At 64.7% G+C, this 57,671-nt stretch carries 45 protein-coding genes (2 of these 45 running past the window's edge); 12 read left to right on the plus strand and 33 right to left on the minus strand.

Features of this window, described 5'->3' with window-relative positions; all coding sequences use genetic code 11:
• From fabD to GHK24_RS03745, 5 genes are all read right to left on the minus strand, one after another.
• Nucleotides 1-655 carry the 5' portion of an ACP S-malonyltransferase gene (gene fabD / locus GHK24_RS03725; protein WP_340666089.1) on the minus strand. The gene continues 299 nt to the left of window position 1, outside the view, so only the first 655 of its 954 coding nucleotides appear in the window; the start codon lies at nt 653-655; its stop codon lies off the left edge, out of view.
• Between the two features lie 89 nt (nt 656-744).
• Entirely contained in the window at nt 745-1,707 is a 963-nt protein-coding gene (locus GHK24_RS03730) for a beta-ketoacyl-ACP synthase III (protein ID WP_153469248.1), read from the minus strand.
• Nucleotides 1,704-2,717 (minus strand): phosphate acyltransferase PlsX, encoded by a 1,014-nt coding sequence (gene plsX / locus GHK24_RS03735; protein ID WP_153469251.1) that lies wholly within the window; start codon nt 2,715-2,717, stop codon nt 1,704-1,706. The genes GHK24_RS03730 and plsX overlap by 4 nt, the downstream gene beginning before the upstream one ends.
• 78 nt (nt 2,718-2,795) lie before the next feature.
• Entirely contained in the window at nt 2,796-2,975 is a 180-nt protein-coding gene (gene rpmF / locus GHK24_RS03740) for a 50S ribosomal protein L32 (RefSeq protein WP_153469254.1), read from the minus strand.
• A gap of 21 nt (nt 2,976-2,996) precedes the next feature.
• Nucleotides 2,997-3,491 (minus strand): YceD family protein, encoded by a 495-nt coding sequence (locus GHK24_RS03745; protein WP_153469257.1) that lies wholly within the window; start codon nt 3,489-3,491, stop codon nt 2,997-2,999.
• Between the two features lie 195 nt (nt 3,492-3,686).
• Here GHK24_RS03745 and GHK24_RS03750 point away from each other — a divergent pair, with 195 nt between their 5' ends.
• Nucleotides 3,687-4,280: a Maf family protein gene (locus tag GHK24_RS03750; protein WP_153469260.1), complete on the plus strand. Its 594-nt coding sequence runs from the start codon at nt 3,687-3,689 to the stop codon at nt 4,278-4,280.
• Nucleotides 4,281-4,364: 84 nt separating this feature from the next.
• Here GHK24_RS03750 and GHK24_RS03755 read toward each other — a convergent pair whose 3' ends face one another.
• The 3 genes from GHK24_RS03755 to GHK24_RS03765 form a co-directional block, all read right to left on the minus strand.
• Nucleotides 4,365-5,342, minus strand: coding sequence for a S49 family peptidase (locus tag GHK24_RS03755; RefSeq protein ID WP_228384529.1), 978 nt, complete (start codon nt 5,340-5,342; stop codon nt 4,365-4,367).
• A 268-nt stretch (nt 5,343-5,610) separates the two neighbouring features.
• A complete protein-coding gene (locus GHK24_RS03760; protein ID WP_153469263.1) occupies nt 5,611-6,267 on the minus strand; it encodes an HAD-IA family hydrolase in 657 nt (218 codons plus the stop codon).
• The gene (locus GHK24_RS03765; protein WP_153469266.1) at nt 6,251-7,225 is read right to left on the minus strand and encodes an RluA family pseudouridine synthase; all 975 of its coding nucleotides are present in this window, start codon (nt 7,223-7,225) and stop codon (nt 6,251-6,253) included. The genes GHK24_RS03760 and GHK24_RS03765 overlap by 17 nt, the downstream gene beginning before the upstream one ends.
• A gap of 406 nt (nt 7,226-7,631) precedes the next feature.
• On the opposite strand from GHK24_RS03765, the gene GHK24_RS03770 reads away from it, so the two are divergent.
• On the plus strand, nt 7,632-10,490 hold the full coding sequence (locus tag GHK24_RS03770; protein WP_153469269.1) for an Rne/Rng family ribonuclease: 2,859 nt from the start codon (nt 7,632-7,634) through the stop codon (nt 10,488-10,490).
• A gap of 68 nt (nt 10,491-10,558) precedes the next feature.
• Here the strand turns inward: GHK24_RS03770 and GHK24_RS03775 are convergent, their stop codons facing one another.
• The 5 genes from GHK24_RS03775 to GHK24_RS03795 form a co-directional block, all read right to left on the minus strand.
• Nucleotides 10,559-11,146 (minus strand): arsenate reductase/protein-tyrosine-phosphatase family protein, encoded by a 588-nt coding sequence (locus GHK24_RS03775; protein WP_153469272.1) that lies wholly within the window; start codon nt 11,144-11,146, stop codon nt 10,559-10,561.
• Between the two features lie 252 nt (nt 11,147-11,398).
• Nucleotides 11,399-13,327 (minus strand): molecular chaperone HtpG, encoded by a 1,929-nt coding sequence (gene htpG, locus GHK24_RS03780; RefSeq protein WP_153469275.1) that lies wholly within the window; start codon nt 13,325-13,327, stop codon nt 11,399-11,401.
• 197 nt (nt 13,328-13,524) lie between these two features.
• Nucleotides 13,525-15,723: a diguanylate cyclase gene (locus GHK24_RS03785; protein WP_153469278.1), complete on the minus strand. Its 2,199-nt coding sequence runs from the start codon at nt 15,721-15,723 to the stop codon at nt 13,525-13,527.
• On the minus strand, nt 15,720-16,286 hold the full coding sequence (gene greB, locus GHK24_RS03790; protein ID WP_153469281.1) for a transcription elongation factor GreB: 567 nt from the start codon (nt 16,284-16,286) through the stop codon (nt 15,720-15,722). The genes GHK24_RS03785 and greB overlap by 4 nt, the downstream gene beginning before the upstream one ends.
• 60 nt (nt 16,287-16,346) lie before the next feature.
• Complete coding sequence (locus tag GHK24_RS03795) at nt 16,347-16,667, minus strand: hypothetical protein (protein ID WP_153469284.1); 321 nt, start codon at nt 16,665-16,667, stop codon at nt 16,347-16,349.
• A 364-nt stretch (nt 16,668-17,031) separates the two neighbouring features.
• On the opposite strand from GHK24_RS03795, the gene mfd reads away from it, so the two are divergent.
• On the plus strand, nt 17,032-20,478 hold the full coding sequence (gene mfd / locus GHK24_RS03800) for a transcription-repair coupling factor (protein ID WP_422917818.1): 3,447 nt from the start codon (nt 17,032-17,034) through the stop codon (nt 20,476-20,478).
• A 35-nt stretch (nt 20,479-20,513) separates the two neighbouring features.
• Here mfd and GHK24_RS03805 read toward each other — a convergent pair whose 3' ends face one another.
• Nucleotides 20,514-21,743 (minus strand): ABC transporter substrate-binding protein, encoded by a 1,230-nt coding sequence (locus GHK24_RS03805; RefSeq protein ID WP_153469290.1) that lies wholly within the window; start codon nt 21,741-21,743, stop codon nt 20,514-20,516.
• Between the two features lie 141 nt (nt 21,744-21,884).
• Here GHK24_RS03805 and GHK24_RS03810 point away from each other — a divergent pair, with 141 nt between their 5' ends.
• The 4 genes from GHK24_RS03810 (at nt 21,885) to GHK24_RS03825 (ending at nt 28,325) form a co-directional block, all read left to right on the plus strand.
• Entirely contained in the window at nt 21,885-24,692 is a 2,808-nt protein-coding gene (locus GHK24_RS03810) for a hybrid sensor histidine kinase/response regulator (RefSeq protein WP_153469293.1), read from the plus strand.
• 167 nt (nt 24,693-24,859) lie between these two features.
• A complete protein-coding gene (locus GHK24_RS03815) occupies nt 24,860-25,939 on the plus strand; it encodes a 3-deoxy-7-phosphoheptulonate synthase (protein ID WP_153469296.1) in 1,080 nt (359 codons plus the stop codon).
• Between the two features lie 9 nt (nt 25,940-25,948).
• Complete coding sequence (serB, locus tag GHK24_RS03820; RefSeq protein WP_153469299.1) at nt 25,949-26,839, plus strand: phosphoserine phosphatase SerB; 891 nt, start codon at nt 25,949-25,951, stop codon at nt 26,837-26,839.
• Between the two features lie 271 nt (nt 26,840-27,110).
• Nucleotides 27,111-28,325, plus strand: coding sequence for an aminotransferase class I/II-fold pyridoxal phosphate-dependent enzyme (locus GHK24_RS03825; protein ID WP_153469302.1), 1,215 nt, complete (start codon nt 27,111-27,113; stop codon nt 28,323-28,325).
• Between the two features lie 35 nt (nt 28,326-28,360).
• On the opposite strand, the gene GHK24_RS03830 is transcribed toward GHK24_RS03825, so the two are convergent.
• The 4 genes from GHK24_RS03830 to GHK24_RS03845 all read right to left on the minus strand — a co-directional run bounded on the left by GHK24_RS03830 (nt 28,361) and on the right by GHK24_RS03845 (nt 34,021).
• Complete coding sequence (locus tag GHK24_RS03830) at nt 28,361-29,260, minus strand: alpha/beta fold hydrolase (protein ID WP_194286368.1); 900 nt, start codon at nt 29,258-29,260, stop codon at nt 28,361-28,363.
• 120 nt (nt 29,261-29,380) lie between these two features.
• Entirely contained in the window at nt 29,381-31,927 is a 2,547-nt protein-coding gene (locus GHK24_RS03835) for a DNA internalization-related competence protein ComEC/Rec2 (RefSeq protein ID WP_153469308.1), read from the minus strand.
• Nucleotides 31,928-32,061: 134 nt separating this feature from the next.
• Complete coding sequence (lolD, locus tag GHK24_RS03840; RefSeq protein ID WP_153469311.1) at nt 32,062-32,781, minus strand: lipoprotein-releasing ABC transporter ATP-binding protein LolD; 720 nt, start codon at nt 32,779-32,781, stop codon at nt 32,062-32,064.
• Entirely contained in the window at nt 32,774-34,021 is a 1,248-nt protein-coding gene (locus tag GHK24_RS03845; RefSeq protein ID WP_153469314.1) for a lipoprotein-releasing ABC transporter permease subunit, read from the minus strand. Before GHK24_RS03845 ends, lolD begins: the two co-directional genes overlap by 8 nt.
• A 286-nt stretch (nt 34,022-34,307) precedes the next feature.
• On the opposite strand from GHK24_RS03845, the gene GHK24_RS03850 reads away from it, so the two are divergent.
• Both GHK24_RS03850 and recJ read left to right on the plus strand, forming a co-directional pair.
• Nucleotides 34,308-35,486, plus strand: coding sequence for a hypothetical protein (locus GHK24_RS03850; RefSeq protein ID WP_153469317.1), 1,179 nt, complete (start codon nt 34,308-34,310; stop codon nt 35,484-35,486).
• Complete coding sequence (gene recJ, locus GHK24_RS03855; RefSeq protein WP_153469320.1) at nt 35,483-37,195, plus strand: single-stranded-DNA-specific exonuclease RecJ; 1,713 nt, start codon at nt 35,483-35,485, stop codon at nt 37,193-37,195. The genes GHK24_RS03850 and recJ overlap by 4 nt, the downstream gene beginning before the upstream one ends.
• 12 nt (nt 37,196-37,207) lie before the next feature.
• Here the strand turns inward: recJ and GHK24_RS03860 are convergent, their stop codons facing one another.
• From GHK24_RS03860 to GHK24_RS03930, 15 genes are all read right to left on the minus strand, one after another.
• Nucleotides 37,208-40,615 (minus strand): error-prone DNA polymerase, encoded by a 3,408-nt coding sequence (locus tag GHK24_RS03860; protein ID WP_340666090.1) that lies wholly within the window; start codon nt 40,613-40,615, stop codon nt 37,208-37,210.
• An 8-nt stretch (nt 40,616-40,623) separates the two neighbouring features.
• Nucleotides 40,624-42,141: a Y-family DNA polymerase gene (locus GHK24_RS03865; RefSeq protein WP_153469323.1), complete on the minus strand. Its 1,518-nt coding sequence runs from the start codon at nt 42,139-42,141 to the stop codon at nt 40,624-40,626.
• A complete protein-coding gene (gene imuA, locus GHK24_RS03870) occupies nt 42,074-42,823 on the minus strand; it encodes a translesion DNA synthesis-associated protein ImuA (RefSeq protein WP_153469326.1) in 750 nt (249 codons plus the stop codon). Before imuA ends, GHK24_RS03865 begins: the two co-directional genes overlap by 68 nt.
• Before the next feature lie 24 nt (nt 42,824-42,847).
• Complete coding sequence (gene lexA, locus GHK24_RS03875; RefSeq protein ID WP_153469329.1) at nt 42,848-43,450, minus strand: transcriptional repressor LexA; 603 nt, start codon at nt 43,448-43,450, stop codon at nt 42,848-42,850.
• A gap of 96 nt (nt 43,451-43,546) precedes the next feature.
• The gene (gene iscX / locus GHK24_RS03880; protein ID WP_153469332.1) at nt 43,547-43,741 is read right to left on the minus strand and encodes a Fe-S cluster assembly protein IscX; all 195 of its coding nucleotides are present in this window, start codon (nt 43,739-43,741) and stop codon (nt 43,547-43,549) included.
• Nucleotides 43,738-44,079 (minus strand): ISC system 2Fe-2S type ferredoxin, encoded by a 342-nt coding sequence (gene fdx / locus GHK24_RS03885; protein ID WP_153469335.1) that lies wholly within the window; start codon nt 44,077-44,079, stop codon nt 43,738-43,740. Before fdx ends, iscX begins: the two co-directional genes overlap by 4 nt.
• On the minus strand, nt 44,076-46,007 hold the full coding sequence (hscA, locus tag GHK24_RS03890; protein WP_153469338.1) for a Fe-S protein assembly chaperone HscA: 1,932 nt from the start codon (nt 46,005-46,007) through the stop codon (nt 44,076-44,078). Before hscA ends, fdx begins: the two co-directional genes overlap by 4 nt.
• Nucleotides 46,008-46,155: 148 nt before the next feature.
• Nucleotides 46,156-46,788: a Fe-S protein assembly co-chaperone HscB gene (hscB, locus tag GHK24_RS03895; RefSeq protein ID WP_153469341.1), complete on the minus strand. Its 633-nt coding sequence runs from the start codon at nt 46,786-46,788 to the stop codon at nt 46,156-46,158.
• A complete protein-coding gene (iscA, locus tag GHK24_RS03900; RefSeq protein WP_153469344.1) occupies nt 46,788-47,111 on the minus strand; it encodes an iron-sulfur cluster assembly protein IscA in 324 nt (107 codons plus the stop codon). The genes hscB and iscA overlap by 1 nt, the downstream gene beginning before the upstream one ends.
• A 49-nt stretch (nt 47,112-47,160) precedes the next feature.
• Entirely contained in the window at nt 47,161-47,544 is a 384-nt protein-coding gene (gene iscU, locus GHK24_RS03905; RefSeq protein ID WP_153469347.1) for a Fe-S cluster assembly scaffold IscU, read from the minus strand.
• Between the two features lie 72 nt (nt 47,545-47,616).
• Nucleotides 47,617-48,828, minus strand: coding sequence for an IscS subfamily cysteine desulfurase (locus tag GHK24_RS03910; protein WP_153470307.1), 1,212 nt, complete (start codon nt 48,826-48,828; stop codon nt 47,617-47,619).
• A 72-nt stretch (nt 48,829-48,900) separates the two neighbouring features.
• Nucleotides 48,901-50,064 (minus strand): cysteine desulfurase family protein, encoded by a 1,164-nt coding sequence (locus GHK24_RS03915; protein WP_153469350.1) that lies wholly within the window; start codon nt 50,062-50,064, stop codon nt 48,901-48,903.
• 5 nt (nt 50,065-50,069) lie between these two features.
• A complete protein-coding gene (gene iscR / locus GHK24_RS03920) occupies nt 50,070-50,579 on the minus strand; it encodes a Fe-S cluster assembly transcriptional regulator IscR (protein WP_153469352.1) in 510 nt (169 codons plus the stop codon).
• 68 nt (nt 50,580-50,647) lie between these two features.
• A complete protein-coding gene (gene cysE, locus GHK24_RS03925) occupies nt 50,648-51,400 on the minus strand; it encodes a serine O-acetyltransferase (protein WP_153469355.1) in 753 nt (250 codons plus the stop codon).
• Nucleotides 51,401-51,628: 228 nt separating this feature from the next.
• A complete protein-coding gene (locus tag GHK24_RS03930) occupies nt 51,629-52,384 on the minus strand; it encodes an RNA methyltransferase (RefSeq protein WP_422917786.1) in 756 nt (251 codons plus the stop codon).
• A 117-nt stretch (nt 52,385-52,501) separates the two neighbouring features.
• Between GHK24_RS03930 and GHK24_RS03935 the strand changes: the two genes are divergently transcribed.
• The 3 genes in view from GHK24_RS03935 to mutS are tightly spaced (at most 52 nt apart) and all read left to right on the plus strand, a layout consistent with a single transcriptional unit that may run on beyond the window.
• Entirely contained in the window at nt 52,502-53,311 is an 810-nt protein-coding gene (locus tag GHK24_RS03935; RefSeq protein WP_153469361.1) for an inositol monophosphatase family protein, read from the plus strand.
• A gap of 52 nt (nt 53,312-53,363) precedes the next feature.
• On the plus strand, nt 53,364-55,958 hold the full coding sequence (locus GHK24_RS03940; protein ID WP_153469363.1) for a chemotaxis protein CheB: 2,595 nt from the start codon (nt 53,364-53,366) through the stop codon (nt 55,956-55,958).
• A 32-nt stretch (nt 55,959-55,990) separates the two neighbouring features.
• On the plus strand, nt 55,991-57,671 hold the 5' portion of the coding sequence (gene mutS / locus GHK24_RS03945) for a DNA mismatch repair protein MutS (protein ID WP_228384530.1). The gene runs 962 nt beyond the window's last position; only the first 1,681 of its 2,643 coding nucleotides appear in the window; its start codon is at nt 55,991-55,993; its stop codon lies beyond the right edge, outside the window.

Below are 57,671 nucleotides of genomic sequence, written 5' to 3' on the forward strand. Positions count from 1 at the left end.
CCAAGCCTTGCGCCAGACGTTCTGCCGCCGGCCGCATGAGCGAGGAGTGGAATGGCGCGGAGACCGGCAACAGCACGGCACGCTTGGCGCCGGCCGCCTTGCACAGCTCGCAGGCGCGCTCGACGGCGCGCTTGCTGCCGGCAATCACGGTTTGTCCGGGCGCGTTGAAATTGACCGCCTCGACGACTTCGCCCTCGCCGGAATCGGCAGACGCCTGCACGCACGCCGCACGAATCCCTGCGTCGTCCAACCCCAGAATGGCGGCCATCGCGCCCGTTCCTGCCGGCACCGCCTCCTGCATCGCGGCTGCGCGCAGACGAACCAGCGGCACCGCGTCGGCAAAGGAGATCACGCCCGCCGCGACCAGCGCCGCGTACTCGCCCAGACTATGTCCGGCGACGACCGCCGGCAACGCACCACCTTTTTCGCGCCACAAGCGATAGACGGCGATACCTGCCGCCAGCATGACCGGCTGCGTATTCACCGTCAGGGCCAGCGCCTCGGCGGGGCCATCCGCCACCAACTGCCAGAGATCTTCGCCCAGAGCCGCCGATGCTTCGTCAAAGGTCGAGCGCACGATCGCGGCATCGCCATAGGCGGCCATCATGCCGACCGACTGCGAACCTTGCCCGGGAAATACGAACGCAAATGCCACTGCGAATCCTCCGTTGAACGTTAAACCAAAGCTGAGTCGCACACTGGCCAGCCGTCAGCCGAACCAGCGCCGCTGCGGTCGATGACTGCCTAGAACTCGAAGAGTACCGCGCCCCAGGTAAAGCCTCCGCCCACACCTTCGAGCAGGACTTTCTGACCGCGCTGCACGCGACCGTCGCGAACCGCGGCATCCAGCGCCAAGGGCACAGAGGCGGCCGAGGTATTGCCGTGGCTGTCGACCGTGACGATGACCTTGCTCATGTCGAGCCCCAGTTTGCGGGCGGTCGCCTCGATGATGCGGATGTTGGCCTGATGCGGAATCAGCCAATCCACCTGCGTCGGCGTAACGCCAGCGCTCTCACAGCACTCCTGCGCAGCTTCGGACAAGGCCTTGACGGCAAAGCGGAAAACCGCCTGCCCATCCATGCGCAAGAACGGGTCACCCGTCACCTGTCCATCCCGCACGTTGCCGGGAACACACAGGATGTCGCGGTACGCGCCATCGGCATGCAAGGAAGAAGCGAGAATGCCTGGCGCATCGGCAGCTTCCAGCACGACCGCGCCGGCGCCGTCGCCGAACAGCACACAGGTGGAACGGTCCTGCCAGTCGAGAATGCGCGAAAACACCTCGGCGCCGACGACCAGCGCGCGACGATGCCCACCGGCACGAATAAATTTCTCGGCAATCGTCAGCGCATAAACAAAGCCACTGCACACTGCTTGTACATCGAAGGCCGTCGCGCCGCTGTTCCCCAGACGCCCCTGCAACATGCAGGCAACGCTCGGAAAGACATAGTCAGGGGTCGACGTCGCCACGATGATGAGATCGATATCGGCGGCACTGACACCAGCCGACTGCAAGGCGCGCTGGCTGGCCTCGACGGCGAGATCGCTGGTCGTAGTGGCAGCATCGGCAAGATGACGGAAGCGGATGCCTGTGCGTGTGCTAATCCACTCGTCGCTGGTATCAATCCCGCGCGCCACCAGATCGTCATTGCTGACCGGCGCGCCGGGCAAATAGCTGCCAACTCCGGCAATTCTCGCGAACATCAAGCAGGCTCCGGTTGAGTCTGGCCTTGCGCCACGCGCTCGGCGATACGCGCCAAAACGCCGGTGCGCACGGCGTCCGCTGCCCGCGCGATGGCGAAGCCGTAGGAAAACGCGTCCGCCGAACCATGGCTCTTGACGACGATACCCTTGAGTCCGAGCAGACAGGCGCCGTTGTAACGGCGATGGTCGAGGCGATTCTTGAAGCGCTTGAGGACCGGCAAAGCCAGCACGGCGATCAACCGCGTCAGCATGTTGCGCCCGAACTCCTGCCGCAGGAAGAACGCGAGCATCTGCGCCAAGCCCTCGGAGGTCTTCAGCGCCACATTGCCGACGAAGCCATCACAGACGACGACCTCGGCTTCGCCTTTATACAAGCCATCGCCTTCGACGTTGCCGATGAAGTTGAGCCCGGAATCCCGCAGCAGATCGGCCGCGCGTTTGACAACATCGTTACCCTTGATCTCTTCCTCGCCGATATTGAGGATGCCGACCGTGGGACGATCATTGTGCTCGATCGCGCCGACCAGCGAAGCGCCCATGATGCCGAACTGCAGCAGATGCTCGGGCGAGCAATCGACGTTCGCCCCAAGATCGAGGACGTGCGTATGACCGCTTTGCGTCGGCAAGGAAGCACAAATCGCGGGACGATCGATCCCTGGCAACATTTTCAGCACGAAGCGTGAAATAGCCATGAGCGCGCCGGTATTACCGGCCGACACACAGGCGTCCGCCTCGCCGTGGCGCACCAGATCAATGGCCACGCGCATGGAGGAATCCTTCTTGTTGCGCAAAGCAAGCGAAGGCGACTCATCCATGCCGATAATCTGGCTGGCGTGGCGCAAGGTGACACGCGGAAGATCGGCGGCGCCCACATACTTGCGCAACACATCTTCCTGTCCCACGAGAACGACGGAGGCATCGGGCGTGTCGCGGACAAACGCCAACGCGGCCGGCACCGTGACTGCCGGACCGTGATCCCCGCCCATGCAGTCGATGGCGACGGTAATAGTCATCAAATCATCAAATTCGGCGCAAAACAAAGGGCAGAGAAGCCACCCTGCGGATGGCTCGTCTGCCCTCGTCTGGGCGAATTACTCGCCCTTGGCCTTGGCGACCTTCTGGCCGCGATAGAAACCGGACGGGCTGACGTGGTGGCGCAGGTGCGCCTCGCCCGTCGTCGGCTCAACCGCCAGCGGCGGGTTGGTCAGAAAATCGTGGGCGCGGTGCATACCACGCTTGGAAGGGGACTTCTTGTTTTGCTGAACAGCCATGAATCGCTCCTGTCTTCAAAATCAGCTTGACCGGCCCTTGAGGGCGGTCAGCGCGGCAAAGGGTGAAACACTATTTGCACCCTGCCCAAGAGCGGGCGGAGTACAGCTTTCATGCCGCGGCGCCAACGGCAGAGCAAGAATGATCTCGTCCTCAATCAGCGCCACGACGTCAAGTTCTCTTTGTGCGGGAAGCAAATCCTTCGAGTCGTCTTCGACTTCTTCCTGCGATAAATCCACTTCGCGGCTCACCAACTCGAGCAGATTGCGCAACTCCAACGGATAGCGCATCGACTCAAGACAGCGTTGGCAACGCACTTGCAGCAGCGCATCAATCTCAATGCGCAACTGCGGCTCGCCTTGCGGGCCTCTTGCCGCATCAACCCGATAGCGCACTGCGCCGTCGGTTGCCGACAACCAGTCATGCAGACGAGCCAGCCCAGAGACAGGCAACTCGCCTTGCAGCGAACCCTCATCCCGGACAAACGACAGGCTGTCAATCACGATCCGTTGCGGCATAGGGGGCGCATGATATTATTTTCGCCCCCCGAAGTCCAGTCGAATACGACACTGGCCCACACATTCTTCGGCAGGGCCGGCCTCTCGCCATTTCGCACGCATTCCTGCCCTTTTTCCTAGCCTTGGCGCCTGGCACAAACCGCATTGAGCGCCCTACTCTTTCTTCCGACCAGCGCAACACTCCAGTCATCGACCATGAGCAATTCAACACCAGCGCAACTCGTCCTCGCCTCAACCTCCCCGTTCCGCCGCGAACTCCTGGAACGTCTCGGACTACCCTTCACCACCGCAAACCCGGCGACCGACGAAAGCGCACGCGCGAATGAAACCCCGCAAGCTCTCGCCCTGCGCCTTGCCGAAGCAAAGGCACGCGCCGTCTCCGCACAATTCCCCAACGCACTGATTATCGGCAGCGACCAGGTCGCCTATCTGGGAGACGAGCTATTCGGCAAACCCGGCACGCACGAAAACGCCGTCCGGCAACTCAAAAAAATGAGCGGGAAAACCGTCGATTTTTATACCGCGCTTTGTCTTGTCAACAGCGCCACGGGGCACGCGCAAACCGTCGGCGTCCCAACCGCCGTCACATTTCGGCAACTCAGCGACGACGTAATCGAGAACTACCTCCGCCGCGAGCGCCCCTATAACTGCGCCGGAAGCGCGAAGTCCGAAGGGCAGGGCATCGCCCTGATTGAGCGCATCGATGGCAGCGACCCCAACGCGCTCATTGGCCTGCCACTGATCGCGCTGTGCACTCTACTCTCCAACGAAGGCGTCGCAGTCGTCTAAGGGAGTGTTCCGAAAAGAGCAAAACACCCCCCGCAACAAAAACGGGAGGACGCATCCTCCCGTTTCGCGAACGCCGCACACGCTCTAACGCAAGCGCGTCACATCGCCCTCGCCCAACAGACCGAAGCTCAGATTGCGCGCCATGTCGGCCCCCAAACGCTTGGCAAAGCGCTCGGCGATGTTGTCCTTGACGGTGTAATCGAGCAGCTTTTCCGCTTTGAAAATGTCGCGCGCCACGGAATCCACCGTGCCGTAGTCGTCGGCCAAGCCCAGCTGAATACTCTGGCTGCCCGTCCACATCAAGCCTGAGAACATATCCGGAGTTTCTTTTAGGCGCTTGCCGCGGCCTTGGCGAACCACCTCGATGAACTGCTTGTGGATTTCAGCGAGCAGCAGTTTGGCGTGCGTCTTCTGCTTCTCGTCCTGCGGCGAAAACGGATCAAGAAAACCCTTGTTTTCGCCCGCCGTGAGCAGGCGGCGCTCAACACCGAGCTTCTCCATCGTGCCAGTAAAGCCAAAGCCGTCCATCAAAACGCCAATCGAACCAACGATGCTCGCACGATTGACGTAGATGCGATCCGCCGCCACTGCCACATAGTAGCCACCGGAAGCACACATATCCTCGACCACCGCATAGAGCGGAACTTCCGGATGGAGGGCGCGCAGACGGCGGATTTCGTCATTGATGATGCCGGACTGAACAGGGCTGCCGCCAGGGCTGTTGATGCGCAGAACGACACCTGCCGTACCCTTGTCCTCGAAGGCCGCCTGCAAGGCGCCGGTAATCTTCTCGGCGCTCGCCTCACCTCCCGGTTCAATGACGCCGTGCAGATAGATCACCGCCGTGTGCCGCCCCTCCGCGAGCTTATCGGAGTCCCCCCAGTCAACGACCAAGGCCAATACGGCGATCAAATACACCAAGACAGCGGATTTAAAGAAAATCCCCCAGCGGCGCTTCACCCTTTGCTCTTGCAGCGTGGAAAAAGCGATTTTTTCCAGCAACTGGCGTTCCCACTGCGGCTCGTTTTGCGGGGTTTCCAAAATAGACTCGTTCTCGATCAAATAAGGAAGGCCGTCATGCACCGGGACGGCAACCGGAATACAGCACTCTCAGCGTCGACCACAAACCGACAAAGCGAGTGCCTTCAAACAAAAAATTCAGGCGTCGAGTATAGCGTGGAATGAAGGTCTCTTTGGCCGCCGGCGCTTCGTGAGCCGCCCCATCGCACAATCAGACGAGAACACGCATCGACTTCACGAATCACTCAAACGCCCCGAACTGCGACAAAAGCGCTCGCGACCGAACAAAAGCACCGCGCAAGCCCCCCCGTCAGGCGTTCGCTCGCAGCCAAGTCGTCAACTCAGCAACCGAATCGACGCGCGCAAGCGGCGCCAGCGCGTCGAGAGTCTCGGCCGGATGTGCGCCGTAGGCGACGGCAAGACCCGCAACACCGGCATTCTTCGCCATCTGCATGTCGTGCGTCGTGTCGCCGACCATCAAGGTCCTTTCGGGCGAAACAGCCAGTTCGTCCATCAACTCTTCGAGCATCTGCGGGTGCGGCTTTGAATGGCACTCGTCCGCACAGCGCGTCGCCACGAAGCGATGGGCAAGCGCGCTAGCACGCAAGGCTCGGTCGAGGCCTTGCCGACTTTTGCCCGTCGCCACAGCGAGCAGAAAATCCTGTTGCGCCAACTCATTCACCAACTCGGCCGCCCCTGCAAAGAGTTTCAGCGCGTGGTCTCCGGCGAGGTAGTGGTGGCGATAACGCTCCACCATCTGCGGGTAACGCCCTTCCGGCAGATCAGGAGCGGCGTAGCGCAGCGCGTCATGCAGTCCCAGGCCGATGACGTGTCGTGCCCGCGCCTCCGGCGGTTCCGACACATCGAGATCGCGACACGCCGCCTGAATGGCTTCGACAATGGCCCCCGCAGAATCGAGCAAGGTGCCGTCCCAATCAAACACGATCAGATCAAAACGCTTGGCCATAATCCTGCGCGTCATGTTGCGAAAGGTAGTGCAAGAAAGCCACTAGCGCCGCCGGCAGCGAGGACTCCAGAAAAACCGGTTCGCCAGTCAGGGGGTGAGGCAAGCGGATCTGCTTGGCGTGCAGGAACATGCGCTTGAGCCCCTCCCGCTGCAACTCACGGTTGAGCGTGAAATCACCGTACTTTTCGTCGCCAACGATAGGAAAGCCCAGGTGCGAGAGATGCACGCGAATCTGATGGGTGCGCCCGGTCTTCAACTCCGCCTCAAGGAGGCTGAAACGCCGCCACCGGCCGAGCAGACGGAAGACGGTGTGCGAGGCTTTCCCGTCGTCAGCGACACGCACCCGCCGCTCACCTGACGGCAACTCGTACTTCAGCAGCGGCAAACGCACATTGCGCAAGGGATCCATCCAGCGCCCGCTGACCAGGACCCAATAGCGCTTATCGACTCCGCCGCCACCCCGGAATTGATCATGCAGAGCATTCAACGCCGAACGCTTCTTGCCAACCAGCAAAATCCCGGAAGTTTCGCGGTCGAGGCGATGCGCGAGCTCGAGAAAGCGTGCCTCCGGACGCTGCTTGCGCAGCGCCTCGATGACACCAAAGCTGACGCCACTCCCGCCGTGCACGGCAATGCCGGCCGGCTTATCGACTGCCAGGAACGCGTCGTCCTCGAAGAGGATCGGCAAATCGGCCTTGATGGCAGCGCCATCGACGATCTCGGCATCGCGCTGCGCCACACGCAGCGGCGGAATGCGCAGCAGATCACCAGTCTTGAGACGATAAGACGCCTCGACGCGGCCGCTATTGACGCGCACCTCGCCGCTGCGTACACAGTGATAGATTCGGCTGCGCGGAACCCCTTTGCATACCCGCAACAGATAGTTGTCGAGGCGCTGCCCGTGGTCTTCTTCGCTGACGATTGTCTTTGTTACGGAAATTTTGCCAACTTCGGCCATATTTTTATATACTGGCGTGGATTTGCGTCTCGGATGGAAAGGGGCGCTGACCCGTGAGACCGTCGAACGGCTGCAGTCATGAAGATTGACTGCGACGCCTATTTTCCGGCAGGCCTCAGTCGTCCCGCTTGCGCCAATCTGCGCAAGATCATGTTCCGCGCAAATCACCTGGTTAAGTACGCTCACCAAAAGTAGCGATACTACTTCATTTGCGCGCGCCCAGCACGTGCGGACCGCCCCAAGCAGATTTCCCGGCCTTGAAATTCAAGGCGCGAAAACAGACCGGACCAGCGAGACATTTCTTTAGTTGCCAAACCGGAAAGCCCATGAAGCGTCCTGACTACAACTAATCCGTCGCTGCCTGCACAAGGCGCTCCCCCCGTTTTAGCGCGCGGGAGCCAAGCTGATGAAACGCATGCTTTTCAATGCAACACAGGCCGAAGAACTCCGTGTTGCCATTGTCGATGGTCAGAAAATTATTGATCTCGATATTGAATCGGCCGCAAAAGAACAACGAAAAAGCAATATTTATAAAGGCGTCATCACCCGCATCGAGCCCAGCCTCGAAGCAGCGTTCGTAGACTATGGCGCCGAGCGCCATGGCTTCCTGCCCTTCAAGGAAGTCTCCCGTGCTTTTTTCCAGCCGGGCGTTGAGGGCAGCAAGGCCACCATCCGCGAAGCTCTGCGCGAAGGCCAGGAACTCATCGTTCAGGTCGACAAGGATGAGCGTGGCAACAAGGGCGCTGCGCTGACCACCTTCGTCAGCCTTGCCGGCCGCTACCTCGTGCTGATGCCGAACAATCCGCGTGGCGGTGGTGTTTCGCGTCGCGTCGAAGGCGACGAGCGCGCCGAATTGCGCGACATCCTCGACCAACTGCAAACGCAACAAGGCATGAGCCTGATTGCGCGCACGGCCGCCATCGGCCGCAGCGCCGAAGAATTGCAGTGGGACCTCAACTACCTGTCGCAACTGTGGAAAGCCATCGAAGGCGCCGCCAATCAACAGCAGGGCGCCTTCCTGATCTATCAGGAAGGCAGCCTCGTGATCCGGGCGATCCGCGACTACTTCCAGCCTGACATCGGCGAAATCCTGATCGACACCGACGAGGTATTCGAGCAGGCGCAGCAGTTCATGTCGCATGTCATGCCCGGCAACGTCAATCGGGTCAAGCGCTACCGCGACGACGTGCCGCTCTTTTCGCGTTTCCAGATCGAACACCAGATCGAATCGGCGTACTCGCGTCAGGTCAACCTGCCCTCTGGCGGCGCCATCGTCATCGACCACACCGAAGCGCTCGTCGCCATTGACGTGAACTCCGGCCGCGCCACGCGCGGTGCCGATATCGAAGAAACGGCGTTCAAGACCAACCTCGAAGCTGCCGAAGAACTCGCCCGCCAGCTCCGCCTGCGCGACCTCGGCGGGCTGATCGTCATCGATTTCATCGACATGGAAAACCAGCGCAACCAGCGCGAGGTGGAAAACCGCCTGCGTGATGCTCTGCGTTGCGACCGTGCCCGCGTGCAAACCGGCAAGATCAGCCGCTTCGGCTTGATGGAACTGTCGCGTCAGCGGCTGCGTCCGGCCCTCGCCGAAACGAGCTACATCCCCTGCCCGCGCTGCTCCGGCACCGGCCACATCCGCAGCGCCGAATCGGCCGCCCTGCACATCCTGCGCATCCTCGAAGAAGAGGCGATGAAGGACAACACCGCCGCCGTGCATACACAAGTGCCGGTCGACGTCGCCACCTTCCTGCTCAACGAGAAGCGCGCCGACATTCAGGCCATCGAGTTGCGCCAGAAGGTCAATGTCCTGCTGATCCCCAATATCAACCTCGAAACGCCGCAGCACAGCATCGTCCGTCTGCGTCATGACGAGTTGAATCAGGAAGACCTGCAACTGCCGTCCTACAAGCTGGTGGATGCGCCACCGGAGGAAACGCGTCGCCCCGGCTCCCTCGGCGGTGAGCCGCGTCCGCCCCGCCAGGAAGCCGCGATCAAGAACATCCGCCCGGCCCAACCCGCACCGCTCGCCGTCGAAAAAACGCGCGAAGGCGCTGCGGTGCGTGAAGCGGCACCGGTTGCCCCGCGTGACGGTGGCGTCTTCAGCCGCCTCTTCTCCTGGCTGATCCCGGCTGCACCCAAGCCCGCCGAAACGCCGTCCGCGCCAGCAGCCACCCCGGCGCCGGCTGCGACGTCGGCAACGCCTGCACAACGCGAAGGACGTAATGATGGTCGTCGCGGACGCGGTCACGGTCGCGACGAAGAGCGCGAACGTCCTGCCCGCGAAGGACGCGACGGTCGTGGCGAAAATTCACGTGACAAGCGCGAAGAGCGCCCGGCGCATGCCCGCGACGAAAACCGCAAGCCGCGCGAAGCCAGCAAGGACGGACGCGACAACAAGGAAGGCCGTGACAACCGCCGTCCGCAACGCGGCGAGACTCGTCCGGAGCAGCCGCGCAAGGAAGCGGTTGCCGTGGAAGAAGCGGTCACGCCGGCCACTATGGTCGCCGCCACCGAAGTTCCGAGCGAAGAGACATCCACGGGACGTCGCCGTGGCCGTCGCGGCGGTCGTCGTGACCGTGGCGAGCGGCTCGAGCAAACCGCCGACCGTGCAGAAGCCGTTGATCAGGGCCGCACGTCGCCGCAGATCAGTGAGGCCGCTCAGCCGGTAGCGCCGGCGCTTGCCAGCGAAACGTCCGCCAGTGCCGCACCGACTGAAGCTCCGCGTGCTGCTGCTCCCGTGGCGCACGTCGAGCCGACGAGCGCTCCACAGGAAGCCCCAGCCGTCGTCAGCAATGCTCAGGTACCGACGGCTATCGCTCCGGCAGCTGCCAAGCCGATCGTAGCCCCCGAGCACGTCGCGCTTGAGCTCGCCCCGGCACCGGTTGAAACCGTCGTCGTCGCCACGCCGCCCGTCGAAGCCGCCCCGGCGCAGCAGGAGGCTCCGCGTGAGGCCGCAGCGACTGAGACTGTTCAAGCAGCCACCGAGCAGCCGGTCGCCGCCGTGCCGGTCGCGGCTCCTGTCGCAGAGGCGGCGCCGCAAGCCACCTCCGTCGCCGTCGCGCCGGTTGTCGCAACGCCTGCGCCGGTCGATCTCGACGAGGTTCTCGCCAGCAGCGGACTGGTGCTGGTGGAAACCAGCAAGGCAATCGCTGCGCCGCAGGAGCCTGCGGCACCGGTAGAAGCGCCGCGGCCGCGTCGCCGCCGTCCGAGCGCACCGCCGCCGGTCGATGAGCCGCTGCAAATGGTTGAAACGCGCAAGTAAGCCGCGCGAGGCACCAACGACAACGGGGCGCTATCAAGCGCCCCGTTGTCGTTGACCTGTCGAAACGGCTAATCGGCGGATCGGTCCGCGGGGTCCCCTTCGCCCGACACCTGCGCCGAACCGACAGAACGAACCGGATTGACCGGATTTTCTGCCGACTCGCCAGCAGCGACGTGCTGCACGGCTGCGAGGCGTTCTTGCAGAACCGCCAGCAAGCCGGCGGACGCGTCCTCGACCATGTCGATCACCAGATCGAAGCCGTAGCCGAGGCCGTAAAAAGGATCGGGCACCTCGTCGTCCTCAAAACCTTTGGCGTAGTCCATCAACAAGCCAAGACGCTCGTGCTGCGCAGGCGCACAGAGACGGCGCAAGCACTCCAGATTGCTGCGATCCATGGCCAGAATGAGGTCGAAGTACTCCATGTCCTGCGGCGCCACCTTGCGCGCGCGCATGTCCGTCAGGTCGTAGCCGCGACTGGCGGCGGCGCGCTGCGTACGCAAATCCGGCGCTTCACCGACGTGATAACCGTGGGTGCCCGCCGAGTCGACTTCGACCTCGGCATCGAGGCCGTGACGGCGCAATACTTCGCGAAAGACGCCCTCCGCCGTCGGCGAGCGGCAGATGTTGCCCATGCAAACGAAGAGGACTTTGATCATCGAAGCGATTCAGTGATGGGCCGGAGAAAATCCCCGCCGCAGGTTGTCCGAACGCGTGCGGGAGGGCGTTGCCACGCGCAAAGAGGATGCAAATTGTGAACAGCCGAGCCTGACTATAACCGACAACTCGGAAGACGCTCAACGCGCAATGCTCCGCGCATGAAAAAGGCCGCATCGCTGATGCGGCCTTTTTGCCGGGCGAATCGATCTCCGCGCGCGCCATGGCGCACGCGCGCGGTGCCAAGCGCCGCCTTAACGTGCCCCGGCCGAGAGAGCCAGCATCAGATCGTTGATACGACGGACAAAACCCGCCGGATCGTCAAGCGTGCCGCCTTCGGCGAGCGTCGCTTGTTCGAAGAGGAGGTTGGCCCAATCGCCAAAGCGACCGCCTTCGTCACCGCCTTCGTACTTCAGACGCTGCACCGCCGGGTGATGCGGATTGATTTCGAGGATCGGCTTGAAATCCGGCGCCTTCTGGCCGGCCGCCTTGAGGATGCGCGACAGGTTGCCGCCGACATCGTGTTCGTCGGAGACCAGGCACGACGGCGAATCGGTCAGGCGCAGGGTGACGCGCACGTCCTTGACCTTGTCACCGAGCGCGGTCTTAATCTTGTCGACCAGTTCCTTGTACTCGTCGGCGGCCTTGGCGACTTCTTCCTTCTCGGCTTCGTCTTCCAGCGCGCCCAGATCGACGCCGCCCTTGGCGACCGATTGCAGCGGCTTGCCGTCGAACTCGGTCAGGCTGCCAGTGACCCACTCGTCGACGCGGTCGGAGAGCAGCAACACTTCGATGCCCTTCTTGCGGAAGATCTCGAGGTGCGGACTGTTCTTGGCGGCAGTAAAGGTTTCGGCGGTGACGTAGTAGATCTTCTCCTGGCCTTCCTTCATGCGCGACACGTAGTCGGCGAGCGAAACCGTCTCGTCAGCGGTATCGGCATTGGTCGAGGCAAAGCGCAGCAGCTTGGCGATGCGCTCCTTGTTGGCAAAGTCTTCGCCGACGCCTTCCTTGAGCACGCGGCCGAATTCCTTCCAGAAGGTGGCGTACTTTTCCTTTTCGGCGACGTCATCGCTGTCGGCCAGACCTTCGAGCAGGCCCAGCACCTTCTTCACGCAACCGCCGCGAATCGCCTCGATATCCTTGCTTTCCTGCAGGATTTCGCGCGAGACGTTGAGCGGCAGATTGGCCGAGTCGACAATGCCGCGCACGAAGCGCAGGTAGAGCGGCATCAGCTGCTCGGCGTCGTCCATGATAAAGACGCGCTTCACATAGAGTTTGACGCCGTGACGCGCATTGCGATCCCAGAGATCAAAGGGCGCGTGCGCCGGAACGTACAGAAGCTGGGTGTATTCCTGCTTGCCCTCGACGCGCGCATGCACGTAGGCCAACGGCTCCTGGAAGTCGTGCGAGACGTGCTTGTAGAACTCCTTGTACTGCTCGTCGGTAATCTCCGATTTCGGACGAGCCCAGAGCGCCGACGCCTGATTGACGGTCTCTTCTTCGTCGCGAACGACTTGCTCGCCCTTCTCCTGATCCCATTCTTCCTTATTCATCAGGATCGGCAGCGTGATGTGATCAGAGTACTTGCGGATCACCTGACGCAGTTTCCAGCCAGAAAGGAACTCGTCGTCGCCTTCGCGCAGATGCAGGATCACGTCCGTGCCGCGCGTCGCCTTCTCCGTCGCCTCGACGCTGAAATCGCCCTCGCCGGCCGACTCCCACTTCACCGCCTCATTGGAGGCCAGACCGGCGCGACGCGAGACGACCGTCACGCGGTCGGCAACGATGAAGGACGAGTAGAAACCGACACCAAACTGGCCAATCAGGTGCGCATCCTTGGCCTGATCGCCGGTCAGTGCCGAGAAGAACTCACGCGTGCCCGACTTGGCGATGGTACCGAGGTGCTCAATCGCGTCTTCGCGCGACAGGCCGATACCGTTGTCGGAGATAGTCAGCGTGCGTGCTTCCTTGTCGGCACGAATGCGGATTTTCAGCTCGCCGTCGTCGCCGTAAAGATCGGCGTTGTTAAGCGCCTCGAAACGCAGCTTGTCGCAGGCATCGGAAGCGTTGGAAACGAGTTCGCGCAGGAAGATTTCCTTGTTGCTGTAAAGCGAATGGATCATCAGCTGCAGCAGCTGCTTGACCTCGGTCTGGAAACCCAGCGTTTCCTTAGTAGCACTCATGCAAATAGCTCCCTTGTGCAGATGTTCGATGGAATGAGATGTCGGCGCGAAAGGCGGCGGTCAGGCCGACGGTGTGCGTAGCGCACCGTCGGCCTGACCAACGAGACACAGCTTTCGCGAACGAGCGGCAGATGGGGATACTGCAGCCGATTTCAAGATGGCCTCGTCGACGCGCATCGCGTCAGGCAGACGCGCGGCTAATCGTCGACCGATGCCAACGCGCAACGATTGCGGCCGGCGTCCTTGGCCCGATACAGCGCCCGGTCGGCGCGCGCGAGGAGCGTATCGATGCTGTCACCGGCGTGATGAATGGCGATTCCGATGCTGACAGTAAACGCGATGGGCGCATGCCCGGCGCCGACGCAACGGACCGCCTCGACGGCGCGCCGGATGCGCTCAGCCGCCTCCTGGGCGCCCTCCTCACCGGTTTCCGGCAGCACGGCGGCAAACTCCTCGCCACCGATTCGCCCCAGAAGATCGACGGAACGCGTCTCATCGGCGAAGACACGGGCAAAGAGCCGCAGGGCCTCATCACCCACCGCATGCCCGTTGCTGTCGTTGACGCGCTTGAAATGGTCGAGATCGATCATCAGCACCGCCAGCGCCCGCTCGAAGCGCACGGTTCGCGCCAACTCGGCTTCGGCCTGCGCCAGAAAATGCGCGCGGGTGTTGAGATTGGTCAGCGGATCGGTGGTCGCCAGACGGCGCAGTTCCGATAGATGACGGTAATGCTCGATCGCCACCGTCGCCAACCGTGCCGCATGCGTCACCACGGTCTGCTCATGGGGCAACTCCGGACGTGGCGCGTGAAAATAGAGCGAGAACGCTCCCAAGGCGCGCCTTCCGGCAGAAAACAGGGGCGTCGACCAGCAAGCCTGCATCCCGTTCTGCGCCGCGCAGGCGTGCCGACCAGCCCAGAGCGGACTGCTGGCAATGTCGTCGACACGAACCGGGTGGCCGAGATAAACGGCGGCACCAGCCGCTTCGGCCGTCGGCCCGACGGCCAGACCAATGCGCTGACTGCGGAATTCGTCGGAGAGGCTCGGCGCGACCGCGTCGCGAAACGTCACGCCGTCACCGTCGAGCAACTCGATCGCGCACGAAGCGCCCGGCATGTGCCGCTCGGTTTGCTGGCAAATCTCGGAGAGGATCACGGACAGCGGCTCCCCGACGGCGATCAGCTCGAGAATGCGGTGCTCGCTGACCATCAAGGCATCCGCGCGCTTCCAGTCGGTGACGTCCATCGCCGCGTCGATCAGCAGAGCGGCGCCGTCCACCTCGACCTGATGCTGATGCGCCAGCAGAATGCGTCCGTCGGGCAACACCTGCTCGCGCACGAAGGGGTGGTGCTCGGACGCCAGACGGGCTGCGTCGTCCGGCCATTCGCCTCCATCAGTGGCAGGCGCAGACGCCTCATCGCGCTGCCCCAATAGATCAGCGGCCGGGCGACCGAGAAATTCGGCGGCCTGCTCATTGACGATCAGATACTCGCCGATGGCGTTACGCACCTGCACGCCGATTGGCAAAGCGTTGAGGATCGCTTCCGTCAGGCCGGTCTGATGGACGAGCTGGCGCTGCCCTTCCTTGACCTGCTGCGCCTGCCATTCGATCTCGGCGAGCAAATCGCGAACGTAGTCGCTCTCGATCACGTCGAGAATGTCGGAAAACGCGAGCAGGGAAACCAGACTGCCATGCGCGTCCGTGACGCCCAGATGGCGGATACCCTGCCGCGCAAAAATACGCCGTGCCGCGAACAAGGGCTCGTCCTGCCGGATCGTCAGCAAGGGAAAATGCGCAATCGCGCCTGCCGCGATATCAAGCTGCGCGTCGGCCAAGGCGCCGACGATGTCGCTACCGGTGATGATGCCCATTCGCTCGTCGTCACAGACCACCAGTGCGTCGATCCCCTGCTGACGCAGTTCGGCGCGCACCTCGGCCAGCGGCCGGTCGGCCGTCACGATCACCGGTCGCCGCCGCGCTACCGAAGCGACATCGCGCGCGGTCAGACACGATGCCGCCGCCTGATGGCGGACGACATCGGTCTGCGTGACCATGCCGCAGCGCTGACCGTTCTCATCGACCACCAGAAGATGACGGATACCCTCGCGCTGAAAGCGTTGCGCCGCCTCGCCGAGCGTTGCTTCCGGCGAAATCTGCCGGACCGGCGCGCTCATCAGCGCACGCACCGGTTGTTGCAGGTCGGCGACCGAATTGAACGTGCCGCTCAAGGCGTCGCTGGCCGTCCAGATACCGCAGGGAAGGTCGTTCTCGACGATCAGAATCGAGCCACACCCCGCCGCGCGCATGCGCGCGGCCGCCGTCGCCACCGGCGTGTGCGGCGCGCACTCGAGAAGCTCGCGCTGCATCACCTCGGCTACCAAATAATCCCCTTTCATGCCGGGTTGTCCTCATAGCAAAGTGCTGAGACCTCAACCTCCCGCCAGCCCGCCGGACTCTGAAAGCGGACCAGGTCGCCCACCCGCGCGCGCAAAAGAGCGCGCGCCAGTGGCGATACCCAACTGATCCAGCCTCGCGCCAGATCCGTCTCGTCGACGCCAACGATGCGAAAGGTCTGATCCTCCCCTTCCTCATCGGTCAGTGTCACCGTCGCGCCAAAAAACACTTGATCGCAGCCCTGACGCAGCGCCGGATCGACCACCTCGGCCAGATCGAGACGCTTGGTCAGAAAACGGATGCGGCGATCAATCTCGCGCAAGCGTTTTTTGCCGTAGAGGTAATCGCCGTTTTCGGAGCGGTCGCCATTGGATGCCGCCCAAGCGACCACTTCGACCATCTGCGGCCGTTCCCGACGCAGCAGGTGCTCAACCTCCGCCTTCAGCCGGGCATGCCCCTGCGGCGTAATGTAATTACGGGTGCCCGCAGGCAGGGGCGGCGCAGCGGCCGGGGCGCCGTCCTCATCCTCGTCTTCGTCGCTCTCGCGGGTGAATGCCTTGCTCATTGCTTTACCACGTAGATAACGCTCACGAGGACAATGCCCTCGCGGCAGAAGTTGCGGAGATCAGTAACCGATATTGAACGCCGCGACATCGACGCGCACATGCTCGCGCGCCAGAACCAGCGCCGCGCTGCGTGCAAAGCGCAGCGCCCACGCGTCGGCCTCGATGAAATGCTGTTCGCCGCCGTAACGGGCAACATTGAGAATCTTGTCGATGATCAGCACCTTACCCACCGGATTGCTGGGCTCGCATTCCAGGTCGGCGAATTCGCGGTCGAACCAGCGCCGCGCCTCCTCCGGCGACCCGTCGTTCAATTCGCTCTCGGCAAACCTGAAGACATAGTCACGGTTCTCGCCAAAGGCCACGGTTACTTGATAGTGCATTGTCTCCTCCTGGGTGGTCACTGCTTTGTTGGTATGACAGCTATTCTATGCGGAATTGCCCGTCGCCGAGCCAGTGCCAGCGCAGGCAAAACGCGGCGTTGGCATCCATCGCGGCAGCGCGCACATCCGCCGTGGGTGACAGACCCAGCACGCAGCGCCTCGCTCACCACGCTGGCTCGCGGCACGGCGAAGGGGCTGCCAGCGATCAGCTATAATCGGCGCCCGACAACGTCTGCCGCAACTCTTCGGGCTGCGGCCTGCAACCGTGGCCACATCGAATTCTTCTGCCTCACCCGTCTCTGGCGCCCCAGCCAACGTATCGGCCAACGCCCCCGCCGCTGCCGGCGCATCGCACCTTGCGCCCATCCTCGCTGCCGTCGCGCTTGATCTGCCAGCGCTGCCCAAGGCCGGCGAACGCTACGTCTTGCCGCCGCTGGCGGGCTCTGCCGACGCGCTGGCGATTGCCCGTCTGGCCGCGCAATCGCCCGGACAACTGCTCGCCGTCATCAGCGCCAGCGCTGCCGACGCACAGCGGCTGCAAGAGGAAATTCCCTGGTTCGCGCCGGGGCTACGGGTTCGTCTGCTGCCGGACTGGGAAACCCTGCCCTACGACCGTCTGTCACCGCACCACGACCTGATTTCGGAACGCCTGGCAACGCTCTACGCCGTCATGCGCGGCGACTGCGACGTGCTGCTGGCGCCCGTAGCCACGGCGGCCTGCCGTCTGGCGCCGCCGCAGCATCTGGCGGCACACACCTTCTTTCTGACGAAGGGCGAACAACTCGATGCCGAAGCGCTGCGCGCGCAGCTGACGCTCGCCGGCTACGCCCACGTCACGCAGGTGGTCTCGCCCGGCGAATACTCGATCCGCGGCGGGCTCATCGACCTCTTTCCCATGGGCTCGCCACTACCGTACCGCATCGACCTGTTCGACGACGAAATCGAGAGCATCAAGACCTTCGACGTCGACACGCAGCGTACGGTCTATCCAGCACCGGAGATCCGTCTGCTGCCGGCGCGCGAATTCCCGCTCGACGAGCGCGGTCGTGCCGGTTTTCGCCAGCGCTTCCGCGAGCGTTTCGAAGGCGATCCAGCGCGCGCCTCGCTCTATCGCGATGTGTCCAATGGCGTTGCACCGGCCGGCATCGAATACTGGTTGCCGCTGTTCTTTGAAGAGACGGCGACGCTGTTCGACTATCTGCCGGAAAACGCCACGCTGATCGCGCACGGCGACGTACCACAGGCGCTGCGCTCGTTCTGGCAGGACGCCGAAGCGCGTTACGCATTGCTGGCCGGCGACCGGACGCGGCCCCTGCTGCCACCGGGCGAAGTCTTTCTCGCCGAAGAAGCGTTCTTCGTCGCCGCCCGTCGTCATGGCCGCCTGTCGATGGTTCGCGGCAATACCGGCAGCACCACCGTACCGCCATCTGTCGCCGTCGACCGTCGGGCCGACGATCCCCTGAGCCAGCTGCGCGCCTTCCTGACGAGCTTCAAGGGCCGCGTCCTGCTGCTGGGCGAATCCGCCGGCCGCCGCGAAACGCTGGCCGAACTGCTCGCCGAGCACGGCCTCAAGCCAGCCGCCAGCGCTGATCTGGCGGGATTTTTCGCCAGCGACGCGCGTCTCGCGCTGACCGCTGCGCCGCTCCAGGAAGGCTTCATCCTGCACGCTGGCGAGGCGGCTGACCCACGCGAAGCCATCGCTTTCCTGACGGAAAGCGAACTCTTCGCCGGCAGCCCGGCGCGCCGTACGCATCGTCAAACGCAACGCCGCGCCTCCGTCGAAAACTGGCTGCGCGACCTGACCGAGCTGAAGGTCGGCGACCCCGTGGTGCACGAGCAGCACGGCATCGGCCGCTATCAGGGGCTCATTTACCTCGACCTTGGCGACGGCGATACCGAATTCCTCGAACTGCACTACGCCGACGGCAGCAAACTCTACGTACCGGTCGCGCAGCTGCACCTGATTTCGCGCTATTCCGGCAACGACCCGGAAAACGCACCACTGCACTCGCTCGGCTCGCCGCAGTGGGAAAAAGCCAAACGCCGCGCCGCGCTGCAAGCACGCGACACCGCTGCCGAACTGCTGACGCTCTACGCCGCGCGTGCAGCCCGCCAGGGGCACGCTTTTGCCTTCAAGGCCAGCGATTACGACGCCTTCGCCGACGGCTTCGGCTTCGACGAAACGCCCGATCAGGCCGCCGCCATCGCCGCCGTGATCGAGGACATGAAATCGGGCAAGCCGATGGATCGCCTCGTCTGCGGCGACGTCGGTTTCGGCAAGACCGAGGTCGCCCTGCGTGCCGCCTTCTGCGCCGTCGCCGGCAACAAGCAGGTCGCCGTCCTCTGCCCGACGACGCTGCTCTGCGAGCAACACTACCGCACCTTCTGCGACCGTTTTGCCGACTGGCCGGTGCGGATCGCCGAACTGTCGCGCTTCCGCTCGGCAAAAGAATCGACGCAAGCCATCGCCGAACTGGCCGACGGGCGGCTCGACATCGTCATCGGCACGCACAAGCTGCTGCAAAAAGACGTGCAGTTTGAGCGACTCGGGCTCGTCATCATCGACGAGGAGCACCGCTTCGGCGTGCGCCAGAAAGAAGCGCTGAAGGCGCTGCGTGCCGAGGTCGACGTGCTGACGCTGACAGCGACACCGATCCCGCGCACGCTCGGCATGTCGCTCGAAGGTCTGCGCGACTTCTCGGTGATCGCCACCGCACCGGAAAAACGCCTGGCGATCAAGACCTTCGTCTACCCCTTCTCCGACGGCATCCTACGCGAGGCGCTACTGCGCGAATTCAAGCGTGGCGGCCAGGTGTACTTCCTGCACAACGAAGTCGACACCATCGAGAACATGCGCGAGCGCATCGCCAGCCTGGTGCCGGAAGCGCGCATCGTCGTCGGTCACGGCCAGATGGGCGAGCGCGATCTGGAGCGCGTCATGCGCGATTTCACGCAACAGCGCGCCAACCTGCTGCTGTGCACGACGATCATCGAAACCGGTATCGACAATCCGCACGCCAACACGATCATCATCAACCGCGCCGAAAAATTCGGTCTGGCGCAGCTGCACCAGTTGCGAGGCCGCGTCGGTCGCTCGCACCACCAGGCCTACGCCTACCTGCTGACGCAAGACGAAGGCGCCCTCTCCAAGCAGGCCAAGCAACGCCTCGAAGCCATTCAGGCAATGGAAGAACTCGGCTCCGGCTTCTTCCTCGCCATGCACGATCTGGAGATCCGTGGTGCGGGCGAAGTCCTCGGCGAAAACCAGTCGGGGGAAATGCAGGAGGTCGGCTTCAACCTTTACACCGAGATGCTCAACCGGGCCGTCGCCGCGCTCAAGCAGGGCAACGAACCCGACCTGACGCAACCGCTCGGGCTGGCGACCGAAATCAACCTGCACATCCCGGCGCTGCTTCCCGACGCGTACACCCCGGACGTGCACGAGCGGCTGACGCTCTACAAACGCCTCGCCAACTGCAACAGCAGCGACGACATCGATGCCATGCAGGAAGAACTGATCGACCGCTTCGGCGAACTGCCGCCGCAAGCGCAGTGCCTGCTGGCGACGCACCGCATCCGCCTGCGCGCAAAACCGCTGGGAGTGGCAAAGCTCGACGCCACACCAACGCAAATCGTCGTTCAGTTCGTCGCCAACCCGCCGATCGATCCGATGCGCATCATCAATCTGATCCAGAAACAACGCAGCTATCGGCTGGCCGGGCAGGACAGGCTGATCCTGACACGCGCCAGTGCCAACCTGAGTGACAAGATCGGCGCCATTCGCGAGATGTTCCGCCAGCTGGGCGGATAGTCGCCCGCATCGCGCGGGCGTAGCGCCAAGGGCGCCTACGGACGTAGCAACGGACAGCGGCCGTCGGCGACGGGGCGGAACACCTCGTCGCCGGGAACGACCCGGTCGATCACCAGGATGTCCAACGGATCCTTGATTTCCTCGGGCGTCCGGACGTGGGTCAGGTAAAGGTCGTGCACCATGCGGCCATCTTCGCGCAGACGCGCGTTGCGCATGATCGGATCGCTGATCGGCAGTTCGCGCATCATCTTGACAACCTTGATCCCCTCGTCCGAATTGCCGGCGGCGACGGCCTTGAAGTAGTGCGTGAGCGACGAATAGACGCCGGCCTGGGCATCGCTCGGCATGACGCCGGCGCGCTCGAAGAAACGCTGCGACCAGCGCCGCGCCGCGACGTCCTGATTCCAGTAAAACGACTGCGCCAGCCGCATTCCCTGGGCGAGTTGCGGCGTAATCAGCTGCACGTCGCCCAGCGTACCGATAATGACCGCCAGCGTCGTCTTGCCGCGGCTGACCGCCAGTAAATCGAAGCTCTCGCGCACCGCCCGCACCATGTCCTGACCGGCATTGAGCAGCGCAATCACCTCGGCGCCTGAGGCCACCGCCTGCCGCAGTTGCGGAAACAGGCTCGCCGCCCCGCGCGGGTGGCGCACGCTGCCGAGCACCTTGCCGCCGCGCGCCCGAATGACGCTCGCCAGCACGGCTTCGACGTTGCGCCCGAATTCGTTGTCGACGGTAATGAAGAACCAGCGGCGCTGCCCTTCGTTCGTCAGCGCCTTCGCCATCAGCGTGGCGTAAGCCTGCCCGTTGAACAGCCAGTGAACGCCGGTCGCCGCGCACGCTTCGCGCGTCAGGGCATCGCTGGCGACCGCGTTGTAGAACACCACGGCGCCGCGCTTGCGGTTGATCTCCTGCACCGCCGCCGCCTGCGGCGAACCGACCACATCGCCGATGACATCGACGCCTTCGTCGTAGAGCCATTGTCGGGCGATCTGCGAGGCGCGCGTCACGTCATTGCCATGATCGGCAAAGACCAGGCGAATCGGACGCCCGGCGACCTTGCCGCCGACATCATCGATCGCCATCTGCGCGGCGATGACGGAGCCCTGCCCGGTGAAATGCGCGTAGCTCGAATGCATATCGAGGAGCAGCCCGACACGGATCTCGCCATCAGAAATCTCTGCCTGCGCCAACCCCGCCTGAAACAGCGAAAAAAACAGCAAGGCCCAGTGCCGTAAGAGCCGGATGGCTGACGTGGCCGGCATTTCCCGCCGTTGCCAGAAGGTGGTCAAACGCCTCGGAACGCAAGCCAGCGGAGCGCATTCGATCAAGCTCGACTCCTTGGAGAAAGGCGGGCTGGCGATGATAATGGCGTCGCCGACTTCCGGCAAGCCAAGTCAAAACGCATGTCGATCGTCAAAACCGTGGCTCCTGACGTGTCCATCAACACGAAAAAATCGAGCGCTACCGCCCTGCGGCAGCTGCGGCGCGCGCGCGTACTGAACATCGTTTTCGCACTGGCGAGCATTGCCGGCGTCGCGCTGGTCGTTGCCTTCGAACGCTTCAGCGTCCTGCAGGAAGAATACCTCGCCGCCAACTTCGACAGCGTACATAGCGCCCGGACACTTCTCAAAACGCGCAGTTTCCTCGATATGGCCGCGCAAGAGCTAGACGATGCGCGCGGCGACCCGACGCACCGAGTCGAAAACATCAATCGTGCCATCGGCCACCTGATGCTGGCAGAGAACTACGCGGACGAAGGCGGCAACGACGGCAAGGAACGCCGGCGCGCGCTGTTCGCCCGCATCCAGAGCACGCGCCTTGCCATCGAAAACGAACAGCGCAGCCATGCCGGACAGCCCGCGACGGCGCCCCACCAGCTCGACCACGTGCGCGAACTCGCCGCCGAAGCCGGGATAAACGAGCTGGAGAGCTGGGGCAACCTGTCAGCGCTGAACAACGCGCTCGCCAACCGGATGCAGCAGATCCGCATCTTCATCATTTTCTTCGTCGCCCTCTTGCTACTGATCCTCGGCGGGCTGGCGCACATGCTGATGTGGACGCGGCGTGCCGAAATCGATCTGCGGCGCGCCAAGCTGGCGACCGAAGTCATCCAGCAGACGACGCTCGACACCTCGCCGATGGGCATCGTCTATATCGACACGTCGAACATGGACGACCGCCGCGTCAGCGTCGTCAATCAGCCGATGGCGAAGATGTTCGGCTACCCCATCGAGAGCATGATCGGCCTGAAGGTCGGCCTGCTCTACGCCGAGCCGGGCACCTACGAACGCTTCTCGCGGGAGAAGCCTCCTCTGCTGGCAGCCGGCAGCGTTGTCCGCGAAGAAGTGCTGATGCGCCGACGCGACGGCAACCATTTCTGGTGCTCGCTATCGATCAAATCGATTGACCCCGGCGACATCACGCGGGGGGTGGTGTGGACCTGCGAAGACATCAGCGAACGCAAGGAAGTCGAGCGCCAGCTGATGCAGGCGCGCGAACACGCCGAAGCCGCCAGCCGCGCCAAAAACGAGTTTCTCGCCAACATCAGCCACGAACTGCGCAGCCCCTTCGCCGGCATTCTCGGCATGCTCGAGCTTCTCCAGCGCACCCCGCTCGACGACAGCCAGCGCCGCTACACGCGTCTCGCCGAGGACGCCGCGCTGCACATGCAGGTGTTGGTCAACGACCTCCTCGATCTGTCGCGCATCGAAAGCGGGCGCATCTTCCTCGACGCCGCCCCCTTCGACCTGCCCCGTCTGCTCGCCAACATCGCCGAGCAATACCGCGAACGCACCGAGTCGCGCGGCCTCGCCTTCGTGCTCGACTCACACGATGTGCAGGTCGAACGACTGCTCGGCGATCCGGTACGTCTGCGCCAGATCATCGAAAACCTGCTCGGCAACGCGATCAAGTTCACCCGCACCGGCGAGATTCGCCTCGAAGCAACCTGCGTCGTCAGCGGCAAGGAGACGGCGCGCCTGCAACTGCGGGTCATCGACACAGGCATTGGCGTCAGCCCTGCCCTGCACGAGCAAATCTTTGACAAATTCGTGCAGGTCGATCCGTCCACCACACGCACGCAGGGCGGCGTCGGGCTCGGGTTGGCGATCTGCCGGCAACTGCTCAATCAGATGGGCGGCCAGATCCGTGTCGACAGTCGCCCCGGCGAAGGCTCGTGTTTCTCGGTCGACGTCGAACTACCGATCGCCAGCGGCCCGCTTGGCGAATTGCTCACCACCGGCGGCAACGCAGACGGTGATCTGCGCCAGAATCTTCTCTTGCCAAGCCCTACCAACCTCACGCCGAGCGTACTGCGCGGCGTTCGCGTACTGCTCGTCGACGATCAGGAAACAACGCGCGTCGCCTGCGCAGAACTCTTGCGCGATGCCGGTTGCGAAGTCTGCGAAGCCGCCGATGGCGACGCCGCGGTCGAGCAAGCCCTGCGTCAGAAACCGGCCCTGATCCTGATGGACTGCCAGATGCCCGGCACCGACGGCTATCAGGCGACACGCCGCATTCGCGCTGCCGAAGCGGCCGATGCGCGCGGCGAACACACGCCGATCATCGCCCTGACCGCACATGCCACCGCTGCCGACCGCGCCAAATGTCTGGCGTCAGGCATGGACGACTACCTCACCAAACCCGTCGCGAGTGCGCTGCTGCTCGGACGCATGGCCGCCTTCCTCGCCAGCAAGCGCATGGCGGCATCAGATCCTGCCGAAAGCGCAACCGCCCTCCCGCGCCAGCGGCCGATGGCGACGGACGGCGCCGCGTTTTGCGGCACCCTGCTCCTCGTCGAGGACAACCCGGCGATTCAGGAAGCGACCCGCCATCTCCTGGAGCAGGCGGGCTGCACGGTCGTCGCCGCCGACGACGGCGAAGCGGCGCTATCTGCGCTCGCCGCGCAGGAATTCGACCTCGTCCTGATGGACTGCAAGCTGCCGACGCTCGACGGCTGGGAAGCCACCCGCCGCTGGCGCTCGCACGAACGCCAGCAACGCCTCGCCCCTACCGCCATCATTGCACTGACCGCCGCCAACGACGAAGAAACGCGCGAACGCTGTGCCGCCGCCGGCATGAACGGCGTCCTCGTCAAGCCCTTTGCGGGCAGCCAGTTGATCTCGCTGCTGACCTGCTGGCTCGGCGAAAGCAGCGCGCCGCCATCGTCGGCGGACGAATCAGCCCCGCCGCCGGCGCTTCCATCGGCGTGAGCGGGAACGCTGAGACAGCAAAGCGCCGGGTCCGGCGGCGATTGCCGCAGCGCAGCGTTGGCGAAGCGGGTAAACTCGCGGGTCTACCGCGTTGCCCGCCGACGCTCCTGCTGCGCCTTGCCGCTGCCGCTCTGGCTACTTTTTGACCGACGCCTCTGACTACGCTTATGACGACTCCCGATATCGACAACATCAACGTTGCCGCCTTCGACCCGATGCCGACGCCGGACGAAATCCACGCCCGTTTGCCGCTGACGGCAGTGGCGGCCCGCACTGTCCGAGACGGACGCGCCGCCCTGCGCGGCATCCTCGACCGCACTGACCACCGCCTGTTCGTGGTCGTCGGCCCGTGCTCGATCCACGACCCGGTCGCCGGCCTCGATTACGCGCGTCGGCTCAAGGCGCTGGCGGACGAAGTCAGCGATACCCTTTTCATCGTCATGCGCGTGTACTTTGAAAAGCCGCGCACGACCACGGGCTGGAAAGGTTTCATCAACGATCCGCACATGGACGACTCATTCCGCATTGACGTTGGCATGGAGCGCGCCCGTCGCTTCCTGCTCGACATTGCCGAACTCGGTCTGGCCGCAGGCACCGAAGCGCTCGACCCCATTGCCCCGCAGTACCTCGGCGACCTGATCAGCTGGACCGCCATCGGCGCGCGCACCACCGAGTCGCAGACCCACCGCGAACTCTCCTCAGGCCTGTCGACGCCAGTCGGCTTCAAGAACGGCACCAATGGCGATATCGGTATCGCCGTCAACGCCATCGTGTCCGCCTCGCGCCAGCACAGCTTTCTCGGCATCAACGAATGCGGCCGCTCGGCGGTGGTGCGAACGCGCGGCAATCGCTACGGCCACCTCGTCTTGCGCGGTGGCGACGGACGCCCGAACTACGACACGGTATCGGTGCAGATTGCCGGCGAAGCGCTCGCCAAAGCCGGTCTGCCAGTCAACATCGTCGTCGACTGCTCGCACGCGAACAGCTACAAGAAACCCGACCAACAACCGCTGGTGCTCGAAAACGTCGTCAATCAGATTCGCCTCGGCAACCGTTCGCTGATCGGCGCCATGCTCGAATCGAACATCGTCGCCGGCAACCAGCCGATCCCCGACGATGTCGCGAAGCTGGCCGACCTCACCTACGGTTGCTCGGTGACCGACGCCTGTATCAGCTGGGAAACGACTGAAAAAGCTCTGCGCGAAGCGGCCGCGCGTCTGCGCGACGTGCTGCCCGGCCGCCAATAAACTCGCCCCATGACTACACCCACCGTGAGCCGCGACCTCCTGCTGATCGGCGCGGCCGTACCGACCTTCCTCCTCGACCGCACGGCCGCCGCGACCGGCGCCCAGCGTATCGAACCCACCCCGCCGCAAGCCGTTCGCCTGCATGGCGCGACGCGCACGCCGGCTTTCGATAACGAGATCGCCCCCCTCCTCGAACAGGAAAAGCTCGACTGGGCCTTCATCGACAGCGGTCGGCGCCTGAGCGATTTCGGTCTGATCGTCTTCGATATGGATTCGACGCTGATCACCATCGAATGTATCGACGAACTGGCCGATTTCGCTGGACGCAAGGCAGAAGTATCGGCCATCACCGAGGCGGCGATGCGCGGCGAGATCGACTACAGCGAAAGTCTGGGGCGCCGCGTCGCCGTTCTCGCCGGCCTCGATGCGCGCGTGCTGGCGCGAGTCTTTGCCGAGCGTCTGCACCTCTCGCCCGGAGTCGCGACGCTGCTCGAACATGTGCGTCATGCGGGACTGCGTACGGCGATTCTCTCCGGTGGTTTCACCTATTTCACCGAGCGGCTGCGGATCGAACTCGGCTTCGATTTCGCCACATCCAACCGCCTCGAAATCGCCAACGGACGCCTCACCGGCCGCGTCATCGGCGAAGTGGTCGACGCGACGGCCAAGGCGGCGCATCTGCGGCGCTTGCGCGAAGAATTCGGCCTGCAACGCGAGCAGGTCATCGCCGTCGGCGATGGCGCCAACGATCTCTTGATGATGGCCGAAGCCGGACTGTCCGTCGCCTTTCGCGCCAAACCGGCAACGCGGCGCGGCGCCGACGCCTCCCTCAGCTTTGGCGGACTCGACCGCATTGCCGTCCTGCTCGACGCGCCACCGCTGCCGACGGCGCACGCCTGATTTACCCATAACTCGCCCACAACCCACCGCAACTGCCAGTGATTCGCACACACGAGAGCGACAGCCTGCATCCTTTGTAACATTTGCTTACCAGAATAGCGGCGCTCACTGGCATGCCAACGACGATGAGCGATTACGACGAGTCGGCCGAGGCCCCTGAAAAGGCAAGACGCCATAGTCGAATGTCGTATAAAGTCGCCCCTTAACGAACTGTCTGTCAGCTTACAGGCAGGCTCGATCTTTACAATTTGTAATTTTCTGACAGCAGACCATGAAAGAATTTCAGGAAGTCGCCCACTGGCTCGGTCAGCATCGGGCCTTGCATGCCGTTCCGCTCGTCGAGAGTCTGCCTGCACCCGCCTTCCGGATGGAGGGGCACGACCACGTTTCTTTCAGCAGCAACAACTATCTCGGACTGGCCGCGCATCCGCGCATGATCGCCAGCGCCCGCAAAGGTCTGGAACGTTACGGCGTCGGCAATTGCGAATCGCGTCTGCTGGGCGGCGATCTCGAAATCTACGGCCAGCTCGAACGCAAACTCGCCGACCTGAAGGGCAAAGACAGCGCCCTGATCTTCGCCACCGGCTACCTGACCAACCTCGGCGTCCTCGGCTCCCTCGTCAAGACCGCGCAAGTGGCCCGCATGTACGGCTATCGCCGCGCCGGCCGCCATGACTACGCGTATTTTTCGGACGAATACAACCACGTCAGTATCCGCGAAGGTATCCGCCTGTCGGGTGCCGACCGTCTGACCTACCGCCACCTCGATCTCGACCACCTCGACACGCTCCTCACCGGCTCGCAGGCGATGACCAAGATCATCGTTACCGACGGCGTCTTCAGCCAGGACGGCGATATTGCGCCGCTGCCCGAACTGCTCGCCATCGCCGAGCGCCATGACGCCATGCTCTACGTCGACGACGCGCACGGCACGGGCGTGCTTGGCAAAACCGGTGGCGGCATTACCGAGCATTTCGGCATCAACAGCGAGCGTCTGATCTGCATGGGAACGCTGAGCAAGGCGTATGGCGCCATCGGCGGCTTCATCGCCACCGACTCGTACATCGGCGACATCCTGCGCCTGACCTGCCCGGCCTACGGATTCACCTCGACCCTGCCGCCGGACCAGGTGTTAGCCGTCAGCGAAGCCATCGACATCGTGCGCGAAGAGCCCGGCCTGCACCTCAGCCTGTGGGAAAACCAGCGCTACTTCGTCGAACAGATGTCGCATCTTGCCTACACCCTGATCGCGACGAGCACGCCCATCGTGCCGATCCTGATCGGCGACGAAGCGCTGACCGACCACTTCTCCGACCTGTTGCGCGCCGCACATCTGCACGTCGACAGCGTCAAATTCCCCGCCGTGCCCCGCAATCAGGGGCGTTTGCGGGTCATCCTGAACGCCGGCCACACACGGGAGCAAATCGACCGCCTCGTCAGCGAACTGGCGGCGCATCAGGGTTTGCTGATCAGCGCGGCGGCTTAAGCCGCCCTAGGCTCACCTGAGCCAATCCTTGCGGCTCACCCCTGCCGCAGGAAATCCCGCACCAGCGCAATCTGGGCCGCGTCGAAGAACATCGGCGCGTGCCCCACACCGGCCACTTCAACGGTTTGCGCGCGCGGTCCCCGCGCCGCCATCTCCGCCAGCGTCTCGGCGCTGAGGAGATCGGAGAGCGCGCCCCGCACCACCAGCGTCGGGCAACGCACGCGGTCGTAATACGGCCACAGGTCGATGTCACCACCGTTGGCCTGAAGGCGAAAATTCTCGGCGATGCGCGGGTCGTAGCGCATATTCCAGCGCCCATCGGCCATCGATTTGATGCTCGACTCCGTCAGTCGTCGCCAGCCGTCATCCCCCAGATCGCCAAACGCGGCGCAGACGAAGCGCAAGAAACGCTCGGCCTCATCGACGGAGGCGAAACTCGGCGCCCGGCCGACGTACTCCCCAATGCGACGCAAGCCCTCCGCCGGCAGAAACGGGCCAACGTCGTTGAGCACCAGACGCGTCACCGGCGTGTCGTCGAAGCTCGCGATGATCATGCCGATCAGGCCGCCCATCGACGTCCCGAGCCAATCGACCGATTCAACGTCGAGCCGCGCCAGCAGCGTCATGAGATCGGCGATGTATTGCGGAAACTCGTAGTAACGCTGATCCACCAGCCAGTCGCTGTGGCCGCGCCCGACCACGTCGGGGCAGATGACGCGATAGCCGTCCGGAACGAGTTGCTCGGCCAGCAGCGAAAAATCCTCGCCATTGCGCGTCAGACCATGCACGCACACCAGGGTGCGTGGCGCCGACGGCGCGCCATACTCGCGATACGCCATGCGATGCACACCGGCCGCCGAAACGCAGCGCACATCGCGCTCGCGCACGCTGATGACTGGTGGCTTGCTGGCTGGCTCCGGCGGTCCTCGCATCATCGGCTCCCTGAAGGTGACGACTGGCATCCACCGTCGCACATCGCGTGCCCGGCTCGCCGCCAGTCTAGCAGCATGTGCGCGCCAACCATCATGACAAATGCAATACAGCGCAGCCGCCACCTACGGTGTATTCCAGTAATGCCGGTGCGTCTGGCGATAGGCGCTCGCCGTCAGCACATCGCTCACGCAAAAATGGATGGCGCCATCGCGATCACTGCGCCAGTGACGGGCCTCGGCATAGCGGGCGAGCACCTCGGGGGCTGGATGGCCGAAGCGATCGCGATAGGCGGCCGAAAAGACCACGTCTCTCGCCGCGACGGCGCTCACGAAAGCCGGTGTCGACGACGAGCGACTGCCGTGATGCGGTGCGACCAGCACGTCGCTGCGCAGCGCTGCCGGCGCACGCGCCAGCAGAGCCGCTTCGTCCGACGCCTCGATATCGGCCACCAGCAAGGCGGATCGCCCGCCGGCGCTCTCCACGCGCAAGACGCAGGATAGATGATTACTCGCCTGCGCCCGCTCGTACGCGTCCGGCAGCGGGTGCAGCACGCGAAAGCGTACGCCGTCCCACGCCCAGGTTTCCCCGGCGCGACAGCGATCACCGCCAAGCTCCTGCATCGAGCTTAACGTCCGCACGACAGGCAGCGCGGCCATCACCGACGCCGTTCCGCCGGAATGGTCGTTATCGCGGTGCGAGACAAGCAGGGTATCGAGGCGCGTCACGCCCGAAGCCCGCAAGAACGGCACAACGACGCGCCGCCCAGCGTCCGCATCGGCGTGATAACGCGGCCCGGTATCGTAGAGCAGCGAATGCGTCTGCGTGCGGACGAGCACGGCCAGTCCGTGCCCGACATCGAGCACATCCAGCCAGAATTCGCCCGCCGCCGGACGCGGCGCCGGCACTGTCAGAGCCGGCAGCATGAGGAAAGCGCCCACCCAACGGGCCGGAAATCCGCGCGGCAACAAGAGACAAAGCACGCCCAAGAGCGCCAGCAGCGTCGCGCCCAGCGAAGGCGCCGGCTGTTGCCAGAGCGGCCACTCCGCCAAGGACTCCAGGCAAGCCATGAGCAACGACAGTACCGCGTGGTCGAGCCCGATCAGGGGGGGCCACGGCAGCGCCGCAAAAAGCAGCGCCAGCGGCGTAATGACAAAGCTGACCAAGGGAATCGCCACGGCATTAGCGAGCGGCGAAACCAGCGAAAACTGCTGAAAAAGCAGCAGCAGGAGCGGTAAGCTACCGACCGTTACCGCCCACTGTGTCGTGCCCCACTGCGCGAGATGCCCGCGCCAGTCGCGCCACGCCGGCACCGCGCCAACGCGCGGCGTACCGACGTACAGCAACACGCCCACCGCGCCAAAGGAAAGCCAGAAGCCAACCGACAAAACCGCCCACGGGTCGCATAAAAGTACCGCCAACAGCGCCAGCAGCAAGGTCCGCGCGGCACCAAAATGGCGTCCGGAGCATAAGGAAAGCGCGACGACGCTCAGCATGTACAGGGTCCGCTGAGCCGGCACGGCAAATCCCGCCAGCAGCGCATAAGCACAGGCCGTCAACCAGCCGGCGACGATAGCCGCGCGTTGCGCTGGTTGCCAGAGCATCAGACGCACACTGCGCCGCCATAAAAAACCGACCTGCGCGCCGCACAAGGCAGCCAGCATCGTTACATGCAAACCAGAGATCGACATCAGGTGCGTCACCCCGGTGCGGTTGAAAAGACGCCACTGACTCTCCGGAATCGCTTGCTGTTCGCCAATCGCCAAGGCTTCGAGAACTCCGGCATAGGGCGCGTCGCCCAATGTGCGGATGAAGCGCTCGCGCAACACGTCACGCGCCCGCTCGACCAGCACCGCAAACGAAGGAACGAACGCCGCCAGCCGTTGCGGCGGCGAGCGCGAACGCACATACCCCGTCGCCCGGATACCGCGCTCGAACAGGGATGCCTCGTAATCGAATCCGCCCGGATTGGCGCCACCGTGCGGACGCTTCAGGCGCACCGTAAAGCGCCAGCGCTCGCCCGGATGCAGCGGCGGCGTCGCGCGTTGCGACACATCGTTCGCCGTCGCAGCGTCGGAGGCATCACCTAGCTCGTCGCCCTCGTCGTCCCACGCGTGATACCAGGTCAGCAGCACACGCGAGGGGAGTTGCAACGGCGCAGCGGGGGCGGCGAGATCTGCCGGATTGTCCGCTCGCCCGGAGGCGGTCGGCGCACTCGGCGAATCCGATGCATTTGATAAATTCGACGAATTTGATGCGTTCGTCACGCTCGACGCCAACTCCGCCGACTCGATCATCAACTCGAAACGCTCGCCACGTGCAAAGCGCTGCGGCAGGCTGGCAACGACGCCAGTCAGCCGGATGTCCTGCCCTTCGAGCGCCGCCGGCAACGCATCGTCGAGTCGCTCGGCGGCACGCCATGCCGCCCACGAAAAGCCCAGCCCGGCGGCCGCACCGGCCAGCGCCAGCCATGCCAGCACGCCGAACGTCACAGTTCGCCGCCCGACGGTGAAGATGAGTAGCGCCGTCAGTACGGCGACGAGCGCCACGGCGAGAATCGCCGGCCGTGCTGGCAATTCGGGGAGCTGTTGCAGCAATACCACCCCGCCAGCGAAGGTGCTGATCGACAGAAGCGAGGGGTCGCGGACGGGAGCGGGGACCGAGGCATGCATCGCCCCGATTACAGCAGAAATTGCCTATGGCATAAACAGGCGGCACATAAGGCCCCGCATAACGCCCTCTCGGCGATACAGGCGCGGACGATTTCCCGTAGAGCAGACGCGACCAGCCGCCGCGCCAGCGCGCGTCAGTGCGGCGCCGTGACCTCGGCGAGTGTTTGCAGAAGGCCGTCGCGCAAGGTCAGGATGCGATCGGCACGCGCCGCCAGCGCCAGATCGTGGGTGACGATGACAAAGCTCGTGCCGCGCGCGCGTTGCAGATCGAGGGTCAGATCGAAGACGCTTTCCGCCGTCTGCCGGTCGAGGTTGCCGGTGGGTTCATCCGCCAGAACGCAGGCAGGGGCGGTCACCAGCGCGCGCGCAATCGCTGCCCGCTGCCGTTCGCCGCCGGAGAGTTCGCCGGGGGTGTGGCGGACGCGGTGCGCCAGACCGACATCGCTCAGTGCCGCCTGCGCGCGCGCCAATGCCTCGTCACGCGGCATGCGTCGGATCAGCAAGGGCATGGCGACGTTCTCCAGCGCCGTGAATTCCTGCAACAGGTGGTGGAACTGATAGACGAAACCCAGATGCTGGTTACGCCAGACGCCGCGCTCGCGTTCGGAGAGGCCGGCGAGCGAACGCCCCATCAGTTCGACGCTGCCACCATCCGGCGTATCGAGGCCGCCAAGCAGATGCAGCAAGGTGCTCTTGCCAGAGCCGGAGCTGCCGACAATCGCCACGCGTTCGCCACGAGCGATGTCGAGATCGACGCCTGCCAGCACGGGCACGGCTTCCTCGCCCTGCCGAAAAACGCGGTTCAGACTGCGTGCCGAAAGAACGACCTCACTCACTTCTCTCACTTCATTCATAACGCAGCGCCTCCGCTGGATTAACGCGCGCTGCGCGCCAACTGGGGTAGAGCGTCGCCAGCAAGGACAGGAAAAAGGCGACGACGGTGATCGTCCCGACATCGCCCCATTGCAGCTCCGAAGGCAACTCGGAGATGTAATACACCTCGCGCGACAGGAACTGCGTGTGGAAGAGGCGCTCGATGAACGGCACCACCACATCGATATTGCTGGCCAGCGCGACGCCACCGGCGACCCCGGCGGCCAAGCCGATGGAGCCGATCAAGGCGCCCTGCACCATGAAGATCGCCATGATGCTCGCCGGGCTGGCGCCCAGCGTGCGCAGGATGGCGATGTCGGCCTGCTTGTCGGTCACCGCCATGACCAGCGTGGAGACGATATTGAAAGCCGCGACGGCAACGATCAGCGACAGGATGATGAACATCATCCGTTTTTCGATTTCGACCGCGCGGAAGAAATTGGCGTGGCTTTGCGTCCAGTCGGACAGATAGGCGTCAGTGTCGAGACGCGAGGCGAGATCGCGCACCACCAGCGGCGCGGCGAAGAGATCGTCGAGCTTCAGGCGCACGCCCGAGACGCGATCACCCATGCGATAGAGCAGCTGCGCGTCCTCCATGCGGATCAGCGCCAGCCCGCTGTCGAACTCGAACATGCCGACTTCAAAAATCCCGCCAACCGTAAATGTCTTCAGACGCGGCACGACGCCCGCCGGCGTGACGACGCCTTGAGGCGCGACCAGCGTCACCTTGTCGCCGACCGTCACCGACAAGGCGCGCGCCAGTTCGGAGCCCAGCACGATATTGAAGGAGTCCGGCTGCAGCGAATCGAGGCTGCCTTTTTTCGTGTGGGCGCGAAATTGCGCGACTTTCTCTTCTTCGTCGGGGAGGATGCCGCGCACCATCACGCCGCGCACGGCGGAACCAAAGGAGAGCATGCCCTGCGCCTGCACATAGGGCGCCGCCGCCAGCACGCGCGGATGCGTCGCCGCCTGCTTCGCCACCTCTTGCCAATCGCTCATTTCGCCATTGGCACCGCTGATCTGCACGTGCGAGACGACGGACAAGATGCGTTCGCGCAACTCGGTCTGAAAGCCGTTCATCACCGACAGTACGACGATCAGCGCCGCCACGCCCAGCGCCACGCCGGCCATCGAAATCAGCGAAATGAAGGAGATGAAGTGATTGCGCCGTTTGGCGCGTGTGTAGCGCAAACCGACCAGCAGTTCGTAAGGCGAGGCCATCGGCAACGATATCCGTGAATTCGAGAGAGTTGGGCTGAGCCCCCGCAACGCTGGCCGCCGGACAGTCCGTGGCGCGGCAACGCCGCGCCCGCGCGCCAAGGGCGCCTCGCAGCAAGGCGGGCATGAGGCAACCAAGGCCGCGAAGGTCTGGCCAGAGCGGCCGCCGCCCGGGTAGCGAGTGCGGCAAAGGCGCCATGTTACACTCATCGCGCCCGTTTTCGCGGCGGCCCGGCCTGCTGACAGCCATCGCGACAGCGCCCATTCTTTCTCCCAGCCCCGCCTCTGCATGCCCCCAGTCCCGCACCTCACCCTGCTGGTTCCCGAACTGTTGCGCCCTCCCGCAGCGGCGCAAGGGCATGCAGGCGAGGCGCGCGCACCTCAACTCGAGAAACTGCTGGCACGCAGCCAGCGAACGCAGACCTCACCGCGCCCGTTTGAAACACTGCTGGCTGAAACACTCGGCCATAACGAAGCCGACGGTTACCCCCTGCCCTTCGCCGCCTGGCGGCGGCGAGGTGACGGCCTGCCTGACGAAGCTGGCTGGCTCTGCGCTGACCCGGTGCACCTGCGCTTTCTCAAAGAACGCATGGCGCTCGCCGATAGCCACCGTTTTTCGCTCGGCGACGACGAAGCAAAGGCGCTGGTCGCCGCGCTCAATGCGCACTTTGCCGGCCGTGCCGAATTCGTTGCCGGCGCTGCCGATCACTGGTACTTGCGGCTAATAGCCAATGACGCGCAAACGTCAGCCGAGGCCTCGCTACCACAAAGCGCTCCGCCGCCCGACATGCAGAGTCTCGCCCTGCCGCCCTTGTCGGCGGTCTCGGGGCGCGGCGTGAGTCAGCAACTGCCGCAAGGCGCCGCCGCCCGACCCTTGCGCCAGCTGCTGCTGGAAGCCCAGATGCTGCTCAGCGCCCATCCGCTCAATACGGCACGCAGCGAGCGCGGTGAACTTCCCATCAACAGCCTCTGGCTATGGGGGAACGGCGCCACAGCATCCGCGCCAGCCATCTCGGCAGACGCCCTCGCCACCGCCTACAGCGACAACGCGCTGGTACGCGGTCTGGCCGGCGCTTCCGCCCAGACAAAAACCGCCGCCCTGCCCGGCGACGCCAGTGCGTGGCTCGCGGCACAAGGCGCGCAAAACACGCCGACGCCGCACGCACTCATCGTCTGCGACGCGCTGCTCGGCCCCGCTCACTACGACGACGAAGCTGCCTGGCAAGCCGCCCTCGCCGATCTCGAACAGCGCTGGTTCGCACCGCTGGCCGAAGCGCTGTGGCGAGGGCGCTTGTCGCGCCTGACGCTGCTCTCCACTACCGTCTTTGGCGTGCTGCGCTGGCAAGCCAACCCGGCGGCCCGCTGGCAGTTCTGGCGACGCCCGCAAACGCTGGCACAACTTGCCTGCCACTTCGCTGCCAGCGACTCCGCTTCCCCTGAAGAATCTGCTGCAAGGACTTCGCCATGACCCGCATCGTGACTCGCCCCATACCGCCGCGCGCGCAATGGCAACTCGAACAGGAAGGCGTGCATCCGCTGCTGGCGCGCCTGTACGCGGCACGCGGCATCCGCTCGCGCGACGAACTCGACACCTCGCTGTCGGCGCTTCTGGCTCCCGCCACGCTGACTGGCGCCGCCGAGGCGGCCGTCCTCTTGGCCGATGCCATCGAAGCCGACGCCCGTATCCTCATCATTGCCGACTACGATTGCGACGGCGCCACGGCCTGCGCCGTTGGCGTGCGAGCCCTGCGCGCCTTTGGCGCCCGCGTCGATTTTCTCGCGCCCAACCGTTTCGACTACGGCTACGGCCTCTCGCCGCTGATCGTCGAACTCGCCGCCAGCGCCGACGCGCCGCCTGACCTGATCGTCACCGTCGACAACGGCATCGCCAGCGTCGAAGGCGTCGCCCGCGCGCAGGAGCTTGGCATCGCCGTTCTGGTCACCGACCACCACTTGCCCGCCGAAACCCTGCCGGCGGCCGACGTCATCGTCAATCCGAACCAGCCGGGTTGTGACTTTGGCAGCAAACATCTGGCCGGTGTCGGCGTCATCTTCTACGTGATGCTGGCGCTGCGTGCCGAACTGCGTAGCCGTGGCGCCTTCGCTGAGGGCGCCAAGGAGCCGAATCTGGCCGCCCTGCTCGATCTCGTGGCGCTTGGCACGGTCGCCGACGTGGTGCGCCTGGATCGCAACAACCGCATTCTCGTCAGCCAGGGCCTGCAACGCATCCGCGCCGGACGGCTGACGCCCGGCCTGCGTGCGCTGTTCACGGCCGCCGGGCGTGAGCCGGCCAAAGCATCGGCCTTCGATCTCGGTTTCCTCGTCGGCCCGCGCCTGAACGCTGCGGGACGTCTCGCCGACATGTCGCTCGGTATCGAATGCCTCATCACCGAAGACGAGACACGCGCGCTGGCGATTGCCCAGCAACTCGACGCACTCAACCGCGAGCGTCGCGAAATCGAAGCCGGCATGCAGGAACAGGCCCTCGCCTGGCTGGCGCAAGCCGCTGCGGCCATGAGCAGCGACAGCGCCGGTGTCTCGCTTTTCAACGCCGAGTGGCACCAGGGCGTCGTCGGCATTCTCGCCTCGCGCATCCGCGAACGTCTGCACCGGCCGGTCTTCGCTTTCGCGCGCGGCGAGAACGGCGAAATCAAGGGCTCGGGCCGCTCGATCCCCGGACTGCATCTGCGCGATGCCCTCGATCTCATCAGCAAGCGTGCGCCGGGATTGCTGTTGCGCTTTGGCGGCCACGCCGCAGCCGCCGGCGCGACCTTGCGCGAAGCCGATTTCCCCCGCTTCCGTGAGCTATTCGCGGCAGTAGCCGGCGAACTGCTGTCGCCCAGCGACATGACACAAACGCTGGAAACCGACGGCCCGCTCGAAGCCGGCTACTACGCTCTCGACACGGTGCGCCTGCTCGAAAACGAGGTCTGGGGACAAGGCTTCCCGCCGCCGGTCTTTGCCGACGACTTCGTCGTCGAAAGCCGGCGCCTGCTCAAGGAAAAACACCTGAAACTGCGACTGCGCAAAGGAACGCAGCACTTTGACGCTATCCGCTTCAACGCCACCGAATCGCCGGACGGCAACCGCGTGCACGCCGCCTTCCGCCTGTCGATCAACGACTACAACGGCGTGCAGAGCACACAACTGATGATCGAGAGCTTCGCCGACGCCTGAACGGACGGCGGCTCAGTGAAAATCACGGCTCGCTGTCGGCACGCGGCCGAGCCAGGCCGACAGATCGACCAGCCGCTTGGCGACAAGGTGCACCACCGCGCCCTCGCGGCTGATCTGGCCGAACACTCCCAGGAGGCGGGCTGACAGCAACTCACGTCGCTGCCGCTCGACCAGCGGCGCGTGGACGACAACATTCGTCAGCCCGCTTTCGTCTTCCAGCGTCACAAAAATGATGCCGCTCGCCGTTCCCGGCCGTTGCCGACAGGTAACGATGCCGGCCACGCGCACCAGTTGCCGGTCGCCCGCCGTGCGCAACTCGGCGGCACAAAGGAAGCGTCGCGCCTGCAAGGCCCTGCGCAACAAGGCGAGCGGATGGCGACCCAAGGTCAGCCCCAGACTCGCATAATCGGCGACGATATCCTCGCCTTCGCTGGGCACCGCCAGCAGCGGCGCCGGCGCATCGGGCGCCGCAGCCGCGCCGGCGCTGCTGAGCAGATCCAACTGCACCGGCGCATCGGCCGCCGCCCAGGCCGCCGCGCGACGATGCCCGGCAATCCCGGCGAGCGCGCCAGCCGCGGCCAGCGCCTCAAGGTCGCCACGCGACAAGGCGGCGCGCACGGCCAGATCGTCCACCGAGCGGAATGGCACAAGACGCCGTGCGCCCACGATACGTGCGGCGCCAGCGTGACTGAGCCGGGCAATGCCGGTCAGCCCCAGACGAACGCCCTGCAAGGCGTGCGGTGCGGCCTCGTCCCCGCGATGCGTCGTCTGGGCGACGAAGGCGAGGGGCGGCTCTTGTGCCGGTATCGGCGATTGAGGCCCCTTCTGCCTCGACTCTTGCGTCCGCGCCAGCCTCGGCTCGAGCGTCGCCTCAACCGCGCTCGCCTGTACATCGACCGGCCGTACCTCGACGCCATGCCGGACCGCGTCGCGCACCAGCTGCGCCGGCGCGTAGAAGCCCATCGGCTGGCTGTTGAGCAGCGCACATAGGAAAGCGTCGGGACGATGGCATTTGAGCCAGGCCGAGACATAGACGAGCAGCGCGAAGCTCGCCGCGTGCGACTCGGGAAAGCCGTATTCGCCAAAGCCGCGGATCTGCGCACACAGGCGCTGGGCAAAGGCCAGCGCATAACCACGTTCGCGCATGCCGGCGATCAGCTTTTCCTCGAAGGGTTCGAGGCCGCCCTTGCGCCGCCACGCGGCCATGGCGCGGCGCAGGCGGTCGGCCTCGCCCGGCGTGAAGCCGGCGGCGACGACGGCCAGTTGCATCACCTGCTCCTGGAAGATCGGCACGCCGAGCGTGCGCCCGAGCACCTCGGCGATTTCCGGGCGCATCGGCTCGATGGTCTCGCGTCCGTCGCGCCGGCGCAGGTAGGGATGCACCATGTCGCCCTGGATCGGGCCGGGGCGCACCAGCGCCACCTCGATCACCAGATCGTAGAACTGGCGCGGTCTCAGCCGCGGCAGCATGGCCATCTGCGCGCGCGATTCGATCTGGAAGACGCCGACGGTGTCGGCGGCGCAGATCATGTCGTAGGTCGCCGGGTCTTCCGGCGGAATCTCGTCCATGCGCCGGCCGACGAGATCGAGCGCGCGGCGGATCGCCGAGAGCATGCCGAGCGCCAGCACGTCGACCTTGAGCAGGCCGAGCGCGTCGAGGTCGTCCTTGTCCCACTGGATCACCGTGCGCTCGGGCATCGCCGCGTTCTCCACCGGTACCAGCCGCGAGAGCGGCCCGCGCGACAACACGAAACCGCCGGTGTGCTGCGACAGGTGGCGCGGAAAGCCGCGCAGCGCCTCGGCGAGCGCCAGCCACTTGGCAACGCGCGGACTCGCCGGGTCGAGGCCGATCTGCGCCAGCCGTTCGGGCAATTGCTCGCGCTTGTCCCACCAGGCCAGCGTCGAGGCCAGCGCGTCGATCTGCGCCGGCTCGAAGCCGAGCGCGCGACCGACGTCGCGCAGCGCGCCGCGCGTGTGGTAGCTGATCACCGCCGCCGCCAGCGCGGCGCGGTCGCGACCGTACTTCTGGTACAGATACTGGATCACCTCCTCGCGCCGCTCGTGCTCGAAATCGACGTCGATGTCGGGCGGCTCGCCGCGTTCCCTGGAGATGAAGCGCTCGAAAAGCAGGTGCGAGCGCGCCGGGTCGACCTCGGTGACGCCGAGCGCGTAGCACACCGCCGAATTGGCCGCCGAACCGCGCCCCTGGCAGAGGATGCCGCGACTGCGCGCAAAGCTGACGATGTCGTAGACGGTGAGGAAGTACGGCTCGTAGCCGAGTTCGCCGATCAGCGCGAGTTCATGCTCGACGCGCTTGCGCACCTCCGGCGGCACCGCTGATGGCACCGAATCGCCGTAGCGCCGGGCCAGTCCGCGCTCGGTCTCGCTGCGCAGGAAGGATGCCGGCGTCTGCCCGTGCGGGACGACTTCCTCGGGGTATTCGTAGCGCAGTTCGTCGAGCGAAAAATCGCACTGCGCCGCCACGTTCAGCGTTTCGGCGAGCAGTTCGGGCGGATACAGGCGCGACAGGCGTAGCCGCGTGCGCAGGTGCCGCTCGCCGTTGGCGAACAGGCGCTCGCCAGCGGCGAAGACGCTGGTGCGGTGGCGGATCGCCGTCAGCACGTCCTGCAAGGGACGACGGGCGCGCACATGCATGTGTACATCGCCCGCCGCGACGGCCGGCAAGGCGCAGGCCTCGGCCAGCGCCAGCAGCGTGGTAAGCCGCCCGCGATCATCGCCCGTTGCATGTAACTCGACCGCCAGCCAGCAGCGTCCAGCGAAACGCTCGGCGAGAAACCGACCCTCGGCGCAAAGCCTCTCCCATGCGTCCGCCGCCTCGTCGGCCAAGGCGCCCCCCGCTTCACGGGCGTGCTGCACGCCCGAGGGCGGTGGCACCCACAGCGCCAGACAATCCGGCACGGCGCCAAGAGCCTCCTCCCATGCGCCAGCCGGCGGCGCAGTCGCGGCGCGTGCCGACTCTTCGCGCACGACAAAGGCCGGTGTGGCCAGATCGCCGCGCAGCAGGCGGTACGACCCCTTGCTCGCGCGTCGCCGCGCCAGCGTGATCAGCGCCGAGAGATTGCCGTACCCGGCGCGGTTCTGTGCCAGCAGGACGAGGCGACACCCCTCGCGATCTTCGCCGCTGCCTCCAGGCGTTTGGCTCGCCTCACCATCGGTACGGCCATCGAGACGGAATTCCGCGCCAATGATGAGGCGCAGGCTATGTGCCCGCGCTGCCCGGTGCGCACGCACAACGCCCGCCAGCGAGCACTCGTCGCTGAGGGCGAGCGCCGTGTAACCCAAGGCGTGCGCGCGCGCGACCAGTTCTTCCGGATGCGACGCGCCGCGCAAAAAAGAGAAATTCGATACGCAATGCAGTTCGGCGTAATCGGGCAAGGCGCCGGGAGGATGACTATCCACGCCCCCCCTCACGCAAAGAGGCCGTGCACGAACCAGCCATCGACGCAGCGAAACACCCAAAGCCACTCGTCGCGCGGCGAGACGGCAATGAAGTAATCGCGCTGCACATCGCCAGTCGCGCCGGGCTCACCGTCGTCCCACCAGCCGCTCTCGATGCGTTCCGGCCCTGCGAGCAGATGCAGCGCACCGCCGCGCTGCGGCTGTCCGCCCACCTCGGGCAAGGCCTGCGGCGGCGACAGGAGATAGAGCGGACGGGGCGCGGACGGGCGTGCCGTCGCCATGGTCATGCTCGGCGCCATCCGCGCGAGCGGCCCCGACGCCGGGGCGCGGCGGGAAGAAGCCGTCTCCGACCAAGGCGACTCGGCGTGGGTTGCGCATTCCGGGCGATGATCTTCCACCGCGCGCAGACGGAAAACCCGCTCTTCACCCAAGCGCGCCTGCAAGCGCTCGATGAGCTCGGCGACCCGCGCATCGCCGCCGCCATTGCCCGCGGCGCCATGCGCCGCGTCAGAAAACAGCTGGCCCTCGCGACCAGCCATCGCCTCCAGGGCATCGATACGCAAGCACATCGATTCGACCGCCGCCGGCAAAGGCAGACGCGCCAGTCGTTCGTCGAGAACGCGCGCGATGCGCTGGGCGTCGCGTGTCGCCTCGGCAAAGGCAAGAGCCAGTTGTACCGTCGGTGCCGCTCGGGCGCCTCGCTCGCAACAAAGTTCGAGGACACATTCCCGAACGCCAGCAGCACGTACCGCCAACCACCCCGACAAGGCGCCGATCAGGTGGCGGGCAGCAAAGGCCAGTGCCGGCGCACTATCGCTGCGCGCCGACAGTTCGAGGCGCAGCGCGAAGGATTCGGGAAAGACAAAGCGCGCGCGCGGATCGGGAAGCTCGCCCAGCGCCCGCGCAAGATCCTGAGCAAACGGCAGCCCGAGACGCCGGCTCAGACCGGCACGCGGCAAACGCAGCACGTCGCCGAGCGTCCGTGCACCAAAGGCCGCGAGGCGCTCGGCCTGCTCCGGCAAGAGTACCGCCAGCGACAGCGCGCCAAGACGCTGCGGTAGCAAAGCCAGGTCGGTGCATGGACGCACCTCGCCCGCACGGGCAAACCACTCCGCCGCCAGCGGCGTCGGCGCCAAGGCAGCTTGGACAGCAAAGCCCTGCGCCGTCGCCTCCGTCGCAATTTGAGGAAAAAGCCGCTCGACGCCGCCGAAAAGACGCAGCGAAGCGCCAATCTCAAGGAGCACGGTCGCGGGCGGCGCCAGACTGACCTCAGACGTGAAGGCACCGGCCCAACAGGCGAGACGCTGTAAGGCGGCGATCTCTCGTGCTGGATCACGCGGGCGAACAAAAAGCCCCGGCAAACGCGCATAGGCACTTGCCAGACGCAAGCCCGGCGTCACCCCTGCCGCAAGCGCGGCGTCGTTCGCCGCGACGATGCCCTCGCCCGCGACGACGACGCTAGGCTGTGCGGATTCCGGAAGCGCGTCGAGCGGCAGGCGCGGCAGGAACAGGGCGAGCCAGAGCATGTATCGGAGCGACGTGAGACTGTGCGGGTGGGGTCGCGCGCGGCCGCCAAGCTGCCGGGCGCTGAACGGAAAGCGAGAGCATGTGGAGCGGAGGCGCACCACGCCGCTTGAGTATCTGCACGCCAAGCCGCTCGCCGGCACCCGTTAGGCACAGCCGCAAGGGCGCGGGTGACGCCTGTGCGGCACACTCTTGCGGACGGAAGACAAAGAGCAGCGAGCGACTCTCCTCCGCCGCCAGATGCAGACGCCGCAGCAGCGCCGCATCCGCTTCCGGCAGCCAGGCGACCACCGCACCGACGCCCTCGGTATCGAGCGCGAGCGCGCAGGTCCAGGCAGCGTCACGCCCCGGCGCGCTGCTAACGACGAGCAGGCGCGACAAATCAACGCCGCCGCGCGCCAAGGCCGGCGCGTGCAGGGCGTGCGGCGGGGCGACGCACACGACCCACGCCAATTCGCCAGCCGACAGATGCGCCAGCGCCGGCAGGAGCAAGCCTAGTTCGCCGACACCGCGCTGCGCCGGCAGCAGCTCGATCAGGCCACCGCGCGGCCAGCCGCCGCCCGGCAGTTCGAGGTCCAGCGCGGCGAAGCCGGTCGCCAGCCCGGGGAGCGGCGCCGACGCGAGGGAATCACCACGCCAGATGTCGGCGCGGGCGAGAATATCGGCAAGAGGAATGGCGCGCATGGCGGCGAAGGCGAAGCAGCTGCCTTACATCGAATCGCCGCCGCGGATCAGGCCGACAGCGATCCCTTCGATGGTCAGCGAGGTCGTCCGGGTGTCCACCACAATGGGGTCGAAATCGGGGTTTTCGGCGACCAGCTCAACGACCGGACCATGCCGGCGCAAGCGCTTGACGGTGACTTCGTCCTCGACGCGGGCAATGACGATCTGGCCGTCACGCACCTCGCTGGTCCGGCTGACGGCGAGCAAATCACCGTCGAAGATGCCGGCATTGATCATCGACAGCCCGCGCACCCGCAACAGAAAATCAGCGCGCGGGCGAAACAGGCTGGCATCGAGCGCGTAACGCGCCTGCACGTTCTCGATGGCGAGAATCGGGCTGCCGGCGGCGACGCTGCCAATGAGCGGCAGGCCAAGCTGCTCGACGAGGCGGATACCGCGCGCCGAACCGGGCTCGAGGACGATCGCCCCCTTGCGCGCCAAGGCCTTGAGATGCTCTTCGGCAGCGTTAGGCGAGGCAAAACCAAAGGCACTGGCGATTTCGGCACGCGTCGGCGGCGCGCCGAGGACTTCCAGCGAGTTGCGGATGAAATCGAGGACTTCTTCTTGGCGCGGGGTCAGCTTGAACATGGACGCAGCCTTCCGGTAGACGATGACTGTATTTTTATACAGTACCGCACCAAAGGCAAGCCCCCGCCGCGCACGCGGCCAGAAGAAAACGCCCGCTCAGTCTCTTTCGTCGATCCAGGCTTGCTGGATGGCTTCGAGGATTTTTTCGCCGCAACGCTTGGCGTCGTCGGCAAAGCCCGGCAGGGCCTGCGTGAGCCGCATCAGATCAACGAAATTGACGGTCAGCGGATCGACCTCGGGGTGGTGCTCGGCGAGCGCAACGGCGATGTCGTTGATATCAGTCCACTTCATCGGTGCCCTTCCTTGGTCATGTTGATGGTGTAACGCGGAATTTCGATGACCAGCGGCGTCTCGCCGACGAGCGCCTGACACGACAGCCGCGACGTCGGCTCAAGCCCCCAGGCCTTGTCGAGCAGGTCTTCTTCCAGATCGTCGGCGGGCGGCAGCGATGCGAAACCCTCGCGCACGACGATGTGACAGGTCGTGCACGCACAAGACATCTCGCAGGCGTGCTCGATGGCGACCTCGTGCTCCAGCAAGGTCTGACAGAGCGATGCGCCGGGCGTCGCCTCGATCACGACGCCCTCGGGGCACAACTCGGCGTGCGGCAACACGATGATCTGCGTCATGCCTGGTTTTCCTTTGCGGTCTCGTTGATCTGCTCGAGCTCGTCGAACTCTTCCTTCTCGCCCAGTTCGGCGAAGTCGTCGATACTGCGGCCGGCAAGCGCGCGGCGGATGCCTTTATCCATGCGCCGTGCGGCGAAGTCGCGCGTTTGCGCATCCACCTCGTCCATCGCCAGCGTGATCTGCCGACGGTTCTCGCCGAGGGCGGCCGTTTGCAAGGCGACGATGGCGGCGTCGACACGGGCGCGCTCGCTGGCATCGAGCAATTCGCCGTCGTTCTTGAGGGCCGACTGCACTGCCTCGATGAGGCGTTGCGCTTCGACTTGCGATTCCTTGAGCGCGCGACGGAAAGCATCATCACGCGTGTGCTCGAGCGAATCCTTGAGCATGCCGGCGATTTCGTCGTCGGAGAGGCCATAGGATGGCTTGACGACGACGCTGGCCTCGACGCCGGAGGTCTGCTCGCGCGCCGACACCGAGAGCAGGCCGTCGGCATCCACCTGGAAGGTGACGCGAATACGCGCCGCGCCAGCGACCATCGGCGGGATGCCACGCAGTTCAAAGCGTGCCAGCGAACGACAGTCGCTGACGATTTCACGCTCGCCCTGCACTACATGGACCGCCAAGGCTGTCTGACCGTCGCGGAAGGTAGTGAAATCCTGCGCCCGCGCCACCGGAATCGTCGAGTTGCGCGGCACGATCTTTTCGACCAGACCGCCCATCATTTCGAGGCCCAGCGAAAGCGGGATGACATCGAGCAAGAGCCAGTCGTCGCCGGTGCGGTTCCCCGCCAGGAGGTTCGCCTGTTTGGCCGCACCGATCGCGACGACCTTGTCGGGATCGAGGTTGTTTAGCGGTTCCTGTTTGAAATATTCGCCGACAGCGCGCTGCACCTGCGGCATGCGCGTCGCGCCACCGACCATGATGACGCCCTTGACGTCGCCAATGCCCAGCCCCGCATCGCGCAGGGCTTTCTTGACGGGTTGCATGGTCTTGGTGATCAGGGTGCGCGTAATGTCGGTGAAGGTTTCCGTCGTCAGCGTCAGATCGACGACCTCGCCACTGGCCAGACGTGCCGTGATCGGCGCCGTGCCGTGAAAGGTCAGGTATTCCTTGGCTTCGCGCGCGCGATTGAGCAGCAAGCGGGAATCCTCGGGCGAAAGCGGCTTGAGGCGGGCAGCCTCGAGAATCCAGCAGTAGATGCGTTGATCGAAGTCGTCGCCGCCCAGCGCCGAATCGCCGCCAGTCGACAACACTTCGAAGACGCCGCGCGACAGGCGCAGAATCGAAATGTCGAAGGTGCCGCCGCCGAGATCATAAACAGCGAAGACCCCCTCGGCACCGTTATCCAGCCCATAGGCAATCGCCGCCGCTGTCGGCTCGTTGAGGAGGCGCAGGACATTGAGGCCGGCGAGACGCGCTGCATCCTTGGTCGCCTGCCGCTGCGCGTCGTCGAAATACGCCGGCACGGTGATGACGGCACCGACGAGTTCGCCACCGAGCGCCAACTCGGCCCGCTCGCGCAGAGCGCGCAGCACATCCGCCGATACCTCGACAGGGCTCTTGCTGCCGGCCACGGTGCGCAAACGCACCATCCCCGGCGCATCTTCGAACTGATACGGCAGCGACTCGCGGTGGGCGATGTCCTGCAAACCGCGCCCCATGAAACGCTTCGCCGAGGCGACGGTATTGCGCGGATCGCTCGCCTGCTGCGCCAGCGCCTCGTAACCGACGGTGCATTCGCCATCGGCACCGTAACGCACCACCGAGGGCAACAGAGGGCGCCCCAGTTCATCGTTGAGAACGACCGCCAGTCCGGAACGCACCGCTGCCACGAGCGAATTGGTCGTACCAAGATCGATACCGACGGCGAGGCGACGTTCGTGAGGTGCGTCGGACTGGCCGGGTTCAGCGATTTGCAGAAGTACCATGAAAAGGTGTTCCGGATAAGTTGCGGTAATTACACGCCGCTATGAGGCGGCGTGCACACAAGCCGTTTGGCGGGCTGTCCGTCATAGCCCAGCCCCCCGCGCAGGGCGCAGGCGGGCAAGAACGAGGGAGAGCGGGACAAGGCGTCCATCACTCGTCGAGTGCGGCCAGTGCGTCGTCAATATCGGCGAGCAGTTTTTCTTCGAACATCAGGCGGCGAATCGCGTCAGCCGCCTGCGCCAGCGGCGTCGTGCGCTGGCTGTCGGCCACGGCTGCCGCCGCTGCGAGAATCGCTGCCAATGCCTCGTAGCCCGCACGCAGGGCCAGCGCCCGTTCATCACGCAGGCTTTCGAGCGTTTCCACCTGACGGGCGGCAACGGCGTCGGCGACCGTCTCGCGCAATTCCATCTGGGCAACGAGAAAATCCGTCGGCAGCGCGTTGTTACGCACGAAATCGCTTTCGCCGCCCAGTTCCGCCAAGAGGTAGCGGGCGCGCGAAAGCGGCTTTTTCAGGGTTTCATAGGCCTCATTCACGCGCGTCGCCCATTGCAGGGCACGCCGCCGCTCGCTGTCGCCGGCCGTGACGAAACGATCCGGGTGCGTCTGCGCCTGCAAGGCGCGGTAATTGCGTTCCAGCGCCGCGGTATCGATCCGAAAGTCGCGCGCGAGACCGAAGAGCGCGAAGTGATCCGCAGCGAAGCGCGCGTCCGACAACGCGCCCGCCGCCGCATCGGCCGCGCCGGAATTTACGGCAGGCGCCACACCATCCGCGAAATCAGTCATCAGACGTTGAAGCTCTCGCCGCAGCCGCACGCGTCCTTGACGTTCGGGTTGTTGAACTTGAACCCTTCGTTCAGGCCTTCGCGGGCAAAATCGAGTTCAGTGCCATCCAGATACGGCAGGCTCTTGGCGTCGACCAGAACGCGCACGCCGTGCGACTCGAACTGGATGTCGTCGCTGCCCAACTCGTCGGCGAATTCAAGCTTGTACGCCATTCCCGAGCAACCGCTGGTGCGCACCCCAAGGCGCAAGCCGATACCGCGCCCGCGTTTGCTCATGTAGTTGAGCACATGCGTGGCCGCCTTTTCCGTGAGCGTAACCGCCATTTACTGGCCTCCTTGATATTGTCAGTGTCGAGTCGCCGGGTGGCCGGCCTTACTCCGGTTTCTTCTTGCGAAAATCGGCGACGGCGGCCTTGATGGCATCCTCGGCGAGGATCGAGCAGTGAATCTTGACCGGCGGCAGCGCCAGTTCTTCGGCGATCTGCGTATTGCGGATTTCGAGGGCCTGATCGAGCGTTTTGCCCTTGACCCACTCGGTCACCAGCGACGAGGAAGCAATCGCCGAACCGCAGCCGTAGGTCTTGAAGCGCGCGTCCTCGATGATGCCGTCCTTGCCGACCTTGATCTGCAGCTTCATGACGTCGCCGCAGGCCGGGGCGCCAACCATGCCGGTCGCCACGCCCTCTTCTTCCTTGCCGAAGGAGCCGACGTTACGGGGATTTTCGTAGTGCTCAAGAACCTTGACGCTGTATGCCATGTTGAAACTCCTTACTTGATTTCCAGCGAGATGAATTGCGAGGCGAAGCGACGGATTGCCTGTATGGCAAGCTTAGTGGGCCGCCCATTGCACGGTCGACAGATCGACGCCTTCCTGGACCATTTCCCACAGCGGCGACAGTTCGCGCAGCTTGCCGATCTTCTGGTGCAGCAGCTTCACCGCGTAATCGACTTCCTCTTCGGTGGTGAAGCGACCCAGCGTAAAGCGGATCGAGCTGTGCGCCAATTCGTCGTCGCGCCCCAGGGCGCGCAAGACATACGACGGCTCGAGCGACGCCGAGGTGCACGCCGAACCGGACGATACCGCCAGATCCTTGATCGCCATCAACATCGACTCGCCTTCCACATAGGCAAAGCTGATGTTGAGGTTGTGCGGCACGCGCTTCTCAAGATCACCGTTAACGTAGACCGCCTCGATGTCGGAAAGGCCTTTCAACAGACGATCACGCAAGGCGCCGATGCGCACGTTCTCGACGGCCATCTCTTCGCGTGCGATGCGGAAAGCCTCGCCCATGCCGACGATCTGGTGCGTCGCCAGCGTTCCCGAACGGAAACCGCGTTCGTGCCCGCCGCCGTGCATCTGCGCTTCCAGACGAATACGCGGCTTGCGGCGGATATAGAGCGCGCCGATGCCCTTCGGGCCGTAGGTTTTATGCGCCGAAAAGCTCATCAGATCGACCGGCAGCGTCGCCAAATCAATCCCCACCTTGCCCGTCGCCTGCGCCGCGTCGACGTGGAAGATCACGTTGTGCGCACGGCAGATCGCGCCCAATTCGGCAATCGGCTGAATCACGCCGACTTCGTTGTTAACGAGCATCACCGAGGCGAGGATGGTGTCCGGCCGCAGGGCTGCCGCAAACACCGCCGGATCGACGAGGCCGTTTTCCTGCACGTCGAGGTAGGTCGCCTCGAAGCCCTGACGCTCCAGTTCGCGCACCGTGTCGAGCACCGCTTTGTGCTCGGTCTTGACGGTGACGATGTGTTTGCCGCGCCCGCTGTAGAAGTTGGCGGCGCCCTTGAGCGCGAGATTGTTCGATTCCGTCGCGCCGGAGGTCCAGATGATCTCGCGCGGATCGGCGTTCACCAGCGCCGCGACCTGCGCCCGCGCTTCTTCGACCGCCGACTCGGCCTCCCAGCCGAAAGCGTGCGAACGCGAGGCCGGATTGCCGAATTTCTCGACGAGGAAAGGAATCATCTTTTCGGCGACGCGCGGGTCGACCGGCGTCGTCGCCGAATAATCAAGGTAGATCGGAAGCTTTACCATCATTTCACTCCAGGTTCCGGCCTTTCCGGGGCAGCAGCACGCCACCGGGGAAAAGCCCTCTGTTTTACCGGTTCAACCGGAGAGCGCCACGGCGCCAAGCCGTCGCAGGTTGAGCGCCATCGCCTTCAGCGCAAAAACGAAATCATCAATTTGCCGCTCGGTATTGCCAGTCCCCAGGCTGACACGCACTGCTCCGCGCGCCAGATCGGCATCGACGCCCATTGCCAGCAGGGTCGCCGACGGCCCATGGTCGTTGCTGGAGCAGGCACTGCCGCTCGCCACCGCGAAGCCGGCACGGTCGAGACGCGCGACCAGCGTCTCACCATCAATGCCGGGCAAGGCAAAATAAGACGTGTTGGGCAAACGGCCGTCCGGCGCGCCAAACACCGTCGCCCCGAGATCCGCCAGCGCGCTTTCGAGTCGCCGGCGCATCGCGTCAAGATGCGCCGCACCCTCCGCGCGCCGGGCCACCGCCCGCTCGCAAGCAAGGCCAAAGCCAACGAGGGCGGCGATATTCTCCGTTCCTGAACGCAGGCCGCCTTCCTGACCACCGCCGCCGATCTGCGGTTCGATGTCGATACGCCGGTCGCGGATCAGCGCTGCAGCGCCCTGCGGCCCGCCAATTTTGTGCCCCGAAATCGTCATGGCGCCCACCCCGGCCGCATTCAGCTCACGAAAATTGAGCGGCACGCGTCCCAAGGCCTGCACGGCGTCGGTGTGAAAAATCGCCCCCGCCGAGCACGCCTGCGCAGCCAATGCCGCCACATCCTGTAGCACGCCGGTTTCGTTATTGGCGAGCATCACCGACACCAGCGCGGGCCGCAAGGCCAGCGTCGCCTGCCAGTCGTCACGCGCAAGGCGGCCGTCTGCGGCAGGCGCCAGGTGCCGTACGTCCCAGCCTTGACGCGCCAGTTGCGCCGCCGGGCGCAGCACACTGGGATGCTCCGCCGCACTCACCGCCAGCAAACCAGGCGGCAGACGAGCGGCAGTTCCCTTGAGAAAGAGGTTGTTGGCTTCCGAACCACCGCTGACGAAAACCACTTCATCCGGCTCGGCGCCGACGGCCGTAGCCACCTGCTCACGCGCGAGGTCGAGCGCACGCCGGGTGTTCCGGCCGTACTCGTGGCGCGCCGAGGCATTGCCGAAGCGCTCGCCCAGATAAGGCAACATCGCCTCGCGCACGACAGGATCGAGCGGCGTTGTTGCGTTGTGGTCGAAGTAGACCGGCGCAAACATGATTGTCAGGAGAGCGGCGTCGGCGAGGGTTCGGCGACGGTGACAGCACGGGCCATCAGGACTCGCCGCTCCGGCGCGACACTCGCCACCAGCGGCGCCAAGCCGAGTTTGCGACGCTGACGATCGACAAGATCCGCCAGCGACACGGAATTGAGGTAGTCGTACATCTTGCCGTTGAGCGTCGTCCATAACTCGTGGGTCATGCAACGATCCTCGTCGCGGCAATTCTCGAAACCGCCGCACTGCGTCGCGTCGAGGGGTTCATCGACAGCGCGGATGATGTCGGCAACGCTCACCTTTTCGAGAGGCCGCGCCAGACAGTAGCCACCTCCCGGACCGCGAACGCTGTCAACCAAGGCGCCCCGGCGCAGCTTGCCGAACAACTGTTCAAGATACGAAAGGGAAATCTTCTGCCGCTCACTGATACCCGCCAGCGTCACTGGCCCATCGCTGCCATTGAGAGCCAGATCGATCATCGCCGTCACTGCAAAACGTCCTTTGGTCGTCAGTCTCATGCCGTCTCCTTCGATCCATACCCGACTCTTCGAGTCAACTAAGCCAACTATAGTTGAGCGACCGGAAATTAGTCAACTATTTTGCTCAGGTATTGTGGATCGAAGCGCCCGACAACCGCCAGTTCGTCTTCGATGCTGCCCCCCGCCTCCTCAAGACGGGCGCGGAGAAGCTCAATGCGGCGATCTGTTTCAACGGCGTGGTCGAGCAGACCGTGGATCGCCTTGGCCAGTGGATCGTCCTGCGAGGACGCCAGTGCATACGCCGAAAAGCCGAGCCGGCCGGCTTTCTCTTCACGCTTGTGCGCCTGTTCGCTATCGATGATGCGCGCCGGGTTGCCTACGGCCGTCGCCCCGGCCGGCACATCCTTGATCACCACCGCGTTGGAACCGACTTTGGCCCCCGCGCCGATGGTGATGGGGCCGAGCACCTGCGCTCCGGCACCGACGACGACACCGTCGGCGAGTGTCGGATGGCGCTTGCCCTTGTTCCAGGACGTGCCGCCCAGTGTCACGCCGTGATAGAGCGTCACATCATCGCCAATCACCGCCGTTTCGCCGATGACGACGCCCATCCCATGGTCGATGAAAAAGCGCCGGCCAATGGTCGCCCCCGGATGAATCTCGATGCCGGTAAGAAAGCGCCCCCAATGCGAAATGAAGCGCCCCAGCCAAAAGAGACGGCTCTGCCAACAGGCATGGGCCATGCGGTAAAAAATGACCGCGTGGATTCCGGGGTAACAGGTCAATACCTCCCACGACGAACGAGCCGCGGGATCGCGTTCGAAAACGGACCGGATATCTTCACGCAAACGCCTGAACATAAAAAAACGAGTCTCCGTCAAAGGAGGAACGAGAGGCATGGCGGCAAAGCGGGCGAAAGCGGCCAAGAAAAGCCCGCCATCAAAGGCGCAACGCCGCCACCCGAGTGCCATGAAGCGGCGATTCTAGAATGCCCGACTGCCGCGATCAACTTTAACGCCCGCCATCCGGCGAGACAGACCGCAGCGAGAGACAGACCGCCGTACAAAACCAGGAGAAAACGCCCCCCGTCAGCGCGGCAAGCGCCGCTCAACGGCGTCGAGAATGCCGCGCAAGATATTCACCTCGTCGCGCTCGAGTCCGGCGCGACCGAAAAGTCGCCGCAGTTTCGGCAGCAAACGTTTAGGCTGACGCGGATCGTGAAAGCCGGTATCGATCATGACGCGTTCGAGATGCGCGTAAAAACGCTCGGTTTCGTCGAGCGTCGCCACCGGCGAACTGAAGGGAGTCGTCGGCGTCACCGTCGGCGGTACGCCGGCGAAGGCCGACAGGCGCAACTCGTAACAAAGCACCTGCACCGCCGCGCCGAGATTGAGCGACGAAAAGTCCGGGGCCGACGCAATGTGCGCACAGCGCTGACAGCGTTGCACCTCGGCATTCGACAGCCCGGCGGTTTCGTTACCGAACAACAGGGACACCGGCCCGGCGTCGGCGTGCGACAGCAGCACGGGCGCCGCCTCGCGCGCCGCCAGCGACGGCGGCCCCAGATCGCGCCGCCGTGCCGTCACGGCCACGGCGAACACCGAACCGGCGAGCGCCTCGTCAAGATCGGTACACACCTTGGCCGAGGCGAGGATATCGTCGGCCCCTGCGGCCCGCGCGCTGGCTTCGGCGTCGGGAAAGCGCTTTGGATTGACCAACACCAGTTGCGACAGGCCCATCGTTTTCATCGCCCGCGCCGCCGCGCCAATGTTGCCGGGATGGCTCGGATGCGACAAAACGACGCGCACGCGCCCAAGAATATCGGTCGAAATAGTCGAAGTCACAGGAGGATCACGGAAGTCACAAGAGACGGTGCGGGCCGCTTCATATAAAATGCACGGTCCTACCAACGAGGCCAGACGACGCGGGCGAATTTCTTAAGCCCGACGGGTTCGAAAAAAATGCATCCAGCACTCAACATTGCCATCAAGGCGGCACGACGCGCCAGTCAGATCATCAACCGCGCCTCGCAAGACATTGACCGCTTGCAGATCGTGCGTAAACAACAAAGCGATTTCGTCACCGAAGTCGACCGCGCCGCCGAAGCGGCGATCATCGAAACCCTGCGCGAAGCCTATCCGGAGCACGCGATTCTAGCAGAAGAGTCCGGCCACTCCGCCGGCCGCGCCGGCGAGAGCGAGTTCGAGTGGATCATCGATCCGCTCGACGGCACGACCAACTTCATCCACGGCGTGCCGCAATACGCGGTCTCGATCGCCCTGCGCCATCGTGGCCAACTGACGCAGGCGGTGGTCTACGACACCGTGCGCAATGAGCTGTTTGCGGCCAGCAAGGGCGGCGGCGCCTTCCTCAATGACCGCCGCATCCGCGTTTCGCGTTGCCTGCGTCTTGACGAAGCGCTCATCGGCACCGGCTTCCCCTACCGTTCCTTTCAGCACGCCGACGCTTATCTCGGCATCTTCCGCGAACTGATGCAAAAGACGGCGGGCATGCGCCGTCCGGGCGCGGCCTCGCTGGATCTTGCATGGGTCGCCTGTGGCCGGCTCGACGGTTTCTGGGAATTCGGCCTGTCGCCGTGGGATATGGCAGGCGGCGCGCTGCTGATCTCCGAAGCCGGCGGCCTTGTCAGCGACCTCGCGGGCGAGCCGAACTACCTCGACACCGGCAACCTCGTCGCCGGTAACCCCAAGGTCTTCTCGCAACTGCTGCAAATCGTGACGCCCTTCCGCTCAGCGGCGCTGCCAGCCTGACACCGATTCACCGCCCTGAAGCTTGGCCCGACACGGGCTGCGGAGCGTAGCCATGATCGTCACCGACACACATCAGGATGCGCCCGCAGCGGATTTTCCGATTATCGGCATCGGCGGCTCGGCGGGCGGACTGGAAGCATTCGAGCAGTTTCTCAAGGCCGTGCCGGCTTCTTCCGGTGCGGCCTTTGTCATCATCCAGCACCTTGATCCCACCCGCGAAGGGGTGGTCCCGGAAATCCTGCGCCGCTCGACGCCCATGCCGGTACTGGAAGCCCAGGACCGCATGGTGGTCCTCGCCGACCACGTTTACGTCATCCCTCCCAACAAGGACATGGCGCTCGAACAGGGAACGCTGCGCCTCTTCGCTCCGGCGGAACGGCGCGGCATGCGTCTGCCGATCAACTTCTTTTTCGCGGCGCTGACGCGGGAACGTCAGCGCCGTGCCATCGGCGTCGTGCTCTCCGGCATGGGCAGCGACGGCACACAAGGACTCAAGCTGATTCGCGAAGCGGGCGGTCTGACGCTGGCCCAGGAGCCACGCACGGCGCGCTTTGACAGCATGCCGCGCAGCGCCATCGACGGTGGCGCGGTCGACATCGTTGCCTCCGCCGGCGAACTGCCCGGCCGCATTCTCACCTACCTGCTCCACCTGCCGGTGAGCGCAAAGAATGCTGCCGTCAGCGAAGATCTCGTGCATAGCGCACTGGAACGCGTCCTGATCCAGCTGCGCAACCGCACCGGGCACGATTTCTCACAGTACAAGAAAAGCACGGTCTATCGGCGCATCGAGCGCCGGATGGCGATCCACCATATCGACGGGATAAACACCTACGTCGCGCTGATGCGCGACAACCCGCAAGAAATCGACCTGCTCTTCAAGGAACTGCTGATCGGCGTGACGCACTTCTTCCGCGACCCGGCGGTCTGGGAACACATGACGGAAGACGTCATCCCGCAATTGCTCAACGCCCATCCGGAAGGCCGCGCTCTGCGCGCCTGGACGCCCGGCTGCTCGACCGGCGAGGAAGCCTACTCGCTGGCCATCGCCTTCCGCGAGTGCATTGAGCGAATCAAGCCCGTCGGCAACTACTCCCTGCAGATTTTCGCCACCGATCTTGACCCCGAGTCGATCGAGCGCGCACGACAAGGCTATTACCCGTCGAGCATTGCGGCCGACCTGCCGCCGGAACGCCTGGCGCGCTTCTTCATCGCCGACGGCAACGGCTATCGGGTGATCAAGGAAATCCGCGAAATGGTGATTTTCGCGGTGCAGAACATCATCATGGACCCGCCGTTCACCAAGCTCGACTTGCTGACCTGCCGCAACCTGATGATTTACTTCACCGGCGAACTGCAAGAAAAGCTGATTCCGCTGTTTCACTACAGTCTGGTGGCGAACGGTGTCCTGCTGCTCGGCAGCGCCGAAACGATTGGCCGCTACAGCGAGCTGTTTTCGCCGACACACCACAAATTCCGCCTCTTCAAGCGCCTCGAAACCACAACACGATCCTCCGCCATCGAATTCCCGACCCGTATGCAACCCACTCCGGACAATAGCGACGAGCTGCGCCAGCCTGCGCTGGCCCCCAACCTGCAATCGCTCGCCGAACAGGTCGTGCTGAAACACTTCACGCCGGCCGCCGTTCTGGTCAACGACCATGGCGATATCGTCTTCATCAGCGGTCGCACCGGCAAATACCTCGAACCCGCCGCCGGCAAGGCGGATTGGAACATTCACTCGATGGCCCGCGAAGGGCTCGACCGCGCCCTGCGCCGGGCGATGGGCGAGGCCATCGCCAGTGGCAAGCCCGTGACGGCTGATGACGTCACTGTCGACACCGATGCCGGCAACCAGCTCATCACGCTCGTCGTACGTCCGCTCGACGAGCCGCTCCCCTTGCGCGGCATGCTGATGGTCGCCTTTTTTGACGAGCGCGCGCGCCTCGATAATCCGCCGCGCAAAAAACGCCGCGGCAGCGCGCCACAAGCGGTGGAATCAGACGAAATCGAGCGGATCACGGCGCGCGCACGCGCCGAAGTCCGCGCCATTCGCGACGAAATGCAGATCTCGCAGGAAGAACTCAAGTCGGCGAATGAAGAGTTGCAGTCGACCAACGAGGAATTGCAATCGACCAACGAGGAACTCACCACGTCCAAGGAGGAAATGCAGTCGCTCAACGAAGAATTGCAGACGGTCAACGCCGAGTTGCAATCGAAGGTCGACGATCTGTCGCGCGCCAACGACGACATGAACAACCTCCTCAACAGCACCGACATCGCCACCGTCTTTCTCGACAACGCGATGAACGTGCGCCGCTTCACCAGCGCCGCCACGCGCATTATCAAGCTGATCCCCGGCGACGTCGGGCGCCCGCTCTCCGACATCGCCAGCGAACTGGAGTACGGCGACCTGCAAGAAGACGCCCGCGAAGTGCTGCGCACGCTGGTGTTCTCCGAAAAGCAGGTGCCGGCGCGCAACGAACGCTGGTTCTCGGTGCGAATCATGCCCTACCGCACCCTCGAAAACGTCATCGACGGCGTCGTCATCACCTTCGCCGACATCACCAAAACCAAGCGCCTCGAAGAAGAGCTGCGCAGACTCCTGGCGCAAGGCAGCGCCGACGCCGCCCAAAACCACGGCGCCTGACGCAGAAGCGAACAGCCCACACCTAAACACCTATGACGGACCACCTCGCAACGACCGTAAGCGACGACGAACTCGCCCGCCACACACCGATGATGCAGCAGTACCTGCGTCTGAAAGCGCAGCATCCGAACACCCTGCTCCTCTACCGGATGGGCGACTTCTACGAGCTTTTTTTTGAAGACGCCGAAAAAGTCGCCCGCCTGCTCGACATCACACTCACCTCTCGCGGGCAATCGGCAGGGCGGCCGATCCCCATGGCTGGCGTGCCCTACCACTCGCTGGAGCCGTATCTGGCACGGCTCGTCAAACTCGGCGAGTCGGCCGCCATTTGCGAACAGATCGGCGATCCGGCGACGAGCAAAGGCCCGGTCGAACGCGCCGTCATGCGCATCGTCACACCGGGCACGCTCACCGACGCGGCCCTGCTCGACGAGAAGCGCGACACACTCCTGCTTTCGCTCACCACCGACCGCCGCCTCGCCGGGCTGGCCTGGCTCAACCTTGCCAGCGGCGAATTCCGCGTCAGCGAGGTCGCCGTCGAACAACTGCCAGCGACACTCGAACGTATCCGCCCGGCAGAAATCATCCTGCCCGACAGCCTCACCGCGCCCGTCTGCGAAGGCGCCGCTTTCACCCGCCGCCCCGACTGGCACTTCGACGCCGCCACGGCAACGCGCGAGTTGTGCGCGCATTTCGCCACTGCCTCGCTGGATGGCTTTGCTGCCGAGCAGTTGCGGCCAGCGCTCGCCGCCGCCGGAGCACTGCTCCGCTACGCCCAGGCAACGCAGGCGCGCGCCTTGCCGCACGTACGCGCCTTGCGCGTCGAATCTGACGACACCTACCTTGGCCTCGACGCGTCAACGCGCCGCAATCTGGAGCTGACCGAAACCCTGCGCGGGCAAGCGGCGCCGACGCTCTACTCCCTGCTCGACGTCTGTGTCACAGCGATGGGATCGCGCTGCCTGCGCCACGCGCTGCATCACCCCTGGCGGACAACGACGATCCCCGCCGCCCGCCACGAAGCCGTCGAATCGCTGCTCGACGATGGCGCTCGCCCGCTGCGTGCCGTACGCCGTGCCCTCAACGGCATTGCCGATATCGAGCGCATCGGCGGGCGCATCGCCCTCTTTTCGGCGCGGCCCCGCGATCTTTCCAGTCTGCGCGACAGTCTGGCGCGACTCCCCGAACTACAGGCACCGCTCAGCGCCAGCGAAGCGCCGCTGCTGCAAAGCATTCACGCCGACCTGCACCCACCGCTCGCCGCGCTCGATCTGCTCACGCGCGCCATTGCCCCGGAACCGGCGGCGATGGTCCGCGACGGTGGCGTCATCGCGACCGGCTACGACGCCGAACTCGACGAACTGCGTGCCATCAACGACGACTGCGGCGCCTTCCTCATGGCACTGGAAGCGCGCGAACGTGAGCGTACCGGGATCGCCACCCTCAAGGTCGAATACAACCGCGTGCATGGCTTCTACATCGAACTGTCGAAAGCCAACGCCGACCGCGCCCCGGACGACTACCGCCGCCGGCAGACGCTGAAGAACGCCGAACGCTACATCACGCCGGAGCTGAAAGCTTTCGAAGACAAGGCCCTCTCGGCGCAGGACCGCGCACTGGCGCGCGAAAAACTGCTGTTCGAGGAAATCCTTGGCGCCCTGCAAGGCGAGTTGCCAATACTCTCGAAGATCGCCGCCGCCGTCGCGCACTTGG

The sequence above is a fragment of the Rhodocyclus gracilis genome, assembly GCF_009617575.1.
Taxonomy (GTDB): domain Bacteria; phylum Pseudomonadota; class Gammaproteobacteria; order Burkholderiales; family Rhodocyclaceae; genus Rhodocyclus; species Rhodocyclus gracilis.

Excerpts from the sequence above, each read along its gene's own strand:
- plsX (WP_153469251.1), bottom strand. The coding sequence starts at position 2,717 with ATGACTATTACCGTCGCCATCGACTGCATGGGCGGGGATCACGGTCCG.
- rpmF (WP_153469254.1), bottom strand. The coding sequence starts at position 2,975 with ATGGCTGTTCAGCAAAACAAGAAGTCCCCTTCCAAGCGTGGTATGCAC.
- GHK24_RS03745 (WP_153469257.1), bottom strand. The coding sequence starts at position 3,491 with ATGCCGCAACGGATCGTGATTGACAGCCTGTCGTTTGTCCGGGATGAG.
- GHK24_RS03750 (WP_153469260.1), top strand. The coding sequence starts at position 3,687 with ATGAGCAATTCAACACCAGCGCAACTCGTCCTCGCCTCAACCTCCCCG.
- GHK24_RS03760 (WP_153469263.1), bottom strand. The coding sequence starts at position 6,267 with ATGGCCAAGCGTTTTGATCTGATCGTGTTTGATTGGGACGGCACCTTG.
- GHK24_RS03765 (WP_153469266.1), bottom strand. The coding sequence starts at position 7,225 with ATGGCCGAAGTTGGCAAAATTTCCGTAACAAAGACAATCGTCAGCGAA.
- GHK24_RS03770 (WP_153469269.1), top strand. The coding sequence starts at position 7,632 with ATGAAACGCATGCTTTTCAATGCAACACAGGCCGAAGAACTCCGTGTT.
- GHK24_RS03775 (WP_153469272.1), bottom strand. The coding sequence starts at position 11,146 with ATGATCAAAGTCCTCTTCGTTTGCATGGGCAACATCTGCCGCTCGCCG.
- htpG (WP_153469275.1), bottom strand. The coding sequence starts at position 13,327 with ATGAGTGCTACTAAGGAAACGCTGGGTTTCCAGACCGAGGTCAAGCAG.
- GHK24_RS03785 (WP_153469278.1), bottom strand. The coding sequence starts at position 15,723 with ATGAAAGGGGATTATTTGGTAGCCGAGGTGATGCAGCGCGAGCTTCTC.
- greB (WP_153469281.1), bottom strand. The coding sequence starts at position 16,286 with ATGAGCAAGGCATTCACCCGCGAGAGCGACGAAGACGAGGATGAGGAC.
- GHK24_RS03795 (WP_153469284.1), bottom strand. The coding sequence starts at position 16,667 with ATGCACTATCAAGTAACCGTGGCCTTTGGCGAGAACCGTGACTATGTC.
- GHK24_RS03805 (WP_153469290.1), bottom strand. The coding sequence starts at position 21,743 with ATGCCGGCCACGTCAGCCATCCGGCTCTTACGGCACTGGGCCTTGCTG.
- GHK24_RS03810 (WP_153469293.1), top strand. The coding sequence starts at position 21,885 with ATGTCGATCGTCAAAACCGTGGCTCCTGACGTGTCCATCAACACGAAA.
- GHK24_RS03815 (WP_153469296.1), top strand. The coding sequence starts at position 24,860 with ATGACGACTCCCGATATCGACAACATCAACGTTGCCGCCTTCGACCCG.
- serB (WP_153469299.1), top strand. The coding sequence starts at position 25,949 with ATGACTACACCCACCGTGAGCCGCGACCTCCTGCTGATCGGCGCGGCC.
- GHK24_RS03825 (WP_153469302.1), top strand. The coding sequence starts at position 27,111 with ATGAAAGAATTTCAGGAAGTCGCCCACTGGCTCGGTCAGCATCGGGCC.
- GHK24_RS03830 (WP_194286368.1), bottom strand. The coding sequence starts at position 29,260 with ATGATGCGAGGACCGCCGGAGCCAGCCAGCAAGCCACCAGTCATCAGC.
- GHK24_RS03835 (WP_153469308.1), bottom strand. The coding sequence starts at position 31,927 with ATGCATGCCTCGGTCCCCGCTCCCGTCCGCGACCCCTCGCTTCTGTCG.
- lolD (WP_153469311.1), bottom strand. The coding sequence starts at position 32,781 with ATGAATGAAGTGAGAGAAGTGAGTGAGGTCGTTCTTTCGGCACGCAGT.
- GHK24_RS03845 (WP_153469314.1), bottom strand. The coding sequence starts at position 34,021 with ATGGCCTCGCCTTACGAACTGCTGGTCGGTTTGCGCTACACACGCGCC.
- GHK24_RS03850 (WP_153469317.1), top strand. The coding sequence starts at position 34,308 with ATGCCCCCAGTCCCGCACCTCACCCTGCTGGTTCCCGAACTGTTGCGC.
- recJ (WP_153469320.1), top strand. The coding sequence starts at position 35,483 with ATGACCCGCATCGTGACTCGCCCCATACCGCCGCGCGCGCAATGGCAA.
- GHK24_RS03865 (WP_153469323.1), bottom strand. The coding sequence starts at position 42,141 with ATGCTCTGGCTCGCCCTGTTCCTGCCGCGCCTGCCGCTCGACGCGCTT.
- imuA (WP_153469326.1), bottom strand. The coding sequence starts at position 42,823 with ATGCGCGCCATTCCTCTTGCCGATATTCTCGCCCGCGCCGACATCTGG.
- lexA (WP_153469329.1), bottom strand. The coding sequence starts at position 43,450 with ATGTTCAAGCTGACCCCGCGCCAAGAAGAAGTCCTCGATTTCATCCGC.
- iscX (WP_153469332.1), bottom strand. The coding sequence starts at position 43,741 with ATGAAGTGGACTGATATCAACGACATCGCCGTTGCGCTCGCCGAGCAC.
- fdx (WP_153469335.1), bottom strand. The coding sequence starts at position 44,079 with ATGACGCAGATCATCGTGTTGCCGCACGCCGAGTTGTGCCCCGAGGGC.
- hscA (WP_153469338.1), bottom strand. The coding sequence starts at position 46,007 with ATGGTACTTCTGCAAATCGCTGAACCCGGCCAGTCCGACGCACCTCAC.
- hscB (WP_153469341.1), bottom strand. The coding sequence starts at position 46,788 with ATGACTGATTTCGCGGATGGTGTGGCGCCTGCCGTAAATTCCGGCGCG.
- iscA (WP_153469344.1), bottom strand. The coding sequence starts at position 47,111 with ATGGCGGTTACGCTCACGGAAAAGGCGGCCACGCATGTGCTCAACTAC.
- iscU (WP_153469347.1), bottom strand. The coding sequence starts at position 47,544 with ATGGCATACAGCGTCAAGGTTCTTGAGCACTACGAAAATCCCCGTAAC.
- GHK24_RS03910 (WP_153470307.1), bottom strand. The coding sequence starts at position 48,828 with ATGGTAAAGCTTCCGATCTACCTTGATTATTCGGCGACGACGCCGGTC.
- GHK24_RS03915 (WP_153469350.1), bottom strand. The coding sequence starts at position 50,064 with ATGTTTGCGCCGGTCTACTTCGACCACAACGCAACAACGCCGCTCGAT.
- iscR (WP_153469352.1), bottom strand. The coding sequence starts at position 50,579 with ATGAGACTGACGACCAAAGGACGTTTTGCAGTGACGGCGATGATCGAT.
- cysE (WP_153469355.1), bottom strand. The coding sequence starts at position 51,400 with ATGTTCAGGCGTTTGCGTGAAGATATCCGGTCCGTTTTCGAACGCGAT.
- GHK24_RS03935 (WP_153469361.1), top strand. The coding sequence starts at position 52,502 with ATGCATCCAGCACTCAACATTGCCATCAAGGCGGCACGACGCGCCAGT.
- GHK24_RS03940 (WP_153469363.1), top strand. The coding sequence starts at position 53,364 with ATGATCGTCACCGACACACATCAGGATGCGCCCGCAGCGGATTTTCCG.